62 protein-coding genes (1 of these 62 cut by a window edge) are annotated in these 56,380 nt (G+C 42.1%); 30 read left to right on the top strand and 32 right to left on the bottom strand.

Annotated elements, in window-relative coordinates:
* From FTU83_RS07845 to msrA, 4 genes are all read left to right on the top strand, one after another.
* Positions 1-446 carry the 3' portion of a dihydrofolate reductase gene (locus tag FTU83_RS07845; RefSeq protein WP_168377882.1) on the top strand. Its footprint begins 67 nt before the window's first position, so 446 of the gene's 513 nt are visible here — the last part of the coding sequence; its start codon lies off the left edge, out of view; its stop codon occupies positions 444-446.
* Between the two features lie 27 nt (positions 447-473).
* Positions 474-1,544: a DUF4105 domain-containing protein gene (locus tag FTU83_RS07840; RefSeq protein ID WP_180106010.1), complete on the top strand. Its 1,071-nt coding sequence runs from the start codon at positions 474-476 to the stop codon at positions 1,542-1,544.
* Between the two features lie 84 nt (positions 1,545-1,628).
* On the top strand, positions 1,629-2,087 hold the full coding sequence (locus FTU83_RS07835; RefSeq protein ID WP_180106011.1) for an META domain-containing protein: 459 nt from the start codon (positions 1,629-1,631) through the stop codon (positions 2,085-2,087).
* Positions 2,088-2,246: 159 nt separating this feature from the next.
* Positions 2,247-2,771 carry a peptide-methionine (S)-S-oxide reductase MsrA gene (gene msrA, locus FTU83_RS07830; RefSeq protein WP_180010195.1) on the top strand — a complete coding sequence of 175 codons (525 nt, stop codon included), beginning with the start codon at positions 2,247-2,249 and terminating at the stop codon, positions 2,769-2,771.
* 86 nt (positions 2,772-2,857) lie between these two features.
* Here msrA and FTU83_RS07825 read toward each other — a convergent pair whose 3' ends face one another.
* From FTU83_RS07825 to FTU83_RS07805, 5 genes are all read right to left on the bottom strand, one after another.
* On the bottom strand, positions 2,858-3,262 hold the full coding sequence (locus tag FTU83_RS07825; protein WP_078192724.1) for a biopolymer transporter ExbD: 405 nt from the start codon (positions 3,260-3,262) through the stop codon (positions 2,858-2,860).
* The gene (locus FTU83_RS07820) at positions 3,262-3,885 is read right to left on the bottom strand and encodes a MotA/TolQ/ExbB proton channel family protein (RefSeq protein ID WP_078192725.1); all 624 of its coding nucleotides are present in this window, start codon (positions 3,883-3,885) and stop codon (positions 3,262-3,264) included. Before FTU83_RS07820 ends, FTU83_RS07825 begins: the two co-directional genes overlap by 1 nt.
* 30 nt (positions 3,886-3,915) lie before the next feature.
* On the bottom strand, positions 3,916-4,680 hold the full coding sequence (locus tag FTU83_RS07815) for a TonB family protein (protein WP_180040564.1): 765 nt from the start codon (positions 4,678-4,680) through the stop codon (positions 3,916-3,918).
* Positions 4,681-4,890: 210 nt separating this feature from the next.
* Positions 4,891-5,757, bottom strand: coding sequence for a formyltetrahydrofolate deformylase (gene purU, locus FTU83_RS07810; RefSeq protein ID WP_078192727.1), 867 nt, complete (start codon positions 5,755-5,757; stop codon positions 4,891-4,893).
* A gap of 79 nt (positions 5,758-5,836) precedes the next feature.
* On the bottom strand, positions 5,837-6,538 hold the full coding sequence (locus FTU83_RS07805) for a TetR/AcrR family transcriptional regulator (protein WP_168377888.1): 702 nt from the start codon (positions 6,536-6,538) through the stop codon (positions 5,837-5,839).
* 116 nt (positions 6,539-6,654) lie between these two features.
* Here FTU83_RS07805 and FTU83_RS07800 point away from each other — a divergent pair, with 116 nt between their 5' ends.
* The 5 genes from FTU83_RS07800 to FTU83_RS07780 all read left to right on the top strand — a co-directional run bounded on the left by FTU83_RS07800 (position 6,655) and on the right by FTU83_RS07780 (position 10,958).
* Positions 6,655-8,103, top strand: coding sequence for a coniferyl aldehyde dehydrogenase (locus tag FTU83_RS07800; RefSeq protein WP_180007171.1), 1,449 nt, complete (start codon positions 6,655-6,657; stop codon positions 8,101-8,103).
* Between the two features lie 162 nt (positions 8,104-8,265).
* Positions 8,266-8,502 carry a 50S ribosomal protein L28 gene (rpmB, locus tag FTU83_RS07795; RefSeq protein ID WP_000048256.1) on the top strand — a complete coding sequence of 79 codons (237 nt, stop codon included), beginning with the start codon at positions 8,266-8,268 and terminating at the stop codon, positions 8,500-8,502.
* Between the two features lie 12 nt (positions 8,503-8,514).
* The gene (gene rpmG, locus FTU83_RS07790; protein WP_001205031.1) at positions 8,515-8,670 is read left to right on the top strand and encodes a 50S ribosomal protein L33; all 156 of its coding nucleotides are present in this window, start codon (positions 8,515-8,517) and stop codon (positions 8,668-8,670) included.
* A gap of 142 nt (positions 8,671-8,812) precedes the next feature.
* Positions 8,813-10,531, top strand: coding sequence for a cation:proton antiporter (locus FTU83_RS07785; RefSeq protein WP_180106012.1), 1,719 nt, complete (start codon positions 8,813-8,815; stop codon positions 10,529-10,531).
* Between the two features lie 184 nt (positions 10,532-10,715).
* Positions 10,716-10,958 (top strand): hypothetical protein, encoded by a 243-nt coding sequence (locus FTU83_RS07780; RefSeq protein WP_180106013.1) that lies wholly within the window; start codon positions 10,716-10,718, stop codon positions 10,956-10,958.
* Between the two features lie 74 nt (positions 10,959-11,032).
* Here the strand turns inward: FTU83_RS07780 and FTU83_RS07775 are convergent, their stop codons facing one another.
* The 5 genes from FTU83_RS07775 to FTU83_RS07755 all read right to left on the bottom strand — a co-directional run bounded on the left by FTU83_RS07775 (position 11,033) and on the right by FTU83_RS07755 (position 14,726).
* Positions 11,033-11,311, bottom strand: coding sequence for a hypothetical protein (locus FTU83_RS07775; protein ID WP_078192732.1), 279 nt, complete (start codon positions 11,309-11,311; stop codon positions 11,033-11,035).
* A 105-nt stretch (positions 11,312-11,416) separates the two neighbouring features.
* Complete coding sequence (locus FTU83_RS07770) at positions 11,417-11,920, bottom strand: DUF6586 family protein (RefSeq protein WP_180106014.1); 504 nt, start codon at positions 11,918-11,920, stop codon at positions 11,417-11,419.
* A 75-nt stretch (positions 11,921-11,995) separates the two neighbouring features.
* Positions 11,996-12,358, bottom strand: coding sequence for an ASCH domain-containing protein (locus FTU83_RS07765; protein ID WP_180106015.1), 363 nt, complete (start codon positions 12,356-12,358; stop codon positions 11,996-11,998).
* Between the two features lie 41 nt (positions 12,359-12,399).
* Positions 12,400-12,651 (bottom strand): RNA-binding protein, encoded by a 252-nt coding sequence (locus FTU83_RS07760; RefSeq protein ID WP_078189697.1) that lies wholly within the window; start codon positions 12,649-12,651, stop codon positions 12,400-12,402.
* Positions 12,652-12,737: 86 nt separating this feature from the next.
* On the bottom strand, positions 12,738-14,726 hold the full coding sequence (locus FTU83_RS07755) for an ATP-dependent helicase (protein WP_180106016.1): 1,989 nt from the start codon (positions 14,724-14,726) through the stop codon (positions 12,738-12,740).
* Between the two features lie 251 nt (positions 14,727-14,977).
* Between FTU83_RS07755 and FTU83_RS07750 the strand changes: the two genes are divergently transcribed.
* Complete coding sequence (locus FTU83_RS07750; protein ID WP_180040572.1) at positions 14,978-16,090, top strand: S41 family peptidase; 1,113 nt, start codon at positions 14,978-14,980, stop codon at positions 16,088-16,090.
* A 12-nt stretch (positions 16,091-16,102) separates the two neighbouring features.
* Here the strand turns inward: FTU83_RS07750 and FTU83_RS07745 are convergent, their stop codons facing one another.
* The gene (locus FTU83_RS07745) at positions 16,103-17,272 is read right to left on the bottom strand and encodes a glycerate kinase (protein ID WP_180106017.1); all 1,170 of its coding nucleotides are present in this window, start codon (positions 17,270-17,272) and stop codon (positions 16,103-16,105) included.
* Positions 17,273-17,355: 83 nt separating this feature from the next.
* On the opposite strand from FTU83_RS07745, the gene FTU83_RS07740 reads away from it, so the two are divergent.
* The gene (locus FTU83_RS07740) at positions 17,356-17,805 is read left to right on the top strand and encodes a carboxymuconolactone decarboxylase family protein (RefSeq protein WP_168377894.1); all 450 of its coding nucleotides are present in this window, start codon (positions 17,356-17,358) and stop codon (positions 17,803-17,805) included.
* A gap of 78 nt (positions 17,806-17,883) precedes the next feature.
* On the opposite strand, the gene FTU83_RS07735 is transcribed toward FTU83_RS07740, so the two are convergent.
* From FTU83_RS07735 to FTU83_RS07710, 6 genes are all read right to left on the bottom strand, one after another.
* Entirely contained in the window at positions 17,884-18,456 is a 573-nt protein-coding gene (locus FTU83_RS07735) for an HdeD family acid-resistance protein (RefSeq protein WP_180021110.1), read from the bottom strand.
* A 126-nt stretch (positions 18,457-18,582) separates the two neighbouring features.
* The gene (locus FTU83_RS07730; protein ID WP_180106018.1) at positions 18,583-19,341 is read right to left on the bottom strand and encodes a hypothetical protein; all 759 of its coding nucleotides are present in this window, start codon (positions 19,339-19,341) and stop codon (positions 18,583-18,585) included.
* A 169-nt stretch (positions 19,342-19,510) separates the two neighbouring features.
* Positions 19,511-22,153, bottom strand: coding sequence for a type I DNA topoisomerase (gene topA, locus FTU83_RS07725; RefSeq protein WP_180106019.1), 2,643 nt, complete (start codon positions 22,151-22,153; stop codon positions 19,511-19,513).
* A 38-nt stretch (positions 22,154-22,191) separates the two neighbouring features.
* Complete coding sequence (locus FTU83_RS07720) at positions 22,192-22,641, bottom strand: ammonium transporter (protein WP_180005286.1); 450 nt, start codon at positions 22,639-22,641, stop codon at positions 22,192-22,194.
* 70 nt (positions 22,642-22,711) lie between these two features.
* Positions 22,712-23,713: a hypothetical protein gene (locus FTU83_RS07715; protein ID WP_180048836.1), complete on the bottom strand. Its 1,002-nt coding sequence runs from the start codon at positions 23,711-23,713 to the stop codon at positions 22,712-22,714.
* Between the two features lie 132 nt (positions 23,714-23,845).
* Positions 23,846-24,091, bottom strand: coding sequence for a SlyX family protein (locus FTU83_RS07710; RefSeq protein ID WP_078189840.1), 246 nt, complete (start codon positions 24,089-24,091; stop codon positions 23,846-23,848).
* A 34-nt stretch (positions 24,092-24,125) separates the two neighbouring features.
* Here FTU83_RS07710 and FTU83_RS07705 point away from each other — a divergent pair, with 34 nt between their 5' ends.
* The 4 genes from FTU83_RS07705 (at position 24,126) to FTU83_RS07690 (ending at position 29,146) form a co-directional block, all read left to right on the top strand.
* Positions 24,126-26,030: an ATP-binding cassette domain-containing protein gene (locus tag FTU83_RS07705; RefSeq protein ID WP_180106020.1), complete on the top strand. Its 1,905-nt coding sequence runs from the start codon at positions 24,126-24,128 to the stop codon at positions 26,028-26,030.
* A 186-nt stretch (positions 26,031-26,216) separates the two neighbouring features.
* Positions 26,217-26,978, top strand: a complete 762-nt coding sequence (locus FTU83_RS07700; protein ID WP_168377903.1) for a 3-oxoacyl-ACP reductase — start codon at positions 26,217-26,219, stop codon at positions 26,976-26,978.
* 87 nt (positions 26,979-27,065) lie between these two features.
* On the top strand, positions 27,066-28,001 hold the full coding sequence (lpxL, locus tag FTU83_RS07695) for an LpxL/LpxP family Kdo(2)-lipid IV(A) lauroyl/palmitoleoyl acyltransferase (protein ID WP_180106021.1): 936 nt from the start codon (positions 27,066-27,068) through the stop codon (positions 27,999-28,001).
* Between the two features lie 32 nt (positions 28,002-28,033).
* Positions 28,034-29,146 carry a glycosyltransferase family 4 protein gene (locus tag FTU83_RS07690; RefSeq protein WP_180106022.1) on the top strand — a complete coding sequence of 371 codons (1,113 nt, stop codon included), beginning with the start codon at positions 28,034-28,036 and terminating at the stop codon, positions 29,144-29,146.
* Positions 29,147-29,323: 177 nt separating this feature from the next.
* Here the strand turns inward: FTU83_RS07690 and FTU83_RS07685 are convergent, their stop codons facing one another.
* On the bottom strand, positions 29,324-29,629 hold the full coding sequence (locus FTU83_RS07685) for a hypothetical protein (RefSeq protein WP_257222548.1): 306 nt from the start codon (positions 29,627-29,629) through the stop codon (positions 29,324-29,326).
* Positions 29,630-30,000: 371 nt separating this feature from the next.
* Positions 30,001-31,128, bottom strand: a complete 1,128-nt coding sequence (locus tag FTU83_RS07680) for an endonuclease/exonuclease/phosphatase family protein (RefSeq protein ID WP_180062918.1) — start codon at positions 31,126-31,128, stop codon at positions 30,001-30,003.
* A 185-nt stretch (positions 31,129-31,313) separates the two neighbouring features.
* On the opposite strand from FTU83_RS07680, the gene asd reads away from it, so the two are divergent.
* The 5 genes from asd (at position 31,314) to truA (ending at position 37,212) form a co-directional block, all read left to right on the top strand.
* The gene (asd, locus tag FTU83_RS07675; protein ID WP_111884081.1) at positions 31,314-32,432 is read left to right on the top strand and encodes an aspartate-semialdehyde dehydrogenase; all 1,119 of its coding nucleotides are present in this window, start codon (positions 31,314-31,316) and stop codon (positions 32,430-32,432) included.
* 143 nt (positions 32,433-32,575) lie between these two features.
* Entirely contained in the window at positions 32,576-34,000 is a 1,425-nt protein-coding gene (locus FTU83_RS07670) for a hypothetical protein (protein WP_180106024.1), read from the top strand.
* Between the two features lie 75 nt (positions 34,001-34,075).
* Positions 34,076-35,386 carry a fimbrial protein FimV gene (locus FTU83_RS07665; protein WP_180106025.1) on the top strand — a complete coding sequence of 437 codons (1,311 nt, stop codon included), beginning with the start codon at positions 34,076-34,078 and terminating at the stop codon, positions 35,384-35,386.
* 49 nt (positions 35,387-35,435) lie between these two features.
* Positions 35,436-36,398 carry an asparaginase domain-containing protein gene (locus tag FTU83_RS07660; protein ID WP_180106030.1) on the top strand — a complete coding sequence of 321 codons (963 nt, stop codon included), beginning with the start codon at positions 35,436-35,438 and terminating at the stop codon, positions 36,396-36,398.
* A gap of 16 nt (positions 36,399-36,414) precedes the next feature.
* Positions 36,415-37,212: a tRNA pseudouridine(38-40) synthase TruA gene (truA, locus tag FTU83_RS07655; protein WP_078189716.1), complete on the top strand. Its 798-nt coding sequence runs from the start codon at positions 36,415-36,417 to the stop codon at positions 37,210-37,212.
* 129 nt (positions 37,213-37,341) lie between these two features.
* Here truA and FTU83_RS07650 read toward each other — a convergent pair whose 3' ends face one another.
* Positions 37,342-38,349: an AraC family transcriptional regulator gene (locus FTU83_RS07650; RefSeq protein ID WP_078189717.1), complete on the bottom strand. Its 1,008-nt coding sequence runs from the start codon at positions 38,347-38,349 to the stop codon at positions 37,342-37,344.
* Between the two features lie 231 nt (positions 38,350-38,580).
* Here FTU83_RS07650 and infA point away from each other — a divergent pair, with 231 nt between their 5' ends.
* The 3 genes from infA (at position 38,581) to FTU83_RS07635 (ending at position 39,882) form a co-directional block, all read left to right on the top strand.
* Entirely contained in the window at positions 38,581-38,802 is a 222-nt protein-coding gene (gene infA, locus FTU83_RS07645) for a translation initiation factor IF-1 (protein WP_001284370.1), read from the top strand.
* A gap of 144 nt (positions 38,803-38,946) precedes the next feature.
* The gene (locus tag FTU83_RS07640) at positions 38,947-39,321 is read left to right on the top strand and encodes a hypothetical protein (protein WP_180106026.1); all 375 of its coding nucleotides are present in this window, start codon (positions 38,947-38,949) and stop codon (positions 39,319-39,321) included.
* A gap of 114 nt (positions 39,322-39,435) precedes the next feature.
* Positions 39,436-39,882, top strand: a complete 447-nt coding sequence (locus FTU83_RS07635) for a hypothetical protein (RefSeq protein WP_257222549.1) — start codon at positions 39,436-39,438, stop codon at positions 39,880-39,882.
* Positions 39,883-39,956: 74 nt separating this feature from the next.
* Here the strand turns inward: FTU83_RS07635 and leuB are convergent, their stop codons facing one another.
* From leuB to leuC, 4 genes are all read right to left on the bottom strand, one after another.
* A complete protein-coding gene (gene leuB / locus FTU83_RS07630) occupies positions 39,957-41,036 on the bottom strand; it encodes a 3-isopropylmalate dehydrogenase (RefSeq protein WP_078192754.1) in 1,080 nt (359 codons plus the stop codon).
* Between the two features lie 41 nt (positions 41,037-41,077).
* A complete protein-coding gene (locus FTU83_RS07625; protein ID WP_168377913.1) occupies positions 41,078-41,641 on the bottom strand; it encodes a hypothetical protein in 564 nt (187 codons plus the stop codon).
* 109 nt (positions 41,642-41,750) lie between these two features.
* Complete coding sequence (gene leuD / locus FTU83_RS07620) at positions 41,751-42,401, bottom strand: 3-isopropylmalate dehydratase small subunit (protein ID WP_180062913.1); 651 nt, start codon at positions 42,399-42,401, stop codon at positions 41,751-41,753.
* 24 nt (positions 42,402-42,425) lie between these two features.
* The gene (gene leuC / locus FTU83_RS07615; protein ID WP_180010169.1) at positions 42,426-43,874 is read right to left on the bottom strand and encodes a 3-isopropylmalate dehydratase large subunit; all 1,449 of its coding nucleotides are present in this window, start codon (positions 43,872-43,874) and stop codon (positions 42,426-42,428) included.
* 356 nt (positions 43,875-44,230) lie between these two features.
* On the opposite strand from leuC, the gene FTU83_RS07610 reads away from it, so the two are divergent.
* Complete coding sequence (locus FTU83_RS07610) at positions 44,231-44,467, top strand: DUF2061 domain-containing protein (protein WP_078189723.1); 237 nt, start codon at positions 44,231-44,233, stop codon at positions 44,465-44,467.
* A gap of 129 nt (positions 44,468-44,596) precedes the next feature.
* Here FTU83_RS07610 and FTU83_RS07605 read toward each other — a convergent pair whose 3' ends face one another.
* Positions 44,597-44,806 carry a hypothetical protein gene (locus tag FTU83_RS07605; protein WP_168377916.1) on the bottom strand — a complete coding sequence of 70 codons (210 nt, stop codon included), beginning with the start codon at positions 44,804-44,806 and terminating at the stop codon, positions 44,597-44,599.
* Between the two features lie 463 nt (positions 44,807-45,269).
* Between FTU83_RS07605 and FTU83_RS07600 the strand changes: the two genes are divergently transcribed.
* Positions 45,270-46,133: a LysR family transcriptional regulator gene (locus tag FTU83_RS07600; RefSeq protein ID WP_078189725.1), complete on the top strand. Its 864-nt coding sequence runs from the start codon at positions 45,270-45,272 to the stop codon at positions 46,131-46,133.
* Between the two features lie 619 nt (positions 46,134-46,752).
* Here the strand turns inward: FTU83_RS07600 and FTU83_RS07595 are convergent.
* The 3 genes from FTU83_RS07595 to FTU83_RS07585 all read right to left on the bottom strand — a co-directional run bounded on the left by FTU83_RS07595 (position 46,753) and on the right by FTU83_RS07585 (position 48,315).
* Positions 46,753-46,995 (bottom strand): DUF2789 family protein, encoded by a 243-nt coding sequence (locus FTU83_RS07595; protein WP_078189726.1) that lies wholly within the window; start codon positions 46,993-46,995, stop codon positions 46,753-46,755.
* 96 nt (positions 46,996-47,091) lie between these two features.
* Positions 47,092-47,565, bottom strand: a complete 474-nt coding sequence (locus tag FTU83_RS07590; RefSeq protein WP_180106027.1) for a DUF2628 domain-containing protein — start codon at positions 47,563-47,565, stop codon at positions 47,092-47,094.
* Positions 47,566-47,658: 93 nt separating this feature from the next.
* The gene (locus FTU83_RS07585) at positions 47,659-48,315 is read right to left on the bottom strand and encodes an HAD family phosphatase (protein WP_111884093.1); all 657 of its coding nucleotides are present in this window, start codon (positions 48,313-48,315) and stop codon (positions 47,659-47,661) included.
* Between the two features lie 181 nt (positions 48,316-48,496).
* Between FTU83_RS07585 and FTU83_RS07580 the strand changes: the two genes are divergently transcribed.
* From FTU83_RS07580 to FTU83_RS07565, 4 genes are all read left to right on the top strand, one after another.
* Complete coding sequence (locus FTU83_RS07580) at positions 48,497-48,976, top strand: RNA pyrophosphohydrolase (protein WP_078189729.1); 480 nt, start codon at positions 48,497-48,499, stop codon at positions 48,974-48,976.
* Positions 48,977-49,053: 77 nt separating this feature from the next.
* Positions 49,054-51,351, top strand: coding sequence for a phosphoenolpyruvate--protein phosphotransferase (ptsP, locus tag FTU83_RS07575; protein ID WP_168377918.1), 2,298 nt, complete (start codon positions 49,054-49,056; stop codon positions 51,349-51,351).
* 34 nt (positions 51,352-51,385) lie between these two features.
* A complete protein-coding gene (locus FTU83_RS07570) occupies positions 51,386-51,859 on the top strand; it encodes a hypothetical protein (protein WP_180006997.1) in 474 nt (157 codons plus the stop codon).
* Between the two features lie 67 nt (positions 51,860-51,926).
* Positions 51,927-52,088 (top strand): hypothetical protein, encoded by a 162-nt coding sequence (locus tag FTU83_RS07565; protein ID WP_180010167.1) that lies wholly within the window; start codon positions 51,927-51,929, stop codon positions 52,086-52,088.
* 22 nt (positions 52,089-52,110) lie between these two features.
* Here FTU83_RS07565 and FTU83_RS07560 read toward each other — a convergent pair whose 3' ends face one another.
* Both FTU83_RS07560 and FTU83_RS07555 read right to left on the bottom strand, forming a co-directional pair.
* Positions 52,111-52,311, bottom strand: coding sequence for a hypothetical protein (locus FTU83_RS07560; RefSeq protein WP_180106028.1), 201 nt, complete (start codon positions 52,309-52,311; stop codon positions 52,111-52,113).
* A gap of 193 nt (positions 52,312-52,504) precedes the next feature.
* Positions 52,505-54,166 carry an acyl-CoA dehydrogenase family protein gene (locus FTU83_RS07555; RefSeq protein WP_180106029.1) on the bottom strand — a complete coding sequence of 554 codons (1,662 nt, stop codon included), beginning with the start codon at positions 54,164-54,166 and terminating at the stop codon, positions 52,505-52,507.
* 91 nt (positions 54,167-54,257) lie between these two features.
* On the opposite strand from FTU83_RS07555, the gene FTU83_RS07550 reads away from it, so the two are divergent.
* Entirely contained in the window at positions 54,258-54,866 is a 609-nt protein-coding gene (locus tag FTU83_RS07550) for a TetR/AcrR family transcriptional regulator (RefSeq protein ID WP_180002945.1), read from the top strand.
* Between the two features lie 204 nt (positions 54,867-55,070).
* Here FTU83_RS07550 and FTU83_RS17405 read toward each other — a convergent pair whose 3' ends face one another.
* Positions 55,071-55,196: a hypothetical protein gene (locus FTU83_RS17405; protein WP_257223144.1), complete on the bottom strand. Its 126-nt coding sequence runs from the start codon at positions 55,194-55,196 to the stop codon at positions 55,071-55,073.
* Positions 55,197-56,284: 1,088 nt separating this feature from the next.
* Positions 56,285-56,380 (bottom strand): transposase domain-containing protein (locus FTU83_RS07545; protein ID WP_179992416.1); only part of this gene is annotated, 96 nt, incomplete at its 5' end.

Below are 56,380 nucleotides of genomic sequence, written 5' to 3'. Positions count from 1 at the left end.
GGAATGATTTGCCGTGGCATATTTCTGCAGATTTACAACACTTTAAAGCCATCACCCAAGGTGGTGTGGTGGTCATGGGACGCAAAACCTTAGAGTCTATGGGACGTACCCTACCGAAGCGTGTCAATTGGGTCATTACACGAGATAGCAATTGGTCATTTGAAGGCACCAAAGTCGCATATAGTATCGACGAGGCGTTAACGCAAGCTGTTGCTGATGTCGCGAGTTCAGAAAAACCAACGAGTTTGTTTATTATTGGTGGTGGTGAAATTTTTAAGCAAACCATCGGCATCGCAGACCGTTTAGAACTCACGCATGTTGAACTCGATGTTCAAGGTGATGCGCATTATCCTGAAATTCCTGCGGACTTTCAAAAAGTGGCGTCAGAACAACATATCGACGACAAAACTGGGATTGCTTTTGAGTTCGCAACTTACCGAAAATAAAGAAAAATCTTAAGCTAAAAGAAAAATATGCAACAGAGTAACCAACGAGCAATGTTCAAAAAAATAGGGCGAAGTATTCTTCATGCTCTATTTAGTGTGTTTGTCCTCTGTTCTTCGATTTGGCTCTGTGCCGCCCTGTGGATACAACAACCGGCAGGCTGGTTAGGCAGCCGCATTATCATTGGGATCTGGATTGCTTTCGCCCTGAGCATTTTAGGCATCTATATTACCCAACACTTTTTTAGCCGTCGTAAAGATGTCTTGATTTATATTGTGGGCTTTATCTGTGGTCTATTTTGGTATTTTGGCATGGAAGCACGCCAAGATCGTGAATGGAATCCTGAAGTAGCAGAAATTCTACATTATGAAAAGCAAGGCAATCTTGTCACCTTGCACAATGTGCGTAATTTCGACTGGCATGCCGATGGCAGCTATACCCCGCGTTGGGAAACCCGCCAATATGACCTGAGTCAAATCAATGGCGTCAACATCATTACCTCGTATTGGATGGGGCCGAAAATTGCCCATACTCTGGTCAGTTTTGATTTTGCTGACCGACCACCGCTAACGTTTTCGATTGAAATTCGCAAAGAGAAAAACGAAGAATTCTCTGCGATTGGTGGTTTTTTCCGTAAATATGAACTGAGCCTCATTGCATCAGATGAAAAAGATATCATCTATACCCGCAGCAATACACGCGGAGAACAGGTCTATTTCTTCCCCGTAAACATGCCAAAATCTGAAATGCAGGCGCTGTTTATTGAATATCTACATAAAGCCGATGAACTGCAGACTCAACCCAAATGGTACAACACACTCACTAGTAATTGTACAACACTGGTGTTTGACATGATTCAAGCGGTTTCCAAACATCAACTTCCAACCGATTACCGCTTATTTGCATCCGGTTATTTGCCGAATTATTTGCACGACCTCCATGCCATAGACCAAAATTGGGATATGAAAACATGGTATCAAAAAGCCCATGTTAACCCCCGCGTCTCTCAAATTAAGCAACTGAGCAGTGAACAATATTCGAAGTTAATCCGACAAGGTTTGCCGCATTCACAGTCTAATCCAAGCGCCAATCAATTGTAATTCTTAAATATTGATACAAATATGGCTAGCTTATCTGTGCGATATTTGCTTAGATAGTTGAAATGCCTCCACGGGGAAATTCCGATGCTAAAACAAATATTTGTTGCTGCAACTTTGGTTTCAACTTTAGTGGTGACAGGCTGTGAAACAATGCCTGCACAAGACAACACCATAACTGAAAATTTAAACCTATTACAAAACCGTACTTGGATTGCCACTCAAATTGGTAACACCCCAATTAAAACATCACCCAATGCGCATAATATTCCAAGCATTCAATTCGATGCGGCTTCAAAACGTGTCTCAGGTGCAGACGGCTGTAATCGTATAATGGGCGGCTATAATGCTGGCAAAGACACCATAACGTTTGGCCCGATTGCAGCGACACAGATGGCTTGTCTCAATAACAATGGGCTAGACCGACTGTACCATGCAGCACTCGAAAAGGTAACGCATTATCAAGTTTTTGGAAAAACTTTGAAATTACTAGACCGTCATGGCAATTTATTAATTCAATATGAAAGCGCCGTTCAACCGCGTTAAATCATTTTAAAAGTCTGCTTCGGCAGACTTTTTTATTCACTGTTCAGTCATGCCAGAGACATTTAATGCACATAAACTTGTGATTAATATACAGACGTACATTGCAGTTTTTAGCTATAACCCCATATTAAACATCAGGGAACAAGATAGGATTTCACTATGCAACAAGCGGTATTTGGTGGTGGATGCTTTTGGTGTGTAGAAGCAGTTTTTCTACAACTTCAGGGCGTGCAAACAGTTGTCAGTGGTTATGCAGGGGGAATTACTCAGCATCCAAGCTATGAGCAAATCTGTGAGGGAAATACCCAACATGCAGAAGTCATTCAGATCAATTTTGATGACAGCCAAATCAGTTTTAGCCAATTGCTGGATGTATTTTTCGCAACCCACGATCCCACTACGCTGAACCGTCAAGGCAATGATGTCGGTACACAGTATCGCTCAGTGATTTTCTATCAAGACGAATCACAAAAGCAAATCGCTGAACAACGTATTGAAGAATTAAAAGCTGAAGGCATCAATATCGTGACTGAACTCAGTCCAATGCCGACCTTCTACCCTGCCGAAGAATATCATCAGAACTTCTTTGCGCGTAACCCAAACCAAGGCTACTGTAATTTTTCAATACCACCTAAACTCATGAAATTACGTAGCAAATTTCAAGACCTACTCAAATCTGAGTGATCTATTTGTACGACATTTTTTCAAAATAGAGACATAAAAAAAAGCGACATTTCAGTCGCTTTTTTTTAGCTATCTTTACTCAGTGCTTAGTTATCACTGGCAAAGGCGATATCGCTGAGTCCGGCTCCACTCGCACGCGACATCACTTGCGCAACTGTGTCATAACGTGATTCTTTATCGGCTTTTAATACCAATGCAGGCTTACGTTCTTGCTGACCAGCTGTATTTAGACGACTTTCTAAATCTTCGAGCGTGACAATATCACCATTCCAAGCGATATCACCCGCTGAGTTAATGCTGATGGTTACGCTTTCAGTTGGCAGATCAATCACTTCTGCAGTCGTTTGTGGCAAGGTTAATGGAATTGATGGGTTGGCAACAGTCGCAGTCACCAAGAAGATGATCATCAATACCAACATAATATCGATGAGCGGAATGAGGTTCATCTCATTCATGCCAGCATCGTTGTCTTCACCCAATTGAAAAGCCATTAAGCTTGACCTCCAGCTAAACTTTGCTGTGCAGTTTTCACGTCTTCTTTCTTCGCTGCAGATTCTTGTTGCAACATAGTATCAATCAATAAACCATGCGCTTGATCTTGCAATTCATTCGACAGTGTACGGTTAAAACGAACACAAATGTTATAAGCCAATACCGCAGGAATCGCCACAGCCAAACCAAGACCGGTCATGATCAAAGCTTCACCGACTGGAGTTGCCACTTGCGCTAAACCCGCTTGACCGCTTTTACCCACTGCTACAAGGGCATGAAAAATACCCCATACTGTACCGAACAAACCTACGAACGGTGCAATTGAAGCAATCGTACCCAATACAGATACGCCTTTTTCAGCATTAGCTTTTTCTACCGAAATTTGACGTAGTAATGCTTGTTCAGCCACAGCCTTACGTTGTTCAAAAGCCAAAGGAGCAAATTTCGCTTTCAGTTTGCTTAGTGCATCTGCAAGGTGGTTATACGCCACTTGTTTGAGCTGACGTGTACCCATAATACGAAGAACGAAGATCGTCCAAGTCGCAATCGACATTGCAAGTAACACGAAATACAGTGTTTTGCTGACTGCATCTGCATGTTGCCAATAAACTGAAAAGTTCATATTCGAACTCCTAATGGGTTAGCCGGAATCTTAATTAAGTTTAAAATTGAATGGTTGATCAACTCGCGTCGGAGTTGCCACACCATTATCAATATATTTGGATAAACGTGCACGCTTCACTGCATCAGTCACTTTACGGTTTACAGCAGCGCCACAAGTCGAGTTTTTAATCGTTGCTGATTCGACTTTACCTTCAGCACTTGCAGCAATCGCAACTTCAACTGTACACGACGCTTTTAATTCACCATTTTCAAATTGAACATTCGGTTTCTTAATCCAACTGACACCATTACCAATGCTCACAGTTTTAGGTGTCGGTGGCGCAGGTGGTGCTGGAGGCGCAGGTGGTGGTGCAACAGGTGCCGGAGGTGTTGGTTCAACACGAACGACTTTCGTTTCAGAAACCACAGTTGAAACAACAGGTGTTGGTGGTACGTTTTTGACCGCTTCAACAGTTGGTTTCGGCGCATCTTTCTTTTTCACCTGTTCCAGTTTTTCCACTTTCTTCGGTGGAGGTGGTAAAGGCTTATCTACAATTTTAACTTCTTTTGGCTTTGGTGGCTCTTTCTTCGGTTCTGGTTTTGGCTTCGGAGGTTCTGGTTTTTTCTCTTCAACAATCTTCACAAAGCGAACTTTAATCGGATCTTTTTCGATCGGTTTAAGTTCTGGTGCTTTCATATTGCTGACCGCCCACAATACCCCCATATGCCCTACCACAACAGCGAGAAGCGCAGTAATGATTTTCTTTTTCATCGGGTTAGGTGATTGCATCATTGGAGCGGGAGATTGACTCATTAAACTCAGTTACCTTGAAGAAGCGATTGCATTTATTTTGTCAAAAATACAATCATGCTCATCGGTTAGCACAATTAAAGTACGGCAATAATAAATGAGAAGTGTTTTCATTTGCAACTATTAATTCGTCAGTTTTAATGACTTTTTTTAATCATAATATAAAAAAGGCATACCTAAAGTATGCCCTTTTATTCAAAAATTCATCTCGTTTTATTGAAATACAACAGTTTTATTACCATCGACAATAATACGATCTTCAAGATGCCATTTGACTGCACGTGCGAGCACATTACGTTCTACGTCCTGACCTAACTCACGCAATTGTTCAACAGTAAAGTCGTGGCTTACACGCTCTACGTCTTGCTCAATAATCGGCCCTTGGTCAAGATCAGCAGTCACATAATGCGCTGTCGCACCAATCAACTTCACACCTTTTTCATGCGCTTGCTTATATGGGTTCGCACCAACAAAGGCTGGGAGGAATGAATGGTGAATGTTGATCACTTTCATTTCCCATTTTTGAACAAATTCTTCGTCTAAAATTTGCATATAACGAGCAAGAACCAATAAATCATTGCCTTGCATCAATTGATCAATTTGCTCATAAGCTTCACGTTTGTTTTCTTTGTTCACGGGAACCACTTCAAACGGAATACCGAAATTTTCTACAGATTCACGTAAAGCATCGTGATTAGACACGACTTTGGTGATTTCACATGGCAAACCACCACGTGCATGACGCCATAACAGCTCAAGCAATGCATGGTCAACTTTAGACACCAAGATACCGACTTTCTTCACATCACTGACTAAAGCTAAACGCCAGTGCATGTTGTAACGCTCAGCAACATTGCTCGCAAATGTTTGAGTTAGACTTTCTTTACGGCTTTGTAAATTGTCCAATTCGAACTCAACACGCATGAAGTATCGCCCCCCTTGAGCTTCAGTCGCGTATTGATCAAGTGCGGTAATATTTGCTCCCTGATGATACAAAAAGCTCGATACAGCTTGCACAATCCCCGGTTTATCTTCACAGGTAATGAGTAAGCGTGCTGTGTTAGCGGTCGACATATTCATGTTGGTTTATATCACTAATCAGTTAAATTGAAAAAAGAGCCGAGTATTCTAACGCTTTTTAAAGCCAGACTAAATAGTCTTATTCAGTAACCTGATGCTTTGCGTTTGAAAGACTTGCAAATAAGTCCGACGGCCCTAAAGTTTCGAGCAATCGCTCATAGGTTTCACGGCTTTCACCACGTAGATATGCACCTTCTAAGAACACCATTTGTCGTAGTGCTTGCCACACCCACTTTTCTTCCAAAGTGTTTGAGTCAGTAATATGGCCAGACATATAAAGGAAGTTGGTCCAGTTGGTCAGCACGATCCACAAGTTAATGGTTAAGGCCTCAATTTCAGAATCGGTCATCTGCATTAAGCCTGCGTCAACAAAGGCACGATAAATTTTCTGCCCTTGTTGCATGACTTGACCGGCAAAACGTGGATACATTTTGCGGAAATCTTCATTATTTTCGACCAAGTGATAAACATCACGATGTAAAAAGCGATAAGCCCATAATTGGCTACTTAACACTTGGAAATAGCGAATTTTATCATTGGCATCAAGCTGACGATCATCAGGAAGCGCTAACATTTCTAGCGTTTCATGCTGATATTGCTCCATTAATTCCTTAATAATTTCACTTTTATTTCGGAAATGGTAATACAAGTTACCTGGGCTCATTCCCAGTTCAGCAGCAATATGATTGGTTGTCACTGAACGCTCGCTACGCTCATTAAACAACTGCAAACTCAGCTGCAAAATACGTTCTTTCGTTTTTAAGGTTTTGGTGTGAGACATCCTAAAACAACCATTTATTTCAAAGCATTAGAACACTAACACATAAAGTAACTTGACTATTTAGAGTATTTGCTCTAAAAATTAATTAATCGCTAATTTGGATATGGTCGTGCGACATGAATAGTCAGACAAAAACAACTTCAATGACACCACATTCTTTTGATCACCAGCATCTCAACAATATGTTGGAACAGCAGAAACAAGCGTATTTACGTTACCCATTGCCTACAGCGAAGGAACGTATTGACCGTTTGGCTCGGCTTAAGCGTATCTTAGTTAAGTATCAAGATCAATTTGCTGATGCAATTAATCAAGACTATGGTAACCGTTCTATCGGTGAAACCAAGATTGGTGAGTTACTCACATGTCTTGAGCACATCAAATATTATAGCAAGCATTTGACAGACTGGATGAAACCATCCAAACGCCATGTCGGAATTATTCACCAACCTGCAAAAGCATGGGTGCAATATCAACCGCTTGGTGTCGTCGGCATTATTACGCCATGGAACTACCCACTGCTTCTTTCTATAGGCCCACTGATTTGTGCTTTGGCTGCGGGCAACCATGCCATGATCAAAATTTCGAGTGCCTCTGCGGCATTCGGTGATGTGCTAGAAAAAGCTCTCGCAGAAGCATTTCCTCAAGAATTGGTCGCAGTCGTCAACGGTGGTGGCCCAATTTCAGATGCGTTTAGTCACCTTGCCTTCGACAAAATGATTTTTACTGGCTCGACCAATGTCGGTAAAACCGTCATGGCGGCAGCGTCTGAAAACTTAGTTCCGGTGATTTTAGAATTAGGCGGAAAGTCACCTGTATTGGTTCATCCGTCTATTGACCTTGCAGATGTCGCACAGCGTCTTGCGGTTGGTAAACTTTGGAATGCAGGTCAAACTTGTGTTGCACCTGACTATGTGTTCTTACCTCGTGGTAAAACAGCTGAATTTTTAGATCACTATAAAGTGTGCGTTGAAGCCATGTACCCAAGTATTGCCCAAAATCAGGACTACACCTCGATTATTAATGACAAGCAGTACAACCGCCTACAAGGTTATTTAGAAGATGCGCGTGATCAAGGCGCACAAATCATCAGTTTTAACCCACAAAATGAAGATGTGGACGCTGTACGTAAAATTGCACCGACTGTTTTAACGGGTGTCACTCCAGACATGCAAATTATGCAGCATGAAATCTTCGGTCCGATCCTTCCGATCATGGAATATGATCAAATTGACGAGGTTATTGCTTTTATTAATAGCCGTCCTCGTCCACTTGCTTTATACTATTTCGACTTTGATCAGGCACGTGCCGACTATGTCGCAACACGTACCCATTCAGGACATTTCGGACAAAACACGGTATTAACCCATGTTGCTCAAGATGACCTGCCGTTTGGCGGTGTGGGGGCTTCGGGTATGGGGAAATATCATGGTCCAGAAGGTTTCTTCAGTTTGTCGCATGAACGCTCGGTGATGTCGAATCCAAAACTCTATAGTTTGAAATTCATTCTTCCACCGTTCAATAAGCCGATCCACAAACTGATTTCGAAGACACTTCTTCGATAAACGATCAAGGCATGAACGATCACACTAGGTGATCGTTCGTTTTATGCAAAATCGCTTGTCTTTTAAGCGCATTTTTGATATAAAACGCCCCTTGAATGAATTCAATGTTTTTTTTGACTGGCCATACAGATTTGCTGTTGGCTAAATCAATGGAGTTACACCATGTCTAAGGTTTGCCAAGTTACCGGCAAGCGTCCAGTCGTTGGTAACAACGTCTCACACGCCAACAACAAAACTAAACGCCGGTTCGAGCCGAACCTGCATCACCACCGTTTTTGGTTAGAAAGCGAAAAACGTTTCGTACGTCTTCGTCTAACTACTAAAGGTATGCGTATTATCGACAAATTGGGCATCGAAAAGGTTGTTGCTGACCTACGTGCTCAAGGTCAAAAGATCTAAGGAGCTACGAACATGCGTGATAAAATTCGCCTAGTTTCTTCTGCTGGTACAGGTTATTTCTACACTACCACTAAGAACAAACGTACTATGCCGGAAAAAATGGAAATCAAAAAATTTGATCCAAAAATCCGTCAACACGTAATCTTCAAAGAAGCTAAAATCAAATAATTTTAGTTTTTTGAAAAAAACGACCTACTTAGGTCGTTTTTTTTTGCATTTTTTTTATTCGAATTGCTAAACTTTCAAAATGCTTTTTGGCACTTTTTGTGCTTGTCTTTTTTACCCTTAACTTAGGCTTAAGGAGTTTTTAGTGCCTCATGATGTAGAACTCATAATATTACTTGCTGTTGGCTTTGGTTTTGCCTTAATTTTTGGCTATATTGCTGCACGCCTGCGACTTCCTCCCCTTATCGGCTATCTGATTGCCGGTATTATTATTAGCCCAAACACACCTGGGGTAGTTGGTGACATCCATCTCGCTAACCAATTGGCCGAACTCGGTGTCATGTTCCTGATGTTTGGCGTGGGTATGCACTTTTCACTCAATGATTTGATGCAAGTCCGTCGTATTGCCCTCCCGGGTGCCATTTTACAAATTGCAGTGGCGACCTTACTCGGTATGGGAATTTCCATGCTTTGGGGCTGGAGCATGGGCTCAGCCTTAGTGTTTGGCTTAAGTTTGTCGTGTGCAAGTACTGTCGTTCTACTCAAAGCCTTAGGTGATCGCGGCTTACTCAACTCCGTCAATGGTAAAATTGCCGTGGGTTGGCTCTTGGTTGAAGACTTGGGGATGGTTCTGGTCCTGGTCCTTCTACCTGCGACTGCCGTACTGCTTGGCGGTCAACCGCTCACATCAGGCAGTGCCGATGAAAATATTTGGCTGACCTTAGGTCTAACTTTACTCAAAGTTGCTGGCTTTATTGCCTTCATGCTGATCATTGGTAAACGCTTAGTGCCAATGATTATGCAAGTGGTTGCGCGCTTAGGCTCACGTGAATTATTCACGCTCACCGTGGTTGCAGCAGCCGTATCTATTGCCTTTGGTGCCTACAAGGTATTTGGTGTATCCATGGCACTGGGCGCATTTTTTGCCGGTATGGTGGTCAAAGAGTCTGACTTTAGTCACCGTGCAGAAGAAGAAACTCTTCCGCTTCGTGAAATTTTTTCGATTCTGTTTTTCGTCTCCGTCGGCATGCTGTTTGATCCACGGATCTTGATTGAACAACCACTTCATGTCTTAGCAGTAGTCGGCATTATCATGATTGGTAAGACCATCGCTGCAATGGCGTTGGTGTTGTTCTTCCGCTACCCCATCAATACCGCATTAACCGCTGGGGCAAGCTTGGCGCAAATTGGTGAGTTCTCATTTATTTTGGCGACCTTGGGTGTATCTCTAAACCTCCTTTCTATGGAAGGACAAAATCTGATACTGGCAGGTGCTTTAATCTCGATTACGCTGAATTCATTTGTATTTTCTGCCATCGAGCCTATGCAGCGACTCATCCGTGAGCGCTCGAATTTGGCTCGTTTACTGGAACGTAGTAGTGACCCATTGGCCATGTTGCCGGATGAGGTCTCACAGGATTATCTACGTGATCAGGTGGTGCTGATTGGTCATGGTGAAGTCGGTCGTCGTATTACCCGCGAATTAATGAATGAAAACATTAAAGTGGTTATTGCTGAAGAAAACCGTGAAATCGTGGAAAACTTACGGGAAAAAGGCATCGCTGCGGTATCTGGTGTGGCAACAGAACCCGGCGTTTTAATTCAAGCCCATATTCAACACGCACGCCTTTTGGTCATTTCACCTATGGATATTTTAGATATTCATAAAATTGTCGACATTGCAAAAATGCTGAATCCATCCATCCAAGTATTGGTGTGTGCGGAAAGCAAAGAAGAAGCTGAAGTCATTCGTCGCGACAATGTCGGTGAGGTTTATTATGCCAAAGAGGAAATGGCGAAAAATATGAGCAATCATATTTTAAATCAAATCCAAATTGCCCATCACCAAACACCGACACACTAAGATGTCAAATTAAGTGCTTAAAGGTGATACCAAAAAGGCGATGCATTTAAGCATCGCCTTTTTTTAAACTGATAAAATTCAGTAATTTTAAAATCACAAATAATTGAATTTAAAAAATATATTGATAAAATGAGCACCAAACAAAGCATCATGTTAAATACTTCAAACAAGATACGAGATAAACATGTTCATCCTCTATTTAGGCTTTGCCATTATTTTAATTGGCGGTCTGGGCTTTCTCATCGCTGCATTTAAAACCAGTATTTTATGGGGTCTAGGCTGTCTATTGTTTTATCCCATTTCCATCGTCTTTCTGATTTTGTATTGGCAAGATGCCAAAAATCCATTTTTCTTACAGCTCATCGGGGTCTTCATTGTATTTTTAGGTTCGATGCTGATCTCACCTGCTGAATTGGGCAAAGTCTAAGTGCCATTTTGAATGTAAAAAAACGCACCAAAAGGTGCGTTTTCATCATGATCTAAAAATCAGTGCCTATATGATTAGCTCATATATTTAGGCTTTTCATCGACCACTTCGGCATGCCATTCATCCACTTGTTTTTCTAACAAACCAAACAATGCAGCCTGAATCATTTGCTGAGCGATCACACTCATTTGATCGCCCAAAATATTGCGTAATTCTTCATTGAATTGGATAGTCACCAAAGGCTCTTTTTCTGAGCCTGCATTACGCAATGCCAACTCACCACCTTCCAATTGAACCAGCTCTAAAATTGCTTCCTGGTTCCCAAAGAGTTCTTTCAACTGTTCTATAGACATATATCCCTCCATGCGCAACATGGTGATAAAGGCATCTGCACTTTGTATTACTTAGATAATCTTATATCGGGTTAAATAAATTTATTTCAAGTAGCAATAGTCCGATTAGAATTCCACCATCTCGTTACGAAATCCATCAATCAATTGGGTTAGATCACGATGCCATTCACGCAAAATAGCGGTATCTGGCAACCATGCTTGCGGTGTTTGAGTGGCTTTAATAATTAAATTTGAAGACGTTTCATCTTCTGGCTCTGGTGCAGACGGTTCAGGTGCATACTGACACATACGATGTGCGCGTTTCAGCTCTGCAATAAAACCCTGCTTTGCCAATTGCTGCATAACAGTCACTTCAGGTGATACCTGACCTTTTTCAGCCATCAGCGTTTCAATCGACTTTAACGTGGGAGCAGGCTCATTTAAACGATAGTAACGCACCAACTCTTGTAAAAACGCAAGTACTGCACCATGCAAATGAAAAACCGCTGCTTCGCGATAAGCCTGAGCTTGTTGAACATGATCGGTCTGCTCGGCTTGCTGACATGCAAGACGGCTAAAATATAACTTTTGATTGGTACGATCAGCATGAAAGCGAGCAACACGAGACATGAACAATTCCCTAAATTTTGGCGTTTTTCTACATGAATAAGCTTAAACGGATTTTTAGGAAATTCACAATAAATATTATGGATGATCGATTTCAATTAAATAAATGTCACGCTTTGCAGGAACAGACATATCCCAATGGATCATCCTGATATTTTCCAGACGCCAAGCCCAGTACCCTGCTGCCCAATATGTCGCCTGCGCTTGCTCTACCTCTGTTTCAGTCCATGCATGAACGTCATATACATCGACCTTCGCCACTGCACGTCCAATATCTTCATCTCCGCTTTCATGTAAGTAGCGTTGATTTTCCACGATCACTAAATCTTTTAAAGGCAAATGTTCGGGCTGCCATGAGCGGACTTCAAGCGTTTTAAGCCCACACGCAATGTTCGAACCAGATGGCGCAACAATCGACAAGGCCGAGTAGCATTTTTTCATAGATCACCGATAAAAAAGGAGCGTTACGCTCCTTTTTGAATTTATGCTTTAGGCTTATCTTCAGCCGCTTTTACGCGAATACCCGCACCTTTGACTTTCAAAGTATTCAGGCCTTTAATCGCTTTTACAGCTTCACGACCATTTGGCATTTCGACAAAACCAAACCCTTTCGATTTACCTGTGCTTGCATCCATAACAACAACAGCAGACTCTACTGCGCCAAATGGTTTAAACAGTTCAACCAATTCTGCTTCAGTAACTGAACGCTCTAAGTTACGTACTAAAATTTTCATTCAATCTTCCAAATAGACAGCATCATCAAAAAGCATTTGTCTATTTTGCTTTTTAACTTGCGTGTAAATCACGTCAAAAATCTATTTTAATCGAGATCGATACCAAAATCTAAATTAATCGATTTTCTTTCGATTAACGCACTTTTTACGGTTTGCTGACGGGTTTTATAGTGTGTTTCCAAACTACATAAATTTCGAGTTAAATCATTCATAAAGTAACTTTCTACTTTACGCCCTTGCTCATCGACAGTTTCACGCGCCCAGTGGTTCAAGTTTTGCTTAGTCAGAATCAGTTCATTTTGCGCACGTGTCAGCGCTACATATAACACGCGACGCTCTTCTTCCACTTCATCGAAATTGCCTTGGGCACGTGCATGCGGGTATTGCCCTGGCGTGACATTCGCCACATAACAGACTTTTTGCTCCGTTCCTTTTGCCGAATGAATGGTAATTAAAGTCACGACATCACTGTCAGATTGGCGTTCAATTTCAGAAATGGACACTGGATCAAGGACATATTCTTCTAAGAATTCACTCAACTGCGTATGTTTGGATGCCAGTTGTTTCACCAAATCAAAATCACCCTGACGGCGGTTCCAATCTTTTTTATAGTTTTCTTCTAGCTGCTCAGAAATCGCTTGAACAGCCAAGCTTACACATTCTTTGACCTGATCTTTCAACACCGACATTTGCTTCATCATCAGAATCGCTTGGTCAGGTACTTTGCCAAACTTTTCCAACTTGGTTGCAATGGCTTGCATTTCTGGCTCAAGTAAAATCTGCTGCGATAACTTACTCGCACCGACATCACCCACACCATTCCACAAGGTTAAAAAGCGCATCCATGCAATATCATCTAAGGGATTGGCCACTACACGCAATACACTGAGTAAGTCTTTTACATGGGCTGTTTCAAGTAATTTCATGCCGCCAATAAAGCGATACGGCACGTTTGCGGCAATACAGGCCGCTTCAATATGACGAGCAGCAAAGCTTGAACGCACAAGCACCATATGATCCGACCATTTGCTGCCCTCGAGGTAATGACGCTCTTTAATATCAATGGCAATCCATTTGGCTTCATCAAACTCATTCGGGAAAATATGCATTTTCGGCTTAATCCCTTCCCCACGATAAGCATCTAAGCGTTTGTCATATTTAATTTCACTTTCATCCAACAACCAATTTGACAGATCTAAAATTTCTTGGGTTGAACGATAATTTTTTTCGAGTTTGAAAATCTGTGCGTCGGGTACACGCTCTTTGAAATGATGAATATTTTCAAAATCTGCACCACGGAAACCGTAAATGGACTGTGCATCATCGCCGACACAGAACAAGCTGACACGTTCTTTTAGTGGCTCAAGTAACGCCCATTGCAGCGGATTGGTATCCTGCATTTCATCAACCAACATGTGGCGACAAATTGAAGCGACATAATCGACCAGTCCATCTGATTCCGCCAAGGCTTTCGCCACAATCGCCAAGATATCGTCATAATCTAAAAAACTACGCGCACGTTTACGAGCTTCGTATTCTTTCATGATATCCGCGATTTGATCTTTTAACGCAAAGTACTCAGGCATTTGCTTTTCCATGGCAATGCTAAGTTTTTGACGCGTATTCCGCGCAAAAGAATATAGGTCACAGAGTTCTTTTGGCTTGGGTAAGTGATTGGGGTTTTTCTTATCATCACGGCCACGAATCAGGCGGAACATCATAAGTTGATCATCACGATCAATAATCGAAAACTGTTCTAGACCAAAAGCTTTTGGAATGCGGCGCAATAGGTACATACAAAAGGTATGAAAGGTTGATGCACGTAACCCTTTGGCTTGCTCACCTAGAGCCAACTCCACACGAGCAACAATTTCACTCGCTGCACGGCGAGTAAAAGTCAAAATTTGAATTTGATTGGCAGGCACGCCTTGATCAATTAAATAAGCTGCACGCGCTACGATGGTTTTGGTTTTACCACAACCTGCTCCTGCCAAAACCAAGCTATGCTGTGCTTCTGTTGTTGCGGCTTGTTTTTGTTGAGGATTTAATTCATCAATCAGGTTGGCTAAACTCATGGTGTCTCATCGTGCTATGTGAATTGGTAGTTTAACAGAGCTACCCTAAATTCACAGCGTAGACGACTACAAAGTGACTCAACTTGACGCGGAAACACACCGTTTTAACCATGACTATTCATTTAAAATTTTCATTGTTTATACAGTAAAAAATCAGTAGATTTACAATTCAATATCATTAGAAAAACAAAGACCTATTTAAATCCATAGGCTTATAACTTTAGAAAATAACCGTCTCTAGGAATCATGACATGTTCAATAAATGTTCACAGCTTTCATTGTTGGTACTGAGTGGTAGTTTTTTTCTAAGCCCAAGTATTCAAGCTGCAGATGGACTTAGTCCCATGACACCTAGTGAGTGCCAAAAAGATTTTAACTTTAGCTCTGAATTTATACTCAAAAATGATGCTGGTATTCGAGCAAAAAACTGGGACAACTATCCAGAAAATATTCAAAAGGTCATAAATGAGCAAAACACTAAAATTACACAAGTAAATTCGGTCGATGCCTGTAAAGAAATTACCAATCACTTTCTCAAATCTATTCGTAAAGGCCATCTGAGCTTAGGCCAAAAAACCATATCAGAAGCCATCACAGAGAGTTCAACAATACAATCAAGCAATCTCGTGACCACGCAAAAATTATCCGAGCAGACAACCTTAATTACCATCCCAACTTTTGATCTGTCTGTTCAAAATCAACTTGAAAAGATCATTCAAGACAATCAAAACCAAGTGTTAGACGCACGTTTTTTAATTCTTGATCTACGCAAAAACTCAGGCGGTTTTGATACATCAGCACAACCCCTTTATCCACTTTTGGGAGCAGCTGAGTATTGGTTTGAAATGCCCCAAATTTATGCATCTACAGATAATATTCAATCATGGAAAGAAACAGCCAAAACCTTACCTGATGGAGAAATCAAGGTAGAATTTAATCGTATGATTGCTAAACTTGAAAGCAACAAAAATAGCTGGGTTGGGATGACAAAGCAGAAAGAGGAAAAATATGTGATCGCCCATTCAGACGTAAAAGCTACGCCCCAAAAAGTTGTTATTCTGTCAGATGAAGAATGCGGTAGTTCGTGTGAAATGTTTATTTTAACCGCACGTCAAAATCCGAATGTTTTAGTCATGGGGCGTAACACTTATGGGGCTTTAGATGCTTCAAATATTCGAACCATCAAAACGCCATCTCAACAATTCACACTGTATTATGCAACCACATTTATCCACCGCCGTACCGGGCAGCAAATTGACGACATTGGTATTGCACCTAATATTCGTCTCCCTAAACCGCAAAATCTAACCGAGTACCAAGCAGAAGTTACATTTGCACAGCACTATTTAGAAAATCGCTTATAGAAATAACACTTTTCAGAACCGATCCATCTTAAGAGGAGTAGGTTCTGATCTTTTACATATAGAATTGATGAGATCTTTACAACTTTTTTCTAAGTATGTTTCTGCATTTTTTAATGTATCTTTCAACTTACAATCTGGTGGATTAATCCCAACAATCTGTGTGAAACCTAAATCATAGAGTTCTGCTATCCCCTCACCCACTAGACCAGTAAAGGCGATCACAGGTTTATTATACTTTTTTGCAACTTGCGCCACACCAAATGGCGTTTTACCGAACTTAGTTTGATGATCAATTTTCCCTTCACCTGTCAGCACATAATCTGCCTGTGCTATTTTTTCATTCAACTGACATTGTTCAATGACCAATTCCACACCTGATTGCATCGATGCACCTGCAAAAGCCATCAACCCAAAACCTAATCCACCTGCAGCGCCTGCACCTGCGACAGCACGTAAAGCACAATCCAATGTCGCTTCAACCACATCGGCATAATGACTGAGGTTCTGATCTAACTGACGCACCATCTCCTGCGTTGCACCTTTTTGCGGGCTAAAGATATGGGATGCACCATTTTCACCACATAGTGGATTAATGACGTCGCTGGCAATGATAATTTCTGTATGCGCTAAACGTGAGTCGAGCTGCGTCAAATCAAGACTTTTAATTTGATCAAGACAACCACCACAAACTGCTATTTGCAAGCCATTTTCATCTAAAAATTGTGCCCCCAAGGCCTGCGCCATACCTGCACCGCCATCATTGGTCACACTCCCGCCTAAGCCAATGATAATTTTACTTACTCCGAAGTCTAGAGCAGCCTGGATCATTTCGCCCGTACCATAAGTTGACGTCAGTAAAGGATTTCGCTGAGCCATATCAACAAGATGAATACCATTAGCTTTTGCCATTTCAATCACTGCGGTTTTTCCTCCGTCAATCAAACCGAAATACGTCGTCACACGTTGATTGGGCAAAGGACCTGTAAGCGCTATCGGCACTTTTTGACCGTGGCAAGCACTGAGTAACGCATCCACAGTTCCCTCACCGCCATCTGCCATTGGCACAGCGATGACATTTGCATCAGGTATGAGTTTTAAAATTGCACGCCGCATCGCGTCACAGGCTTGTTGAGCACTCATACTTTCTTTAAATGAATCGGGCGCAAGAACAAAAGTGGTCATCTAAATGCTCAAAATAAAACTTGTCCTCAACCATAACGGTTTTAAAATAGCAGGTATATCTAAAAACATCAGAAAGGCTCGAAATGTCACGAATCAATCTAGGTCAGTCTGCACCTGAGCTATATAAAAAAGTCGCAGAACTTGATGCACTGGCAATGAAAAAAATAAATGAAGCTGGCCTAAGTGAAGGATTAGCTCATTTACTCAAATTACGTGCATCCCAAATCAACGAATGTGCGTTCTGTATTCGCATGCATGCGCAAGATGCACTTAAAACAGGTGAAAGCATTGAACGTATTAGCCTACTCAATGCATGGCGTGAAACTGCGTACTACGATGAAAAAGAACGTGCGGCTTTAAGCTTGATCGAAGCGATCACGTTAATTGCTGAAGGCCAAGTTCCCGATGCAGTTTATGAAGATGCTTTGCCCTTTTTAACAGATGAGCAAATCAGTGCCGTGGAATGGCTGGCTATTGTGATCAACACATGGAACCGAATTGCAATTAGTAGCCGCTATAGCGTTAAACCTTAACGGGTTGTACACATTAAAAGTGAATAAAAAAAAGAGTGCCTCAGCACTCTTTTTTTATTTATCAGATCCGCAAGCAGCTTACTGCTCTGCCGAGCTTTTCGGCACTTCACGTCGAATATAAGAAGCCAAAGTAAGGTAGTTGACCCCTTGGAATAAAATATCAACCGCCAAGAATAATCCTAATACCCAAAATGGCGCATCAGGCGACATCAAAATGATCACACCCGTAATCAAGGTCAATAGACCTGAAAATAGTGTCCATCCCCAACCTTGAAATGCTCGAAAAAGCACAGCATTAAAGATACGAATGACCCCTGCAATGATCAAGATAATCGCCAATAAATTAGTCAGGACAATGGCTGTTTTGACAGGCGTTGTAAATGCATAATAGCCTGCGACCAAATACAGCACACCAAATAGTGCCCAGAACCAGCGGTAGCCGCCTTCAAAAATTTTAAATGCCGCGACGAAGTGGATTACACCACCTAACATCATCAGCACACCAAAAATATAAATCACCGTAAGTGTCGCAAATGGCAAAGCTGCCAAAAGGACCAATCCGAAGACCACCAATAAAGCACCTAAACCGAGATACCACTTACGGTTTTCATGGAGCTGACTGCGAATTAAATCGTTGCCTACTGTTCTCATGTTTTTTCTCAAGTTATTCGTTATTCAATGGATTATGCAACTTTATGATGAAGAAAAATGAAAGAAAAGTCCAAATCTTATCCACACTGCTGACTTAGACTGTGGATAAGATAGGTTTTATCCACATTATTTTTTCCATCCCACTTCAATCGCTGTGATGTCATTCACCACAGTATCAGCTAAATCTTCAGGCATTTTACTTTGCGTCTGTGAGGTAGGAATATGCCCCGCCATTAGTTCAGCTTTTCTTTGTGGAAACAAAGGCTGCCTTTGGGGTTCTGCATAACCGACAGGGAAGATTGGCTGACCTGTGGCCAAATCGTACTTATCAGTTGCACCAAAAGCGTGTAATAACTCATGGGCTAAAACGATTTTATTCTGCGCTGTCTGTTTATTCGATGCAAATAAATTCACCGATCCAATTCGACCATTTTCCAAAGCTGTGGAATGTTTAAGTTCTTTGGTTTGGGTCGGATCGTAATAATTTAGAAAGAGCGTGACACTCGAAACACCATCTACATTTTCATGCTGCTGCCAAGCATAGTAGCGGAATTTCAAACTCCATAAGATAACGTCCAACATACCGGCGTCATTGGGTACTTTGGGAGGTAAAACTTTCAGCTCGCGACCTAACTTAAAATACACATAAGTCGGTTGCCCTCGGTATTTCTGTGCTGTCGCTTGTAAATATTGTTGAACATCGTTTAAATCATTGACAGAAAGCTGCTGTATATAAGCTTGTGTGCTCTCTCGACCATCAGCATTAATTGGATGTAACAATACAAAGATCGGTTTACTCCAGTCTTGATTTTTGTCTTTATAGGCATTGACTGCGACAACCAATAAAATCAGCAATAAGCACAGTACCCGAATTTTTTTCCACATTCCCCAAGATCTCAATTAATTTTTAGCGTTTATTTTCAGAATTAAAACAGAACATTCGTAGAATGTCTTGGTCAATTTAAAAGCTCAATCGATTACTTACTTTAAAAAATCCTTGATCAAAAGACATAAAAAATGCCGACCGAAGTCAGCATTTTATTGGTTTTAAAGCTTAAGCCTCAACCCACTTACCGTCTTGGTACACCAAAGACCATTTGGTTTGTTTGCCTTCAGCATTTTCAGAACCAATATATTGTGCTTGGTTTTTACGGCTGAATTTCACCAATGTTGGGTTTCCTTCAGGATCGATATCTGGTGCTTGTAAGATGAACTGATATTTTGCATCCAACTGATCTGCGACAGAACGTAGTTCAGCCACTTTCGGTGCACGAGTTTCACGTACTTTCGGGAACTTACTTGCAGCTAAGAATAAACCTGCTGCGCCATCACGAAGGACAAAGAAGTCATCATGTTTGGTTGAGCGTAAGTGTTCCATTTTAATCGGATCTACACGTGGAGGTGCAGGCTGACCACTCTTCAACACTTTACGCGTATTGTCACAGCTATTACATGCAAAGTAAGGACCGAAACGGCCTGTCTTCAATTGCATTTCGCCATCACATTTGTCGCACGGAATGGTTGGGCCATCATAACCTTTGATTTTGAACTCACCTTCTTCAAGCTCAAAACCAGCACAGTCTGGGTTATTACCACAGATATGTAACTTACGGCCGCCATCAATCACATAGCTATCCATGGCTGTTTCACAGATTGGACAACGTTTTTTCGACATTAAATCTGCTGTTTCTGCCGAGTCATCGTCAGACAGTGCAGCCAATGATTCTACAGGTGTTAGGTTCAAAGTCCCCTTACAACGCTCTTTTGGAGGTAAGTTATAACCGGAACAACCCAAGAACACGCCTGTAGTCCCTGTACGAATCTGCATCGGACGATCACATTCTTTACAGTGCACAGCATCCACTTCTACAGGTAAATTACGGCGCATGCCATTTTCACCCTGAGCTGTGGTTAAACGTGTTTTAAAATCACCGTAGAAGCTATTGAGTAACTCTTTCCAGTTACGATCACCATCGGCGACTTTATCTAGCTGACCTTCAAGATCTGCCGTAAATGCATAGTTCATCAAGTTATTAAAGTTTTCATCGAGACGGTCTGTCACGATTTCACCCATTTTCTCGGCGAACAAACGACGGTTATCGAGCTTCACATAACCACGGTCTTGAATGGTTGAGATAATCGCAGCATACGTCGATGGACGACCAATCCCTTTTTTCTCAAGCTCTTTGACCAATGATGCTTCAGTGAAGCGCGCAGGTGGTTTAGTAAAGTGTTGAGATGGGTCTAATTTTTCAAGTTTCAGTAATTCACCGACTTTTACAGCAGGAAGCAGTACATCATCATCCGATTTGTTTTGGCCACGCACTTTAGTGAAACCATCAAAGACCAATGTACGACCTTTGGCTTTGAGTTCGACGCCATTGGCATTGACTAAAATCGTTGATGATAAATATTCTGCAGGGGTCATTTGACATGCAACGAACTGACGCCAGATCAAGTCATAAAGACGCTGTGCATCACGCTCTACACCCACCAAACTATCGCCTTTTAGCGCGACATTTGATGGACGAATCGCTTCATGGGCTTCTTGCGCACCAGCTTTATTGCCGTAGCGATTTGGTTTAGCCGGTAAATATTTTTGACCAAACTCAGTTTCAATATGACCACGAACCATATTTACAGCGTCATCACTCAAGAATGTTGAGTCTGTACGCATGTAGGTAATAAAGCCGGCTTCATATAACCGCTGTGCCAACATCATGGTTTTCTTCACAGAAAAACCTAAACGTGTACTTGCTGCTTGTTGCAATGTAGACGTGATGTAAGGCGCGCTTGGATTAACCTTGGTTGGTTTGTCTTCACGTGCTGAAACTGTGTAGTCGGCATCTTTAATCAGGTTCAGTAAAGCATCCGTTTCAGCTTTATTGTGCAGTTTTAAAGTCTTGCCATTTTGCTTCACCGCTTCTAAGCGGATATCGTCTTTCTTCGACTTGGTATCTGCAAAAACTTGCCAAAATTCTTCTGGAACGAAGGCACGAATTTCACGTTCACGCTCAACCACAAGTTTAACAGCCACAGATTGCACACGACCTGCCGATAAACCACGGGCGATTTTTTCCCATAAGAGTGGCGAGATCATAAAGCCCACAATACGGTCGAGGAAACGACGGGCTTGCTGAGCATTGACTTTATCTGTATCCAGGCGAGAAGGATGTTTAAACGCTTCTTGGATGGCATTTTTGGTAATTTCGTTGAACACCACACGTTGATAACGTGAGTCGTCACCGCCAATGACTTCTTTTAAATGCCAAGCAATTGCTTCTCCTTCCCTATCCATATCCGTTGCGAGATAGACCTCGTCAACTTGCGATGCAAGCTTTTTCAGTTCCGCAACAACATGTTCTTTACCCGGTAGGACTTCGTACTGTGCCTTCCAGTCATTTTCAGGGTCTACACCCATACGATTAACCAAAGCTTTTTGTGCTTTTTTGGCTTTTTCAGCTTCAGTTAATTTCGCACGAGTTACTGGCTTTTTCTCTGCTGTTTTACTCGAGCCGCCTGTAGGCAAATCACGGACATGACCCACCGATGATTTTACGATGTAATCAGAGCCCAAATATTTATTGATTGTTTTCGCTTTTGCAGGCGATTCCACAATCACTAACGCACGCTTTTTCCCAGCATCGGCAGATTTTGCTGTGGTACTTTTAGATGTGGACCGAGGAGCGTTCGCCATAGTTAACCATCATTCCTGTTTAATAGGTTTTTTAAAATTTAAAGTTCAGCCAATGAATGTAAAAATGCTTTCATATCTTCAAGCTGTGTGGCTCTTAAGTCAGATTCTTCGTTCCAATAGAGTCCTACACAGTTTGCCTGCATATCAATAGCATAAATGCCCTTTAATGTAATGGCTAAATCCTTGAACTTGTCATCACCATGTACCAGTTCAAGTTTGTCATCGACCACTAAAGCACGCATTAAAGGCAAACGCGCATCTGGAATCAGCACACTGTAATACGCCACCATACTGGCACGTTTTTCAGAAGCCATTGGAATCTTGGTCCAAGCAGGTGCAGCCACTAAACGTGGGTGCAGCCCCATCTTACGCGCCTTCTCGCGCATAATGCCTAAGGCTTTTTCTCTAGGATTTACTCGAAGTCCAAAAATCGACCCAAGTACAAAGACCACAATAAAAACAGTAACCCAGATTCCAGTATTTTCCATAGCACAACCTTTATATTCCTTTATTAGAGTTGCATAAGCGCAATATAAAACGCAAGTTCACTCGATAAAATTAATTCAGGAACATCTCGTGGCTATACAGCACTTCGTGACCATTCCAATAGATATATCCTTTTTCGATCAACTCTTTAAGTAATAGTCGAACATCAGATTGTGGGAACATTTGCTCCAATAAATCACGTAAGGCGTAGATATCTTTTGGTTTATCTGACTTTAATTCATGCAATTTTCGGATCACTTCCATTTGCACAGGATCAATCTTATTGAAATTTTTAAATAAGCCTTGCTGTGCAGCCTGAATCATCGATGCCGTATCATCAGTATTTGAGGTTTGTTCTTCGAGTGAAGCAGTAAATGCATTCAGGTCTGTTTTTATGGGCAATGCTGTTTCAGCAGTCGTATTTAAATCTAGCTGCACCCATTGTTTGAGTACTTTTTTTCGAATCGAAATCTGCTCATCAAAGCGTTTGACGATTTTTAGATTGATCAACATACCGACCAAATGCTGAGCTTTTTCGCTAGAGACTTGCAAAATATTCATCAATGAGTTTTTCAGTTTATCCAAACTGTTGGGTTTGCCACTGAGTTTTTCCAGACCATCACAATAGTGTTTAATCAGTAATAAATCAGGTTTATTCCGAATGGTTTCTAGGTCAGGAATTTTATACTTCACTTTATGTGAAACTTCTTGTTCTGACTGAATTTGAATGAGATGTGCGCTGAGTCCAGAGCCATCCAATTGTTCCATCAGTAATGCAATATCCGGCATCGCTGAAATGACTTCTATATGCGCATCTGGATCCATCAAGGCCATCAGTTGCCCCACAATCACCGCATATTCAAATTCTTTTTGCGGCGTTTCTGGAATATCCAAAACCACCAATTGACCACTCGCGATCCACCCTGCAATTTCAGTTAAATCTTCAAGTGCATATTCAAATTTTCCATTGCAGCTAAACACATACAAAGTACTGTAATGTTCAATGATATTGCGCAATAGATTTGCTGTGGGCGGGTTATTTTCCAAATCTAGCAGGACAACTTTTTGACTCATGAGATGAAATAATGGGTTTCGATCAGCAGATGCGGTGCATTAGACCTGTCACGCTGCAAAAGGTCAAATAAATTTACACCAATCCACAGCTTTGGCGCTGATTCGTCATCTGCCTGTCATTCAATATCGACATTAATAATGCGGTGGGCGGTTGGTCATTGGGTCAAATGCTGCGATGCCTTCAGATAAATCTGCCGATTCAATACGACGATACAACATCTGCATTTGTTTCTTTAAATCAGCGATTTCGGCATTTTGACGGGCAACTTGATCATTCAATTGATCAACTAAATCATCTAAAAATGCAATTCGGACTTGCAAATCTTCAATGGGTGCGGAAAATGACGCCTGTTCATCAAGATTTTGTTGTGTAGTCAATTTACACTCCTCATATAAGATTTCAGGAAACATTATGGCCTATATTACTTTAAGGGACGTCCAGCTTGCGTTTGGCGGACCTTCCCTACTCGACGGCGCGAACTTCAGTTTAGAGCGTGGCGAACGAGTGTGTTTAATCGGTCGTAATGGTGAAGGTAAGTCTACTTTACTTAAACTGATTGAGGGAACTTTATTGCCAGACGGCGGTGAAGTTTCATTGCAAAATGGCATTACGATTTCAATGCTTGCTCAAGATGTACCCATGGATTCGGGCAAAGTCGCTGATATTGTAGCCGATGGTGCAGGTGAAGCTGCAACTGTTCTACGTGCTTATCATGAAGCCAGCGAAGCCTGCGTACTTGGTGATATGGACGCCTGCGAGCGCATGGGCAACCTACAACATCAGATGGATCAAATGGATGGCTGGTCACTTGAAACCAAAGTGAATGCTATCCTCAGTAAAATGGGCCTAGACCCAGAAGCTGACCTTGCAGATTTGTCTGGTGGTCGTAAGCGTCGTGTTTTGTTGGCACGTGCTCTCTTAACGCAGCCCGATGTCTTACTACTCGACGAACCAACCAACCATTTGGACGTTGAAAGTATTGAATGGCTCGAAAAATTCTTACTCGATCAAAACAATTTAACCCTGTTGTTTATTTCGCATGACCGTTCATTTGTCGACAGCATCGCAACCCGTATTGTGGAACTTGACCGCGGCATTTTGCGTAGCTATGAAGGTAACTATTCACGTTACCTCGAACTCAAAGCTCAGCAAATGGAAGCGGAAGAAAAGCAAAATGCGCTATTCGATAAAAAACTCGCTGAAGAAGAAGTGTGGATTCGTCAGGGCATTAAAGCACGTCGTACCCGTAACGAAGGTCGTGTTCGTGCCCTAAAAGCCTTACGTGAAGAGTCTAAAGCACGTCGTTCACAACAAGGCAAAGTGAGCATGGCAACGCAAGATGCGCAGCGCTCAGGTAAAGTGGTCTTTGAAATTGAAAACTTAGCTGTGCAATTTGGCAACAGCGCTCCAATCATCAAAGATTTCTCGGCACTGGTATTACGTGGTGACCGTATAGGCTTAGTCGGTGACAACGGTGTGGGTAAAACTACCCTCATCAAAGCTATTTTGGGTGAGCAAGAACATACTGGTACTGTGAAAACAGGTACACAACTTGAAGTTGCTTACTTTGATCAGCTTCGAAATACACTTGATCTCGAAAAATCAGTGAAAGATAACGTCTCTGAAGGCTCAGATCATGTCGATGTAAACGGTAGCCGTCGTCACATCTACAGTTATTTACAAGACTTCTTATTCTCTCCAGAACGTGCACGTACACCGGTTAAAGCACTGTCTGGGGGTGAGCGTAACCGTATTCTGTTGGCTAAGCTTCTACTAAAACCATCGAACCTTATCGTGATGGACGAACCGACCAACGACTTGGATATGGTGACGCTTGAACTGTTGGAAGAAATGCTCAGCGCTTACAAAGGCACACTGTTACTGATTTCGCATGACCGTGCATTTATGGACAACGTGGTGACTTCGACTTGGGTCTTTGATGGTAAAGGTCAAATCGATGAATACATCGGCGGTTACCAAGACTATTTGGAACAGCGTCCTGACCAAACTGTCGTGGATCAAAAAAGCGATGTGAAAAAAGCCATGGCTAAAGCCGAAGCAGCGGCTGCCGCTGCGGTGCCTAAAAAAGTCAAGCTCAGCTATAAAGACCAACGTGCCCTAGAACAACTGCCGACTGAAATTGAAGCATTGGAACAAGAGCAAGCTGAATTGTCTGAAAAATTAGCCGACGGTTCTTGGTTCATGACTGACGCCGATGCTGCTACCAAAGCATCACAACGTCTAGCTGAAATTGATGACGAAATGCTGGAAAAAATGGAACGTCTAGATGAGCTAGAAACGCTTGCTAAAGGCTAAGTCCACAAATATTCCACACAGAAAAAGCCGTATTTCGATACGGCTTTTTTTATCTCGTATGACTCGACTGAATTATTAGATCGGATGACTCAGTTTCAAATTGGAGCATACAGCGTCTGTAAAGACGATTCCGCTAATGTGAAAAGCTTGCTATGGTGACGCTCAATATTAGATTGAGTCACGAGCATGCAAATTTCAGATCAAATTGTCTTGGTTACAGGGGGCGCACGTGGCCTCGGTTTGGCGATTAGCCAAACGTTAATTGCTGAAGGCGCACGCGTGGTCGTGAACTATCTATCCAGTCAAACTGCAGCAGAACAATTGACTACCGAATTTCCTCAGCAAGTGTTTGCCTATCAAGCAGATGTCACCGATAAAGCTCAAGTAGAACAGCTCTTTGCTGCAGCAGAATCACATTTTGGGACCGCGATCACCTCTGTCGTGAATAATGCCCTTATCCATTTTCAATTTAATGGCGATGCCCGTCCTAAAATTGAAGAACTGACTGCACAGCACTTACAGCAACAGTTTGATGGAGCAGTTGTCGCTGCACTCAACACCACTCAAGCGGCGCTTCCCAAGATGAAAGCACAGGGTTTTGGTCGCATTGTCAATATTGGTACCAACCTGATACAAAACCCTGTCGTGCCTTACCACGACTACACTGCAGCAAAAGCGGCACTTTTGGCATTCACTCGCACAGCGGCGCATGAACTGGGTGAGTTTGGGATTAACGTCAATATGCTTTCTGGTGGCTTATTACAAAGCACCGATGCCAGTAAAGCGACACCCGATGCCGTGTTTGATTTAATCGCGGCATCGACACCTTTACGTACTGTGACCACACCTGAAGAATTTGCTGCGGCCATCATGATGTTCTTGTCCCCTTACTCACGTGCGGTCACAGGGCAGAATTTGATTGTCGATGGCGGTTTAGTCAAAGGTTAAGTCTGATGCAGCATAAGGTTGAACTTTCTCTTTCAATTCAGCTTCATGCTAAACTGAACCCTATTTTTTAATCTTTGATTTAGCCCTATGAGTCAAAAGCCAACATATCAACCCGGAAAATTCCAATGGTCTTTCTTACTTCCTCAGTATTGGGGAATATGGATAGGGATTGTATTTCTTATGATTTTGGCGATTCTTCCGTGGGCAGTTCAATATCGCCTTGGGCAATTCCTCGGTTCTGTCGCATTTAACAATCTTAAGTCACGTCGTAAAACCACGATTCGCAACTTGGAAGTTTGCTTTCCTGAATGGGCGTCAGAACAAGTTGAAGCTAATGCACGACAGGTTTTTATCGACCAAATGATTGGCATTTTTGAAACTTTAAATGCATGGTACAGCCCGCAGTGGTTCAAAAATCGGGTGCAAATTGAAGGCTTAGAGCATATTCAAAATGCACAAGCTGAAGATAAAGGTATATTGCTCCTCGGCACACATTCTACCCTGCTCGATGCAGGTGGCTATTTATGCGCACAGTTCTTTGAACCGGATGTGGTTTATCGTCCACAAAATAATCCACTGTTGGATATGTTGATTGTGCGTTGCCGTGCCACCATCTATGCCAACCAAATCGACCATGATGATATGCGTGGCTTGATTCGTAATCTGAAAAATGGCCATGCCATTTGGTACAGTCCCGATCAGGACTTTGGTTTAAAACAAGGGGTCATGGCACCATTTTTTGGTACTCCAGCAGCCACTGTTACTGCGCATCGTCGCTTATTAAAAATTGCTAAAGCCGAGGCGATCCCGTTGTATTTTTATCGAGACGGCGACATCAGCAACCCTCAATATCATGTATTGATTGAACCTGCTTTGGACAATTTTCCGAGTGACGATGAAGTTTCGGATGCTATTCGAACCAATAAAATTATTGAAAATCAGCTGCGAATCGCACCGACACAATACATGTGGTTCCATCGCCGCTTTAAAACCCGCCCACAAGGCTATGACAAAATCTATTGAGTTCAACTCAGCACATAAAAAAGAGAAATGCTATGAAAGTGATGCAGCTTTTACCTGAATTGAACAGTGGTGGTGTCGAGCGAGGAACCTTAGAAATAGCTCGTGCTTTAGTGACCGCCGGTCATGAGTCATTAGTGGTTTCAAATGGTGGCCGTATGGTGACTCAATTAGAAGCCGAAGGCTCAACTCATCTCACACTCGCAATCCATAAAAAAGCCTTATCGAGCTTATGGCAAATTCGTCCACTACGTAAACTGATTGAGCAACATCAACCAGATATCGTGCATGTGCGCTCACGTGTCCCCGCGTGGCTCACGCATTTTGCCCTCAAAGGGATTCCAGCTAACAAGCGACCTCACCTGATTTCAACTGTACATGGTTTTTATTCGATTAATCGCTACAGTCAAATCATGACGCAAGCTGAAAAAGTCATTGCGGTCTCGGATAGTGTTGTCAAATACATTACGGATAACTACAAAAACTGTCCTACCGAGGACATTGTGCGTATTTATCGTGGCATCGACCCTGCTGCTTTTCCACATGGCTATCAACCCTCAGCACAGTGGCTCAATCAAACGCTAAAAGACTTCCCTGAACTGGAAAATAAACGTCTGATTTGCTTACCAGGCCGTATCACCCGTTTGAAAGGTCATGAAACCCTGATCCATTTAATGGAACAGCTACAAGCACAGTATCCCGACGTACATGCGGTGGTGGTCGGTGGTGCAGATCCGAAAAAAGCGGCTTATTTACAAGAAATGCAAGACAGTATTGCGGCTAAAGGGCTGAGTGATCGGATTACTTTTGTCGGTCATCGTTCAGATATCCGTGAATGGTTAGCTTTTAGCGATTTGGTTTTGTCTTTGTCGAGCCAAGCGGAAACCTTTGGACGGACAGTACTTGAAGCACTGTCTGTAGGTACACCTGTAATCGGTTGGAACCGTGGTGGCGTAGCTGAAATTTTATCGAATGTCTATCCGCAAGGTTTAGTCACTGTCGATGATGAAACACAATTACTCGACACTTTAAAGTTGCATTTAGACCAACCACAACACGTGCAGCCTATCAGTATGTTTAGTTTAAAAGAGATGTGTGACCAGACTTTGGAGTTGTATACGCAGGTGGTCTCTCAGCATTCAGCTTGATTGACTACACGCCATAGATCTTTGCTGTGCAGGATAACGCTCTGGAAATATTTTTAATTCAGCAACTAGATCTGCATCTAGAAAGGATATTGTGAAATGCACAATATCCTTTTTTATTATGAATGACTCAATGGTGATTCAACCCTACTATTTAGCCCTTCAATTTCGCGCTTCCACTTAGCCCTTCCACACACGGTATCGAGCCATTAACCAGAGGATTAGCGGCAGTAACAAGACATTCAAAATATGTTGCAAACTTTGCCCTATACGCCAAAAGCCTCTATCTAAAATATCATGGCGTGCATTAAACAATTCCAATCCCACTGCGACGACCACAACCGTCCAAATCGCATAAGGTGATTTCAATTGGCGGTGATGGCAAAAGGCCACAAAAAAGAACAGTATTAAGCCAAGGTAAATGGAAAGTGCATCGGTGGATAAGTGTGTAATCTGCAATATTTTTTGGTGCCATTCGGACAGCATAGAACGTCTCATACCTATATTTTTATTGGAAATTCATCGTTTTTTTCTTGGCACACTGTATAAAGAAATTGATCAAAAGAAAAGCAAAAAATTCTATATCACAAAAGCAAAACCCGAGTTCTGCATCCTGCAAAACTCGGGTCTATGAGGTTGTGCTTTCACAAGTATTCTTTTTATTTTTTATTGGCTTTCCTTTCCTGCATCCGTTCCGTGATGCTTCCATCGGCTTCGTCTTCCTTAGTGGGATGTTCCGTTCCCAGTTCCATGTGCCGATGAACAAAGAATAAGTCAATACACTTGACCTGACCATTCGTCAGAAGCCGAAAGCTGTGTAAGCTATTTCTTACACTTTTCTCTTAAATCAAACAAAATCAAGGTGCCTTCGTACCATCCTTATAATCATGGGCGATTTCATCAGTCACAATCTTCTCCTCTTTCTCAGCTTTTTCTATACCCTCCTGAATTGCCTCTTGCGCTTCTTGTTCATCTTCATCTGTTTGCTCTAATTCTTCTTGGATTTGCTCAAATACCCTGCCTGTTTGCAGCACCACATAAACTGGAAAATGGTCTGAACCGATATTGGGCAAGCGTTCCATATGTACCAATGCAAAATCTGTACTATGAAAAATATGGTCGAGCGACCAACGCAGCAGTGGATAATTGGCATGAAAGGTATTTACGAAATGACGTCCAACACGCGGGTCTAAAAGCCCACTGATTCGTTGAAAGAGTCGTGTAGTACGTGACCATGCCACATCATTCAGGTCCCCCATAACGATGCAACTTTCATCTAAATCTTTAATCTGATCGCCCACAATCAGCAATTCTGCATCGCGTAAAGTTGAATCTTTGGCTTCCGTTGGACTTGGCGGTTTGGGATGTAAACAATACAGTTGTACCTGATTTCCTGATGCTAAGGTGACTCGGGTATGGATCGAAGGAATTTCATCACTGAGAATAAATTTGACTTCAGTTTCACTAAGTTCTAACTTGCTATACAAATGCATCCCATACAAATTATCTAAAGGTACGGGTACGCGATAAGGATAATCAGCTTCAATCACTGCCAATTCATTTTGCCAAGTTTGATCGGTTTCTAGCGTGAGTACTAAGTCAGGTTGATGCTTTTGTATTTGTGCCAATAATAAGTGATATTGAGTATTCGGCGTAAGTACATTTGAGACAATGATTGAAATTTGTTTCTGTTTATCTAACTGGTCTGATCGAACTTTTTTGACTTGTTTTTTCCAAATAAAGGTATAAGGCAAAACCATTTTCAATTGATATGCCAGGGCAGCAATCAACCCAATTAAAATGATTTCACGCGCCAAGTCCCATTCAGCATTCCATAAAATTAAGCCTATGAAGGCAAATATGCCCAAAGCCAAGATTTGCAGACGCGGAAAATCTGCACCACGAAACCACCATTCATCTCGTGGTATGAGTGACCAAAATGTCAACCAAATGACGAAGCCAGCCAGTATTTCAATCCAAATCATTACGCCTCCCTTATATTCTTTATTTTTTATTGATTCATAAATTTATATCAGTTTTGCATGTAACATAAACAAGATATATTGCACAATATTATTGGTGTTTTCATTATGTAGCGCTTGCAGTTATGCGCCCTTTTGGTACACTCGAACCCCCTTTTTATTTTTTTAACGCACCGAGGCAAAGTGACATGAAAGTAGGTCTGGTCGGTTGGCGCGGGATGGTTGGTTCCGTCCTTATGCAACGTATGGTTGAAGAAAACGATTTCGCTCATTTCGAACCGTTTTACTTTTCTACCAGTAATGCAGGTGGTGAAGCCCCTGCGTTTGGTGGTAAGACTGCCCCAGCACTTATGGATGCAACGGACATTGATAGTCTGAAGCAAATGGATGTCATTATCACCTGCCAAGGTGGCGATTATACGACTGAAGTTTTCCCTAAGCTTAAAGCTGAAAACTGGAATGGTTACTGGATCGATGCTGCATCGACTTTACGTATGGACGATGAAGCAATCATCGTACTTGACCCAGTAAACATGAATGTAATCAAAGACGGCTTAGTAAAAGGCACAAAAACATTCGTGGGCGGTAACTGTACCGTTTCATTAATGTTAATGGGTTTAGGCGGTCTATTCCAAAATAATTTAGTGGAATGGGCAACCTCAATGACTTATCAAGCAGCATCTGGTGCAGGCGCGCAAAACATGCGTGAACTGATTTCAGGTATGGGCTACTTGTACAACAATACCAAAGACTTGCTGGATGACCCACGTTCACCAATTTTAGATATCGATTCTAAAATTGCACAGTTACAACGTGGCGAAGGTTTCCCATCTGCAAACTTCGGTGTGCCTTTAGCGGGTTCTCTCATTCCTTATATCGACAAACAGCTTGAAAGCGGTCAGTCGAAAGAAGAGTGGAAAGGTCAAGTTGAAACCAACAAGATCTTAGGCAACCAGCAAATCGTTCCAATCGATGGCCACTGTGTCCGTATCGGTGCGATGCGTTGTCACTCACAAGCATTGACTTTAAAACTTCGTAAAGATGTTCCACTGGATGAAATCGAAGATATCATCGCAAGTGCCAACGATTGGTCTAAAGTGGTTCCGAATACGCGTGAAGCTTCAATGACTGATCTGACTCCTGTTGCTGTAACCGGCACCTTGTCTGTTCCAGTTGGTCGTCTCCGTAAGCTCAACATGGGTAAAGAATACCTAGGCGCATTCACTGTGGGTGACCAATTGCTTTGGGGTGCTGCTGAACCTTTACGCCGTATGCTAAGAATTCTCATTGATTATAAAACTGCTTAAGCATTTTTAAGTCTATGAACAGGAAGCCGATCACAATTGATCGGCTTTTTTATGTAACTGTCGTGTAAATATTTTACAATTCTTTGACAACTCGCTAATCTATAATTTTCGCCATGCGACATATATTCGAGCTAAAGATTAAGATGACCGTATATAACAAATTAAAGATCGCCATTTTAGCCGTTATTGCATCTCAAAACCTTCAAGCGATCAGCATTGATCCTGTACAAGTCCAGTCAGCACCCGGGGAATTGCTGTACGCCGAGATTCATTTTCGCCACTCAAACACATCTGTGCCGCTCAATGCAAGTTTAGCCACTGCAGAGGATTTGTTGAGTATGGGTACAGGGCATCAACCACCGGGACATTTAAACTTCTTTACGCGTCGTGATGGTGCAGGCAACGGGGTAATTACCATTACCTCTTCGCGTCCAGTAACCGATGCTGAGCTTAATTTTATTGTCAATATTAAAGAAGGGAATGCTTCACGCCTGCAACAAATTCGCACACCATTAAAACGCAATCCAGCGCCGTCGAATGCGAATCAAACACGTGCCAATGAGCGTGCTTTAGCACCTGTCGTGATTGTAAATGAAAAAGATATTGCCTTAAATTTACCTGTCAGCACACTGTATACCGCAAAAGCACCCGTAGCTGCAGAACAACCCTTATTACTCAGTACCAAAGCACCTCCACAGTTAGCACAATTAGCAACGTCAACGCCTGTTGCGATTGAACCTGTCACGCATGTACAAAATTATAGTGTTACGCCTGCGGAGCAACATAGCGGAAGTACTTCATCAGGTGCTGAAACATCAATTTCGCAAGTTACAAAAACCAATTCGACCGGCTCTGTCAGTTCAGAAATGCAAGCTGCAACAGCATCAACTGCAAAGTCTCAAGACCCATTGGCACAAAAATTTGCTGCTGAGCAGGCAGCACAAAAACATGAAAACCCAACAACGACAGCTCCAACAGCATCTACACCAAAACCAACAAGTACTGCAGCTGCATCAACAGCAACACCAGCGGCAAAATATGTGGTTCGCTCGAATGAAAGTCTTTGGGGGATTGCCTCACGTATCGCGACAGAACAAAACCGCCCTGTCTCTGAAGTCATGCAACAGATTAAAAACAGCAACGAACATGCATTCATTCAGGGCGACGTAAACCGTCTGCGCCGTGGTGCGGCATTAAATCTGCATGGTATGCAGCAAGCAAAACAGCCTGTAAAAGTCTCTGCGGCAGAACTTGCCAAAGTGCCTTCGAAGCAGTCAGGCAAAACCAAATACCGTTTGAATCAAGCTGAAATGAGTCTGGTTGCAGAGAAAGCGCAAGATTCGGCACAATCTTCTGCCAACAGTGCAGCAGAAAAGAATAAAACTTCGAAAGAGTTGTCATTAAAAGTTATGACATCTCGTGAAAAAACCGTTAAATTACAGAGAAACGTAACTCAATTAGAATTGGCGCTAAATCAAAAGGATCACAGAATTCAATTATTAAATGCTCGTCTTGCTCAACTGCAACAACAGTTGAAAGCACAACAAGCAGATAAAACAAGCCAATAAGCTAAAACGTTACCAATCAAGATTTTATAGAGATGAGTGCAACTTTATATCGCTCTATCTCCAAGGGGTTAAAACATGCTGATTTATGTGATTCCATTAGTGATCTTAGTGATCGTATTGGTTATTTTAAACAAACGCCAAAAAAATCAAGAATCAGATAAAGCAAAACCAACATCCACTAAAACCAAGAAAACGGGTGTTTCAGCTAAAGCGACTCCGAAGAAAACTCAAGTGGTTGAAAGCAGTGTCATTGAAAAAAAATCAATGACACCATTAACGACAGAAGCTCGTGGCAAAATTGAAAAATTAATTGCAGAACGTAATTTCTTTTCTGCTGAAGCGCAAATCAATCAATCATTAAAACGTGACAACTCACAACATGAGTTATATCTATATCTATTAGATATTCACATTTTACAAAAAGACGAATTTGCCATCAGCCAATTGCTGAGCCATATTCGTTCACTTGAACTCGATGAAATTTTAGAACAAGCTGAAGCAAAAAAAGTAGAGTTTGAAAATTCTCAAAATGTGAAAGATGATGCCATTAACTTTGTATCACCGATCACTGAAGAGGTTCCATCAAAAGCTCAAAATACCTCTGATTTTGATGCTTTAATGCAAAGTTCAACTGCTGCACCTGTTGAGCCCAAAGCAGCCGAAATTAAACCACTAGATTTTAATTTCACCACTGAAACGCCTGCAAAAGCAGACATTTCTACCCCAGTTGAAAGTGCTCCTGCTGAAAAAATACAGCCGCTTGAATTTGACACGCTTTCAATTTCACCAGAACCTGCACTTGAAGCGACACCGAAAACCGAAAAGATTGCTCAGCCATCTCCTGCCGTTGAAGAAATCAAACCGATTGATTTTGCAATGGACTTTGCCCCAAGCACTGAAGCTGCGGCTGAAACCAAAACAGAAACTGTAGAAGATAAAATCGAGCCTTTAGATTTTTCATTTACAACAGAAACACCAGAGGTAGAAGAAAACAAAGTTGAAGCTCCAACCTTAAACTTTGACTTAGGTGCTTTTGAAATAGCAAAAACAGAAGAAGCGGTTGTTGCTCCTGCAACAGAGATTAACCTTGAGTCTACGCCTGAAATTAAACCTGCCGCACCTGCTTCAAGTGGTGTGAGTTTTGACATTAGCGGTTTAGGCACACCGTCAACCCCATCTGCTACAGACCAAAATGATCCATTGGTTCAATCATTCCCTGAACTGGTTGAAGTCAATGAAATTGAATTGAATCTTGAATTGGCAGCGCAATACATCAAACTGGGTGCTTATGACGCTGCACGTGAAATTTTAACTGAAAAAGAGGCTGAGTTTTCTTCATCTCAACGTCAACAAGCAGATCAGTTACTGAATCAAATCGCATCTTAAGCAAAAGCGATTTAAACTAAAGCAGTCTTTCAAGGCTGCTTTTTTTATGATGAAAAAAATTGCTCTTATTTATATGGGTGGTACCTTCGGTTGTATCGGTGAACCGTTAAGCCCCATGCCAGCGAATGCGTTTTTACCTAAATTACAGCATGTGCTGCCACTACACCTAAACATTGAATGTTTTGTCGCACCTGTCATTCGTGACAGTAGTGCTTGTACTGCACCCGACTGGCTGGCACTGATCCAACAAATTCAAAGTTTACAATTACAACAATTCCAACATTTTGTCGTCATTCATGGTACTGACACTTTAAGTTACGCAAGTGCTGTATTGGCCCATTTTATAGGTCAATCTGCACATGTCGTGCTTACAGGCAGCCAATATCCGCTGTTTAATGTGGCTGGTGACAACACCCGTGAATTTACCGATGCCATCGACAATTTAAATTTTGCATTGGAATCGGTACACCAATCGAGTGTTGGGGTTTATTTGGCCTTTCATCATCAACTGATGCATGCTCAATCCGCACTAAAAGTACATACAACCGATCTGAAAGCCTTTGATGGGCTGCCAGCCACACAGCCACTTTCAATGCTGACATCGCCTTATATTGTTCAAGTCAATGATTTAGACAAAGCGGCTCATTTCAATTGCCTGAATTGGATGTGGCAACCGATAACAACTGATCTACACAGTCAAAATTTAGCCGCCCTGCTTACACACACGCCAGATGTTTTAATTCTGCAAGGCTTTGGCACAGGCAACATTGCCGTTGATGCTGAGTTACTCAATGTCTTGAAGGCTATACAACAAAAAAATTGCAAAATTATTTTAAGTACACAGGTTGTTCATGGCGGTATAGATCAACGCTATGCTGTGAGTGACTGGGTCAAAGACAGTGGAATATTACTGAGCAATTGTTTGGGTCATGCAGATCTTTATGCCAAATGCTTGAAAATGTATTTACAATACGGCAGTGCCGCAGACTGGACTGCGCATTGGAACGATTAAGTCATTTGAGGTAACTATGCAACGTTTTGCGATTGGGATTGAGTTTTGTGGCATGCAATATAAGGGCTGGCAAACTCAGCAACCGGGCGTACCAAGCGTGCAAGAAACCATTGAAACCGTCCTCAGTAAAGTAGCCAATGAGCCGATCATGTTGCACGGCGCTGGCCGAACAGATGCCGGCGTCCATGCAACCAATATGGTGGCACATTTCGACACTCAGGCGATTCGTCCCATTCGTGGATGGTTAATGGGCAGTAATAGCCAATTACCCCGTGATATTTCCATCCAATGGATTAAGGAAATGGATCAGGACTTCCATGCCCGCTTTAAGGCGCAAGCGCGCCGTTATCGCTATGTGGTCTATAACAATCCACAACGTCCAGCTTTACTGCACAAGCAAGTGACTCATGTTTATGCCAAGCTAGATGTGCTAAAAATGCAACGTGCCGCGGCCAAATTTGAAGGCACTCATAATTTCGAAAGCTTCCGTGCCGCAGCCTGTCAGTCCAATCAGCCTGTTCGTCATGTCAGCCATTGCCGTCTGATCCAACACGGATGCTACTTGGTCCTAGATATTCAGGCCGATGGTTTTTTACATCACATGGTGCGTAACATAATGGGCTGTTTGTTGGAAATTGGGCAAGGTATGTATGACGTTGACCATATTGACGATATTTTTGCGGCTGAAGACCGAAAAGCAGCTGGTGTCACCGCACCGCCCGATGGGCTGTATTTTATCCATGCAGACTATCCAGCACAGTTTGAACTTCCTCAAGTTCCGCTGGGACCTCATTGGTTAAATATGCCTGAATAAAAAATTCCTCCCAACCTCCCTTTCACAGAGGGATGAGTGTCATTTTCGCCATTGCTAGGTTCTAAAAATGAAAGTACCCCTTTCAAAGGGGGGATTCTGTTTAGGGAAGGATTTTATCGAAGATCAACCTTAACGCTGCTTCCGCTTACGGTATTCCACAGGCGTTTCATTGGTCCAGCGTTTAAATGCGCGATAGAACGTACTTGGTTCAGAAAAACCCGTTAAGTACACAATGCGCTCCACACTTTCATTGGTATTGGCCAATAATTTTTTAGCCAAACGACAGCGATAGTCTGACAAAATTTGCTGAAAACTGGTATTGGCTTCTGACAACTGAGTCCGTAAACGACGCGGGGTAATGTTGAGCTGCGCAGCGACCGTTTCAAGCGTGGTTTCACCACTTTCTAGCGTTGAACCAATAGCACGGCGAACTTCACCGACCAAATCATAACGCGCCAACTCCTGAAGTTTTTCAATCGCTAACTGCTCATGCAATTGTAATAACTCAGGTTCTGCCTGCCACAATTGATACTCTAAAATAGCCGGATCAAAATACAATCGGGTTTCTTTCTGCCCTAAGCTCACAGGGCATTCATAAACACGGAAATACTCATCATCTGGCGCGCCCTGACTAAAGTTAAAGTCGATATAAATCGGCTGAAAACGCCCTTCAGTAATAAACTTAAAGAAACGCAAAACACCGGACATCGCGCATTCAGAAAAATGACGATTCACGATATTTTCTGCCCAAGGCTGATGACCATTGGTCAAATAGCAGCGGTCATCTTCAATGACCAATTGCGCATGAAAGGCATCGCTAATTAGGCGTTGATAGGCCAAAGCCCGCTTTAAACCTTCACCAAAATTCTCAGATGAAATGAATAAGTGTTCAATCACCTGCCCTCGATATAAAGGCAAATGCTCTCCTAGATGCAAACCAATATCAGGATCCTTACTGACTTCTTCTGCAGCCACCCAGAATGCAAATTGTGCATTCAATGGGGTACGGTCATTGGTTTCAACCTGATTTAATGCCACACCCGCTTTTGTTAAAATTTCTTCTGTTGGCAATCCGGCACGACGAATCGCTTGATACCCTAAACGCAACACAACAGATGCATCAGTTAGCTGACCCACTCCAGAACCTTCCTTGTATGTACTTCATTTATACCTAAAAAGATTGATTTTAGATTAACTGCGATTGACCAAACTGACAACAGTTACTGCACATTTTTTGTTGAAAATATTTAACTAAATTGTTCGCTTATTTTACTGACAGTCGATCAGTTCAAAGCCTTTTACGGCTTGTATTCTGAAAAAAAATTGACTATAATTTGCGCCTTGCTAATTTATTCATTCAGGTAGGCTATGGCCAATAAAGAGGAACTCATCGAGTTCGAAGGCGTTGTCACCGAGACGCTTCCTAATACTATGTTCCGTGTACGTTTAGAAAACGGTCATGAAGTGATTGCTCACATCTCTGGCAAAATGCGTAAACACTATATCCGTATTTTGACTGGCGACAGTGTTAAAGTAGAAATGACACCTTATGATTTGACTAAGGGTCGTATCACTTACCGTGCGCGCTAAGTTTTAGCGAAGCGAAAAAGCCACTTTATCAGTGGCTTTTTTTGTATTTCAATACAATGATAAAAATTGACTGCAAATTTGCTTTACAGTCTAAAAACATAAAAATTCGATTATAAAATTCAAAATATAAGGACATAAAATCATATGAAACATCTAGGATTAGTCGGTGCTATCTTTTGTGTTGCTTGCGCCACGACAGGCCAAAAGCAACTCAATCAATCCCTACAACACGATATTGAACAGCCAGCTGATCAAGTTCGTAAAGAGCTCAACTTGAGTCAATTGGGCTATAAAGTGATGGGAGCACCCGTACAAAGCAATGAAAAACTCAGCTATACCATTTTACGCTCGATGCCAATCCCGATTGGTACACCAAATATCGGCACCAGTATAGCCATGGGCGCACCGATCCCAACGCCTTCTAAAGGTGGAATCACTGTCGATATGGAATGTAAAATCGAGTTCAAATTACGCAACCAAATCGTTGAATCCATTGACTATGTCAGTAAAGCTTGTTGATCCTGTATTTGAATACTAGAGGCTAATCCTGCTCGGATGACCGTGTATCAAATGACTACAGTGTTATACAGACCAATCTGACTAAACTGAATTTATTTCGTGAGGAGCTGATCCATGAAATTTATTTTGGAACATCAGGTTTACGAAGATCACCATTTTATTCACTCCACATTGAGCATGGGTTGCGTTCTAAGCATTGTGTTATTGGCTGGCTGTACCACGACTTCAACTCTCTCATCCGTTGAACGTGAACGCTATTTAGCCTCATTTATTGGTCAATCGAGCCAAACGATTCAAGCAGAACTCGACCTCAGCAAACTGGGCTATCAAAGGACTTCTCCCGTGGAGGTCAGTTCGGACTACCTCCTTTATCGTGTCGCACGCCCGATTAGTATTCCTTTACCGATGGCGGAAAATCCTGCGATGGGCATGGGCAGCGGCGCTGCTGTGCCGATTCCCAGTGGAAATACACGCTATGAGGTTGAGTTAAACTGCCTTATTCAATTTCGCATAAAGCATAATATTGCAACTGATGTCCGATTAACTGGTCGCACCTGTTAGTGCATCAATTCTAGGATTGATAATTTGTAGGCACAAAAAAACGCAGCATAAACGCTGCGTTTTTTGATTCGCCATTAGTTCAATGCAGAAACTACAGCTTGACCCATTTCAACAGTACCGACTTGAGTACTGCCTTCTGACATGATGTCACCTGTACGTAAGCCTTGATCTAAGACATTACCTACAGCATCTTCAATTGCTTTTGCCGCCGCTTCTTCACGGAAGGTATAACGTAGCATCATAGCAACAGACAGAATTGTTGCTAATGGGTTCGCAATGTTTTGACCTGCGATGTCTGGTGCTGAACCGTGGCAAGGTTCATACATACCTTTACCATTTTCATCTAAAGAAGCCGATGGCAGCATGCCGATAGAACCGGTTAACATCGCCGCTTCATCAGACAAGATATCGCCGAACAAGTTACCTGTCACGATTACATCAAACTGTTTTGGCGCACGGACCAATTGCATGGCAGCATTGTCAACGTACATATGAGACAAGTTAATTTCAGGATACTGCTCTTCTTTTAACGCAGTTACGGTTTGTTTCCAAAGCTCAGTCACTTCTAGCACGTTGGCTTTATCCACTGAACACACTTTACCACCACGTAAGTTCGCCATTTCAAAAGCAACTTTGGCAATACGCTTGATTTCAGATTCTGCATATACGTCAGTATTGAAACCTTGTTTTTCACCGTTTTCGAGTTCACGAATACCACGTGGTTGACCGAAATAGATCCCGCCAGTTAACTCACGTACGATCAAGATATCCAAACCTGCTACGATTTCAGGTTTTAAGCTCGACGCATCTGCAAGCTGCGGATAAAGAATTGCTGGACGTAAATTGGCAAATAAATTTAATTCTGAACGAATTTTTAATAGGCCACGTTCTGGACGAATTGAACGCTCAATGGTATCCCACTTAGGACCACCCACTGCACCCAATAAAATCGCATCAGCAGTCTTCGCTTGTGCTGCTGTTACTTCTGGATAAGGTGAACCGTGCGCGTCGATCGCTGCACCACCTAAAAGACCTTGTTCCCAAGTCAAACCTAAGTTGAATTTTTCGTTTACACGTGTCAGCACTTGTTCAGCCGCTTTCACGATTTCAGGACCAATACCATCACCTGGTAAAATCAAAATATGTTTTGACATGAGTCTTTCCATTTATACGCTGGCTTGATTACCAGTCGGATTTAAAGTTTCTTTTCTACAAACTCACCAAGTCCTGTGAGGACATTGTAGGGTCGGCAGAAACGTCGAATCGTTTTTGCACCTTGCTTTAAGTCTACACAGAGCGGATCAGGCGCAGATTTATCCAGTAAACTGCCTGTGTTTTTTGAACGCTCTCGGTACATTTTAAAGGTGTACTCGTGTTTGGACCTAAAGTTGTGAATGACATGCAAGCGCTCTGCTTTTTCCTGAGAAATTGGATAATAGCGAATCACGACTTCATGCTGACCTGAAGGTACAGACAAATACAAAGGATTAGGCTCAGACAATGAACGACCATTCAACCGTACAATGCCTGCTTTAATCGCAGCACGTTGTACATGTTGATTATTTGGATCAACCACTTGTATTTGATCAAAACGCTCAAATTCACAATGCGCTGTACCTGCACAGTAAATCAGAGCATTATTTTTTGTACTTTCAGTTTCTTTCACATTTTTAATGCGTGCCGTGTCAAAGCTTTGACAGGCAGAGAGCGTTGCGAACAGCGCTCCCGTTACAACCAGCTGACCGAAGAACTTTTTCATTTTTCGAACCCAACCTGATAAATTCTGGCTAACGTATAAATTTTGTTTCGCCTGATATTAGCAAGACTTAAGCCGACTGACTACTAAGAAGTTCTACAATGACACTGACTTAAGCTTTAATGTCTGCAAATACCCAAGGGCGAGATGCTTTGGTTTTTTCTTCATAAGCGCGAATATCATCGGCTGCTTGTAAGGTTAAACCGATATCATCCAAGCCATTCAATAGGCAGTGTTTACGGAATGGATCGACTTCAAATGTAAATGCTTCACCACTCGGTGTACGTACTTCTTGCGCAGCCAAATCAATGGTTAATTGATAGCCTTCAGATGCAGCACATTCTTTAAATAACTGATCTACGATCTCTTCAGACAAGATCACTGGCAACATGCCATTTTTAAAGCTGTTATTAAAGAAAATATCCGCATAGCTTGGTGCAATGACAGTACGGAAACCATATTCTTCTAATGCCCAAGGCGCATGCTCACGGCTCGAACCACAACCAAAGTTTGCACGAGAGATCAAAATCGACGCACCTTGATAACGCGGTTTGTTCAATTCGAAATCGGGGTTAATCGGACGTTTTGAAATGTCCTGACCTAAATAGCCTTCATCCAAATAGCGCAACTCATCAAATAAGTTGGCTCCGAAGCCTGTACGCTTAATAGATTTCAAAAACTGTTTTGGAATAATTAAATCTGTATCAACATTGGCACGGTCTAATGGTGCAACGATACCTTGTTCAACGGTATATTTTTTCATGCGATTTGCTCCTATTAGCCCTGATTAGAAGGTACGAACGTCAACGAAGTGACCTGCAATTGCCGCAGCTGCTGCCATTGCTGGACTCACCAAATGCGTACGACCACCATTACCTTGACGACCTTCGAAGTTACGGTTAGACGTTGATGCACAGTGCTCACCCGGTTGCAACTTGTCAGCATTCATTGCCAAACACATTGAGCAACCCGGCTCACGCCATTCAAAGCCTGCTTCAATTAAGATTTTATCTAAGCCTTCTGCTTCTGCTTGTGCTTTAACTAAACCTGAACCCGGAACCACCATGGCTTGTTTAATCGATGCCGCCACTTTTTTGCCTTTGGCCACTTCAGCCGCTGCACGAATATCTTCGATGCGTGAGTTGGTACATGAACCAATGAATACACGGTCTAATTGGATATCTGCCAAAGCTTGACCCGCTTCTAAGCCCATATAGTTGTATGCACGTGTCCAGTCATTACGCTGTACGTCATCTTTGGCTTGTTCTAAAGTTGGCACTGCTTGAGATACAGGAATCACCATCTCAGGAGAAGTCCCCCAAGACACTTGTGGCTCAATATCTTCACCTTGCAATACCACAACAGTATCAAAATGCGCACCTTCATCAGACACTAAAGTATTCCAATACTCTACTGCAGCGTCCCACTGTTCGCCCTTCGGTGCATACGGACGGTCTTTCACATAGGCAATGGTTTTGTCATCGACAGCCACCATACCCACGCGCGCGCCACCTTCGATCGCCATGTTACATACCGTCATACGACCTTCGATCGACATATCACGGAACACTTGACCACCAAATTCAATCGCGTGACCTGTACCACCCGCCGTACCGATTTTTCCGATAATCGCTAAAACCACGTCTTTAGGAGTTACGCCTTGACCCAATTGACCATCAACACGCACCAACATATTCTTCATTTTCTTTTGAACTAAGCATTGAGTCGCCAATACGTGTTCAACTTCCGATGTGCCGATACCATGAGCCAAGCAACCAAATGCACCATGCGTTGCAGTATGTGAGTCACCACATACCACGGTCATACCGGGCAAGGTTAAACCTTGTTCAGGCCCCACCACGTGCGCAATACCTTGACGTACATCGTTGATGTCAAACTGGGCAACATCAAAAGTTTTACAGTTGTCATCTAAAGTTTGCACTTGGATACGTGAGGTATCATCTTCAATACCTGCAATACCTTCAGCACGCTCCTTAGTAGACGTAGGTACGTTATGGTCTGGCGTTGCAACATTAGCGCTTAAACGCCACGGTTTACGACCTGCAAGTTGTAGCCCTTCAAAGGCTTGTGGAGAAGTCACTTCATGCAATAAATGACGGTCGATATACAATAATGAAGAGCCATCATCTCGCTGTTTTACTAGATGGTCATCCCACAATTTGTCATACAAGGTTTTTTTTATTTGGGTTTCCGCTTTTTGGGTTTCGCCTGCCATGTCGATTTGCTCCACTGGACTGGGTAAATTCTTTCGTTAAATCGATTATAACCACGTATTCACATAAATCTAATTTATCATTTTTATTAGTTTAAAAACTTATAGGAATGATATTTAACTGCTGATTTCCGTTGCATTTTAATCACCATTGATGCGTTCAAAACACACTCACTTCAATACTTTCAGCAGATGAAACTTTAGATTTTTCTCCGAGTTTTTGATCACTTTCTGCCATTTTTAAATGGTGATTTAGAAATTCAATGATCATAAATTGAATTTTCTCTTTTACATTGCAAATAAGAATCATTATTATTAACTTATTGCCAAGATTTATCAATTTAACAAGGAGCATTCTCATGGCACACATTAACAAGTTCGTCGAAAATAATCAGCGCATGTTCAAAAAAACCTTGAGCTATTACATCATGCATATCACGGTTGCGATGTTGGTTGGTTATTACGTGACTGGCAGTATTGCAATGGCCATTACCTTAAGTTTACTTGAACCAACTGTTCAAGCGGTTGCCTTTTTCTTCCACGAAAAAGCATGGGAAAAGAAAGATAAAGCAGCAGAGGAAAATATCCCCGCTTAATCCAACCCTGCTCCTTGTAAAAAAACCACCATCACGGTGGTTTTTTTAATGACCTTAAAACGTTCTTTTACTCTATCAACTTTAACTTTCTATTTTTTTCATCCTATAGATTCAATTGCAGACGGATCATCAAAGCTTGTTTTTTTGCTGTAAGGCCAACTGATCATGCGCCTCAACCAATTGTTCTATCGCAAGAATCAGTTTGTTTTTTGCCGCATTACACTCGGCAGCTGCGCGGTTTTCGTCGTCTTCGTCATCTGCGATTTCATATATCGCACAGCGCTTTTCGACTGTCCCTTCAAAAATATCCAATAAATTTTTAATGTGTTTAATATCCATCGCCTTCTCCCTGTGAGGTACAACATTGCTAATCGATGCCGCCCTGACTGTACCTGTTGCTTTAATTATTCAATGAAAAGTTGTTCCCCAAGCCATCAAAACTTAAGTTCATTTTTTTTAGTTCAATGCTGAGTTAACAAGAAACGCCATCGCTCCTTTTCAAGTCAAACGGTTGAAGTACTTTCCAGCCCTGTATTTTTATATTATGCATAACTCTGGTTTCGGTTTAAAAAACAACTTTGTAACAACGCATTTGAGCTGAAAACGTCACAGTCCAACCTTAAATCATGCAGCGACCAAGTACTCGAATAACGCTATGGAACTAAGAAAATTCCCTCAGATTTAAAGCGTCATCTGGCTTGAACGCCTAGTTTTAAATCAAAAGATACAACTTTTCCTTTGATTTATTCTTAAAATATTATAACAATGAGACTACGCATAAAAATTCTTTATAGGAATGAAGATGAATCTCGCAGCCTTTGAAGCCTTTGTAAAAGTCATGGAAACTGGTTCGATCTCTTTGGCAGCAGATCAGCTCTTCATTACGCAACCTGCTGTGACCAAGCGTATTCACAGTTTAGAAGAATACTTCGGTGTCAAACTTTTTGAATCGGCGGGTCGTGGTGTTCAAGCGACGCATGCAGCAAACTCTCTCTTGCCAAAAGTAAAAAGCTGGCTGAATGAGTTGGGCGATATTCACCATACGCTCAGCCATGAGCAAGGTCAGGTTCAAGGTAAACTGAAAATTGGCACTAGCCATCATATCGGCTTACACCATTTACCGGCGCATTTGCGTCAATATGTACAACAGTTTCCAGAAGTGACCTTAGATGTACACTTTGTTGATTCTGAACAAGCCCATGAGCAAGTTTTGGCAGGTGACTTAGAGTTGGCATTTTTGACTTTACCACCACAAGGTGACAGCCGTTTAAAATACATCACGACATGGAATGATCCACTGGTATTCGTGGTTGCGCCTTTCCATCCTTTGGCGCAAGTCGAACATTTGACCTTAGAGGATTTGATCCAATACCCAAGTCTTTTACCTGCAGCGCAAACCTATACCAGTCAAATTACCTTGGCTGAGTTTGAAAAGTATGGACTCAAGCCAAAAGTTACCATGAGCAATAACTCACTTGAGTCGATTCGTATGTTGGTTTCCATTGGTCTCGGTTGGTCTGTCCTTCCTAAAACCTTATTGAACCAAGATTTAAAACAACTGAATTTACCTTCAAACATGAATCGTCAATTGGGCATGGTATGGCACCCAGGCCGTACTCAGTCACTTGCTGCACAAAAACTGGTTGAATTGATGAAACACATCTAATTCATTTTTTTGCCTACAAAATTCAATTATTAATCAAGCCACCGCTATGGTGGCTTTTTATATTCATCTGTTTAAGCATCTAGAAAAAGCGAATGACTTGATTAGCCAAGTGTTGAACAGTCCTTGTTGAATAGTCATCATAGACAATGCAGTGACCTTCAAATCTGCCATCAATATTTGTAGCTTTGCTCAAGGTCAGCAATAGATGCTCTTACTTATTATGAAAGTTCAACCTCTTTTCACTGATGTTATACAGTAACATCAGAAGTGCAATTTGATTCAAATATAAGAACGATACGCGGCAAGGTCATCCGCAAGTGTTTGAGATAGGACTACTTCTCATCAAAAATGTTTTTGCGATACTTTGAATAATTAGACGGTAGTGAACGAGTTTTGCGGATGACAATGGTTTTGGGTACTTTTGCCGAAACAAAAGTACCTCCAGCCGAAGGCCAATCAATTTATTCAATTCCTAGATGTAAGACTTCGTTGAATAGATTTAAAAATCATTTTAAAAACACGAAATAACTTTTACGTACGTAACATCAGTTTTTCAGTAAAAATGGGATCACCTATTTCAGCCGATCCCATTAAAAAAACCAAGGAAGACCTGTCAGTTTTACTTCGTCAACGAATCTTCATGTAATGATTCATTCAATTGATCGACAATAATCGCCCATTCACCATCTGACTTAATTTTTTCGGCCAAGAACTGGCGCTGAGCATCTGTCCAATAATCTGCTTCGGTAATTTTAGTTTGGGCACTGAGTTGATGCGTCACGATAAATAAAGCAATCGCGTCTTCACTTGAATCTAAACCCAGTTGTTCAAATAGATGAGTCATGCGTGGACGTACACTCATTGTCGTTCTCCGTGTTAAAACGTATTGTTTATGGATACAAAATTATTCTGTTTTAAGGATATAACACGGAACGAACACGTACTCAATTACAGAATTCTACAGTGGTGAAAATTGAATAAAAGGCAAACTAAGCATAATCATCACGACAGATTGAATAAATACCAACAATAAAGGCAGCCCCCAGTTCACTCCACCTTCTTCAGCAAACACCTGCTCACTATATTTCGGCTGCTGCATATAGGCTTTGGTCTTTTGCACCGCAAAATCGCTATAAAGCCGCTTTCCGATGCCAGCGAGTATGAGGTTAGGAATCAATGCTAGCCCCATCAAGACTTGTTCAGGCACACCGATGATGAGTGCCAACATACTAATCAAAAAACCAACCGCAAAGAATAAGAAGAAATAGCGATACATCTTCCGATAGAGTAACCAATAGGGCCCAAAAATTAACCCCGCCCAACTCAGGCCACTGTTCTGCCCACCTTGTTGTTCTATGAACTTTAAATAAGATTGAGCACGTGACCCTATAAAGATTTGAATTAAATGTTTAAAAGAAGCTTCTGTCTGCATATAGAGCGATAGTTCAAATTAGTGAGCTGAAGTTTAATCAAAAGGACGTCAAATAAAAAAGCATCTAATGATGCTTTTTTATCATATCTATTTTTAGGCTTGAATTGACCAGTCTTGAATGTCCCAACCTTGTTCTTTTGCAAGGACTTCTAAACGGTCATCTGGGTTAATTGCAAAGGCATGATCGGCATATTCCAATAGGAAGCGGTCATTAATCGAATCTGAATAGGCCCAAGATTCTGTCACATCACGACCTTCTAACCATTGATTCAAACGGACTAATTTGCCCTTTTGGTAGCACGGAGTATTAATCACTTTACCCGTATATTTACCATCCACAACTTCGGCATTGGTCGCAATGATTTCAGTAATACCAAATTCACGAAAAATCGGTGCGGTAATAAAATCAGACGTTGCGGTGATCCCGACCAATTGATGTCCTGCATCTTGATGGCGCTGAATAGCAGCAAAGCCCTCAGGACGCATTTGCGCACGAATAACTTTTTTCATAAACAACTGATGTAACTCAGTTAAGTAGGCATTATCATGTTGGGTTAAAAACTCAAATACAAATTCGTTATAAGCAATCGGGTCAAGCTGGCCTTTTTTATAATCATCATAAAATTTGTCATTCATGGCACGATGACGAATTGGATCAACCAAGCCTTCATTGACCAAAAACTCCCCCCAAGAATGGTCTGAGTCGGTATTTAATAAGGTGTGATCAAGGTCAAACAGTGCCAATTTCATGAAAATACTCGTAAAAGCTGAAATTTAAGAAAAAAATTGTAAATCTATCTCCGCTAGTCGATAGAAATTCGTTAAGATCATAACAATTTTAACATTTTTACACTTTGCTTTTTCGAGATGGACACAGAAATAAACGTCCCCGTGAGCAAAGTCATAAATTACACAATATTTAGGTAGCCAAATGATCGATTCAGAAGGTTTCCGACCCAACGTCGGGATCATTTTGGCAAACGACATTGGACAAGTTTTATGGGCAAAGCGCATTGGTCACAATGCCTGGCAATTTCCACAAGGAGGTATCCAACATGGAGAAACCCCCGAACAGGCACTTTACCGTGAGCTGAGAGAAGAAGTTGGCTTACTGCCCGAACACGTCCAGGTGATAGCACAAACCCAAGGGTGGTTGCGCTATCGTTTGCCACATCGGTATATACGTACGGATTCAGACCCCGTTTGTATTGGTCAAAAGCAAAAGTGGTTTTTATTGAAACTGACAGCTTCAGCACAGCATATTCAGCTGGATTTGTCAGATCCACCTGAGTTTGATCAATGGCAATGGGTCAGCTATTGGTACCCTTTGGGTCAAGTGGTGAATTTTAAACGCGATGTATATCGTAAAGCCATGGTGGAGCTGTGCAATCAGCTTCCGCAAAAACCGTAAAAATTTGCAGAATGGATGCAGATTTTTAGGATGAGTGTTGTTATAAATAAAGCAGAATAAATTTTGGAGCAGACACGATGTCGAACATGCAACTGGATACCTTAAGACGCATAGTCCAAGAGATTAATGCGTCGGCCAGTTTGCATGAATCTTTAGACATTATGGTCAATCAAGTGGCCGAAGCCATGCATGTGGATGTCTGCTCAATCTACTTGCTTGATGAACGAAATCATCGTTATTTACTGATGGCTTCTAAGGGCCTAAACCCTGAAGCCGTTGGGCATGTCTCTTTGCATACCAGTGAGGGTTTGGTCGGCTTAGTTGGACAACGTGAAGAAATCGTCAACTTAGACAATGCACCCAAACACGAACGCTTTATGTATCTGCCAGAAACAGGGGAAGAAATTTACAATTCCTTCCTCGGTGTTCCGGTGATGTATCGCCGTAAAGTGATGGGCGTCTTGGTGGTTCAAAACAAAGAGCCTCAAGACTTTAGCGAAGCTGCCGAATCCTTCCTCGTGACCCTATGCGCTCAACTTTCAGGGGTAATTGCCCATGCACATGCCGTCGGGAATATCGAAGTCTTTCGTAAACCCAACAACCTCCCTGCCTATAAAACTTTCCAAGGTATTTCTGGTTCAGGCGGTATTGCGCTAGGCCGGGCAGTCATCCTGTATCCACCTGCTGACTTGGCTTCAGTCCCCGATCGTGAAGCCGATGACATCAGTGAAGAACTCGAATTACTCGACAATGCCATAGACGCAGTTCGTCAAGAAATTCTGTCCCTCGATGAAAAAATGCAAGATGCCCTCATGGCCGAAGAACGTGCATTATTTAGCGTGTTCTTGCGAATGCTCGATGCCAATGCCCTCCCCGCGGAAATCAAAAGTGAAATTCGTGACGGTAACTGGGCACAAGGTTCGGTACGCATTGTTATTGATAAACACATTGCGCTGTTTGCACAGATGGAAGATGACTATCTCCGTGAACGTGTTTCAGACTTAAAAGATCTGGGGCGTCGTATCTTGGCTTATTTACAAGAAGCAGATGCCAGTCACCGTGAAATCACCGATGAAAGCATTTTAATTGGTGAGGAAATTTCTACGGCTGCCTTGGTTGAACTCCCTGTCGATAAAATCGCGGCGATTGTGACCACCGAAGGTGCCATGAACTCACACATGGTGATTGTGGCACGTGCCCTCGGCATTCCAACTGTAGTCGGTGTGACTGAACTGCCGATTAATACCCTCGATGATGTCGAAATGATTGTCGATGCACATCAAGGTCGTGTATTCATCAATCCACCTCGTCGTTTACGCACACGCTATAAAGAGATTCAAAAAGAAGAAGAGCAAATTGCCAAAGATCTGAAGCAATACGAAACCAAAGATGCCATCACCCCTGATGGTGTTGCAGTTCGATTGTTTGTAAATACTGGCTTGATGATCGATGTGGTTCGCGGTGTACAACGTGGCGCCAAAGGTGTCGGTCTATACCGTTCTGAAATTCCGTTTATGCTGCGTGATCGCTTCCCTGGTGAAGAAGAACAGCGCGCTATTTATCGTCAACAGCTGAGTCATTTTGCCAATAAACCAGTGGTGATGCGTACCCTCGATATTGGTGCAGATAAAGACCTGCCTTATTTCTCGATTGAAGAAGAAAACTCAGCACTGGGTTGGCGTGGAATTCGCTTTACTCTCGATCATCCTGAGATTTTTTCAGCCCAAATTCGTGCCATGCTCAAAGCCAGTATTGGCCTGAACAACTTGCATATTTTGCTGCCGATGGTGACCAGTGTCAGCGAAGTCGAAGAAGCGTTGTATTTGCTTGATCGTGACTGGCAAGCGGTGCAAGAAGAAGAACAGGTGAAGATTACCAAGCCAAAAATCGGCATCATGGTCGAAGTGCCGAGTGTGCTGTTACAGATCGATGAGTTTGCTGAATTGGTTGACTTCTTCTCGGTCGGATCTAACGATTTAACTCAATATTTACTTGCGGTTGACCGTAATAACCCACGGGTTGCCAATGTCTATTCACACTCACACCCAGCCGTACTTCGTGCGCTGACTCGCTTGGTGCAAGAATGTCATAAATACGACAAGCCGATTAGTATTTGTGGAGAAATGGCCGGTGATCCACTCACAGCTATTTTACTGATGGCGATGGGCTTTAACACCCTATCGATGAGTTCGAGTAACATTCTCAAAGTCCGTAAAGCCATCTGCCATGTGCCGATGCCAGATGCAAAAGAGCTCTTGGATCGTGCTTTGAGCATGAATAATCCACTGATGGTGAAAAGCATGATGGAGTACTACTTCAAGACTCATGGTCTTGGTGATATGGTGAAATCGGCAACCCGAATCGTGAGTGCTTAAGAACACTCATGTAAAATAATAAAATGAGGTGATGATGGATTTTTTATTTTTTCTGGCTTTTGTCGCAATTGCCTTTTATATGACAAAGATCCATCCGCAACTCAAACAAAAAATGTTAGAGCTGCAACACGATACACCGATTGAAAAAGTATCCTCAACTCGACCTAGACCGTCCCAAGCACAACAAGTCAATATACGCCCAACCAAGCCAACAAAATCCAAAGCTCCGGTCAGCCGCTCTCGTATTCCCCCCTTACTCGGTATAGAAATTACTGCGTCACAGCAGCGCCGCTTAGGTAAAAATGATCCATCGGTGCTGGCTGCACAGCGCGCCAAACAGCTAAATCAGACGCAGCACAGCGACGCAACATGGTTTGAGCAATTGACCAGTCAGGTGGAACACGTACTTCAGCAACCTAATAACGCCGTAAAACATCAAAGCACAGCGTCTAGACCACAACAAAAATCCACATTCAACAAAATGTTTGAAGACTTATTTTCAAAATAAGCGGTGTTTTAATGTTCAATATTTCAACTCAAAACCAATGCTTTAAATCCTGCATGGAACCACCTAAATGAACGTTGGTATCTTATTATTCAACGAAGTTGAAGTCTTAGATGCTGCGGGGATTTCTTCGGGGATCCATGCATCGCTTTATATTGTGGCCAAATTGCATGGCTTAGAGATTGCGAAGCAAACAGCAAAACGTATGGAATATGATGTGGAATTTGTTTAAGCAGATGTTGAAGCCGAATCATTTAGTAGACTAAAAACTGAGAAAATACACTGAAATAAAAAGGGAGATAGTCATTTGAGTATCTCCCTTTTTTGTGCTTGTCATAGCCACGTTTCGCATTTTTCTTTCGATCTACAAAAGTTTGGCTTTTGTTAAAATCATTCATGTGTTTTGCCACGAAGTTGCGAACTTCAACTTCTGGCAGGACTTTTTTCTTTGCCATTTGCATTCACCTTTTGCCTATACAGCACCTTCGTGCTGTAGTGCATATATTGGTCTATTTTTAGATTTTTTCAAGCACTTTCCTATGGCTTTTTGATACAGCGTAGTTAGTCCCATGTCCATAAAAAATTGTTTTCCCACATTATTCCCATCTCCAAAACCCTCTCCCATTAAAAGAGGGAAATACATTGTATTTAACTTGCGAAAGCCCGTTCCAACAAACGCTCTACATCGACCATTTTGGCATCCAACATCCCCACCACTTGCCCGTGTTTAGCGCTATAACGGCTTTGAATAAAACCATTTGCTACATAATCAGGCGCATAGCGTTTCAATAACACCGCTTGTGCAAGTACCGTTAAACGACTGACCAAACTGCGCCCCATAAATTGTAAATCTTCAGGCGATTGATGGAACAACCTGAACAAGTCCTGCAATTCTGTTTGCAAGCTTTCATCTATACTTGCTGTACTGGCCAAATCTTTAAACAGCACCTCAATAGATTCAGGATCACGCCCAATCGCGCGCAGCACATCTAGGCACATAACATTGCCTGAACCTTCCCAAATGGTATTCACAGGTGCTTCTTTAAAAATGCGCGCCATGATGCCGTTATCGACATAGCCATTGCCGCCAAAAACTTCCATCATCTCACCAGTTAGTTCGACTGCACGTTTACAAATCCAAAACTTAGCTGCTGGGGTCATAATGCGTTTCCATGCCACAGACAAGGCATCATCTGATTCATAGCACTGCGCCAAATGGAAACTGAGCTGCGTCGCTGCTTCACTCTCTAAAGCCAAATCTGCCAAAACTGCACGCATTAAGGGTTGTTCAATCAAATGTTTACCAAAAGCCTGACGCTGACGGGTATAGGCAATGCATTGCACCAAAGCTTGACGCAGCATGGCGCTCGAACCGACCGAACAGGTCAGACGGGTATAATTCGCCATTTCAATAATGGTTGGAATGCCACGCCCTGCCTCACCAATCATAATGCCCCACGCATTTTTGAATTCGACTTCCGAGCTTGAATTACTGCGGTTACCGACTTTTTCTTTTAGGCGCTGTACCTGAATATTATTCTTCGTGCCATCTTCCAACCAACGTGGCACAAAGAAACAAGCCAATCCATCTTGTTCGGTTTTTGCCACCACCAAATGCGCATCACACATCAGTGCAGAGAAAAACCATTTATGCCCCGTGAGTAAATAAGCTTTGCCTCGTCCTGTTTCTGCCACAGGCACAGCGATAGTTTCATTGGCACGTACATCCGAACCGCCCTGCTTTTCAGTCATGCCCATACCGAGCCAAATCGACTTTTTCTGCGCAATCGGTACATCGCGTTCATCATATTCAGTCGATAGTAGTTTCTCTCCAATTTTGGCCCACAGTTCAGGTTCACGCTGAATGAGTGGAATACTGCCGAGTGTCATTGAATTTGGACATAAATTGCCGCACTCGACCTGACCTGCTAAATAAAAACGTGATGCCCATTCCACCCATTTTGCCTTGGAATTTGGCTGATTAAATGGATGTGCATGGGTATCAAACTGACGGTTGAGTCCCATCCATTTATGCCATGAAGGATGAAATTCGATAAAGTCAGTACGGCGACCACGAGCATCGAAGGCATGTAAAATTGGGGTATGTTTGTTGGCTAAAGCCCCATGCTGAAAGTATTCACTCGAACCTGCGACTTTGCCCATTTCGCATAAGATCGGCTGATCGTGGCTGCCATAGCGCTTTAAGATTTCATGTAAAACCGTATCGCTTGAAAATAGATTGTAGTTTTCCAGTTCATCAAATTGGTTGCTGATTTGATGCGTCATCCATGTCTGTTCTAATGTATTCATCGTCTATATTTTCCGCTTGTTCTTGTTGGCTTTTCATTTCAGTATAGAGAAAATTTAAAGCATAGACGTTCGGTTTTCCGCGCTTAAAAATATGAAGCATTCAGCCATTCAAATACGGCGTAAGCCACGTCAATCACGTGCCAAACTGACGCAAGAAGCCTTACAGGACAGTTTTGTTCGGCTTTTGCATGAGCGTCCTGCCAGCCAAATTACCATTCGGGAAATTACCGACCTTGCAGGCGTGGGCTTGGGAACGTTCTATGAATATTTTTCTAAAAAGGAAGATTTGATTGCGCTAACCATTCATTTACATGTGAAACACAATGCGGAAAGCTTAAAAAGTTATGCACATAGCTTGATCAAGTTATCCACAGATTTGAAGTTTCAGACTTATTTAGAGCGAATTATTCATTTTCAAATTGAGCAAATTCAAGCACAGCAGTTTTTATGGTCACAGGTGTTTTTGTTAGAACGGCAGATTTCAGATATTGAAAGTTACCGTAAGAGTTATGCCATGATGGTGCAAATGTGGCGCAGTATGCTTGAGCCATTTATACAGGATGATGAACAGCTCAAACAGATGGCTTTAAATATGCAGCGGGTGTGTTATGGCTTTGTGTCGCAAACTTTATTGATTGAGCCTGATTTTGGGGAGTGGGATGAATTAAAGCGAGATATAATTCATATGTTGCGCGATTAGACTTCGCGGACAAGTCTAATGATGTTTCAAATGCATCGGTGAATAAAATAAAGTCATGTTATTTACAAAAAATCGGCTCTTAAACCAGTTATTTTAGATATTTAGGAAATTCATTTTTACGGTAGAAGAAAATCATTCATCACTTGTTTCATCCGTCAATAAAAGTGCTTTAGAAGTTAAGCTTTTATTGCCAGCTTACTTGTCTCATTTATACGCCTTTGCAATGCTGGCCAGTTGTAAGCTCTTTAAAAATTCAGCCGTATATTTTGGACTATGGCCTAATGCACCACGATGATAGCCATTTGGGATCGCCTGATAGACTACTGGCAATTTTTTATTTGCACACTTTTTGGTAATAACTTTGAGTACCAAGGTGATCGACAAATGGTCTGCGGCGCCTTAAACAAACATCAGTGTTACGGTTAGGGTCATATATTCAATCGACTGCCGTTTTAAATAGCTTGGGGATGGCCTTAAGTCTGAATTTTTTAAAAGATTGGCTGAGGTGCTTATTTTAACTAATTTTTTTATTTCTGATAAACAACGTTTACGGGCCTGATTTAGTAAAGACTGCATATCTGGACTAACCTGTTGATCTACATTGATCGATCTGCTTCGGCTGCTCCCAACAACACGCTGGGGAAAAATGCCGCTACGTTGGTATCTGGATTTGGATTGGTTTCTACGTATTCAGCAATACATTCATATTGATAACCACCCGGTGCCAAGGGTATTGCAGCTTTAAGATTCAATTCAAGCGCATCTTTTTGTCCCTGAGCTGCAACCGCAATAGCAGCTGCACCACCTTGACTATGCCCCCATCACCATCCAGTCTTTATTAAATTGCTTCGGCTTCCAAGAATGCAGTGCATGTACAGAATCCACCAAATTATAAACTTAACTGACTACATTCATATAAGGGTGCTGTTTTGGCTTACCTAGTCCTTGATAATCTGTTGTAACCACTACATAGCCATGCCTCAAACAACTGTCGATTGCACCATCTATGACTAGTTGCAAACTATACACAGGCCCATTGTATAATCACTTGAAGGAGCACTTGTATCAGCCACACAGTCGTGCCATGTGCTCATGCCAATACGGTCCAGTCTTGTTTAAGTACTTATCCTTTTGGGAGTAAAATATACCCCGAGGTCAAAATGGGTTCGCCATTAACCCCCTCGACTACGATATGCGATCACGTAAGGTTGCCTAGTATGTTGATATGATGTAGGAATCGATTCACGCTGGAGTGACAACATCTGACCTGACAACAATAAAGATAGGTGTGCCAACTAGCATCACCCCATCACCCCATCACCCCATCACCCCATAAAATATTAAAACAAAATATATAAATAATATAAATTCAATAACTTAATCAATCGTAAGCGTCCGCTGAACCCCATGCCTATTTTTTAATTCGATTTAGGTTTCCAGCGGTGTGGTAGCAATTCTTCAATCTGAGTCACTTTATGTGTCGGCAACCTTTTCAGCACATCACTTAAATAGGC

This window comes from Acinetobacter sp. YH12152, from assembly GCF_013418285.1.
Classification (GTDB): Bacteria; Pseudomonadota; Gammaproteobacteria; order Pseudomonadales; family Moraxellaceae; genus Acinetobacter; species Acinetobacter amyesii.
Note: the sequence above shows the minus strand (reverse complement) of the source record. Positions and strands in the feature narration are given on the sequence as shown.

What these genes read in the sequence shown, in the direction of transcription:
- FTU83_RS07640 (WP_180106026.1), top strand. Translation starts at nt 38,947, where the DNA reads ATGAAACATCTAGGATTAGTCGGTGCTATCTTTTGTGTTGCTTGCGCC.
- FTU83_RS07585 (WP_111884093.1), bottom strand. Translation starts at nt 48,315, where the DNA reads ATGAAATTGGCACTGTTTGACCTTGATCACACCTTATTAAATACCGAC.
- msrA (WP_180010195.1), top strand. Translation starts at nt 2,247, where the DNA reads ATGCAACAAGCGGTATTTGGTGGTGGATGCTTTTGGTGTGTAGAAGCA.
- FTU83_RS07715 (WP_180048836.1), bottom strand. Translation starts at nt 23,713, where the DNA reads ATGAGTCAAAAAGTTGTCCTGCTAGATTTGGAAAATAACCCGCCCACA.
- asd (WP_111884081.1), top strand. Translation starts at nt 31,314, where the DNA reads ATGAAAGTAGGTCTGGTCGGTTGGCGCGGGATGGTTGGTTCCGTCCTT.
- FTU83_RS07825 (WP_078192724.1), bottom strand. Translation starts at nt 3,262, where the DNA reads ATGGCTTTTCAATTGGGTGAAGACAACGATGCTGGCATGAATGAGATG.
- FTU83_RS07635 (WP_257222549.1), top strand. Translation starts at nt 39,436, where the DNA reads ATGAAATTTATTTTGGAACATCAGGTTTACGAAGATCACCATTTTATT.
- rpmB (WP_000048256.1), top strand. Translation starts at nt 8,266, where the DNA reads ATGTCTAAGGTTTGCCAAGTTACCGGCAAGCGTCCAGTCGTTGGTAAC.
- FTU83_RS07740 (WP_168377894.1), top strand. Translation starts at nt 17,356, where the DNA reads ATGTCACGAATCAATCTAGGTCAGTCTGCACCTGAGCTATATAAAAAA.
- FTU83_RS07560 (WP_180106028.1), bottom strand. Translation starts at nt 52,311, where the DNA reads ATGGCAAAGAAAAAAGTCCTGCCAGAAGTTGAAGTTCGCAACTTCGTG.
- lpxL (WP_180106021.1), top strand. Translation starts at nt 27,066, where the DNA reads ATGAGTCAAAAGCCAACATATCAACCCGGAAAATTCCAATGGTCTTTC.
- FTU83_RS07840 (WP_180106010.1), top strand. Translation starts at nt 474, where the DNA reads ATGCAACAGAGTAACCAACGAGCAATGTTCAAAAAAATAGGGCGAAGT.
- ptsP (WP_168377918.1), top strand. Translation starts at nt 49,054, where the DNA reads ATGTCGAACATGCAACTGGATACCTTAAGACGCATAGTCCAAGAGATT.
- FTU83_RS07800 (WP_180007171.1), top strand. Translation starts at nt 6,655, where the DNA reads ATGAATAGTCAGACAAAAACAACTTCAATGACACCACATTCTTTTGAT.
- FTU83_RS07705 (WP_180106020.1), top strand. Translation starts at nt 24,126, where the DNA reads ATGGCCTATATTACTTTAAGGGACGTCCAGCTTGCGTTTGGCGGACCT.
- FTU83_RS07745 (WP_180106017.1), bottom strand. Translation starts at nt 17,272, where the DNA reads ATGACCACTTTTGTTCTTGCGCCCGATTCATTTAAAGAAAGTATGAGT.
- FTU83_RS07590 (WP_180106027.1), bottom strand. Translation starts at nt 47,565, where the DNA reads ATGCAGACAGAAGCTTCTTTTAAACATTTAATTCAAATCTTTATAGGG.
- FTU83_RS07600 (WP_078189725.1), top strand. Translation starts at nt 45,270, where the DNA reads ATGAATCTCGCAGCCTTTGAAGCCTTTGTAAAAGTCATGGAAACTGGT.
- FTU83_RS07820 (WP_078192725.1), bottom strand. Translation starts at nt 3,885, where the DNA reads ATGAACTTTTCAGTTTATTGGCAACATGCAGATGCAGTCAGCAAAACA.
- FTU83_RS07835 (WP_180106011.1), top strand. Translation starts at nt 1,629, where the DNA reads ATGCTAAAACAAATATTTGTTGCTGCAACTTTGGTTTCAACTTTAGTG.
- FTU83_RS07735 (WP_180021110.1), bottom strand. Translation starts at nt 18,456, where the DNA reads ATGAGAACAGTAGGCAACGATTTAATTCGCAGTCAGCTCCATGAAAAC.
- FTU83_RS07555 (WP_180106029.1), bottom strand. Translation starts at nt 54,166, where the DNA reads ATGAATACATTAGAACAGACATGGATGACGCATCAAATCAGCAACCAA.
- FTU83_RS07765 (WP_180106015.1), bottom strand. Translation starts at nt 12,358, where the DNA reads ATGAAAAAATGCTACTCGGCCTTGTCGATTGTTGCGCCATCTGGTTCG.
- FTU83_RS07570 (WP_180006997.1), top strand. Translation starts at nt 51,386, where the DNA reads ATGGATTTTTTATTTTTTCTGGCTTTTGTCGCAATTGCCTTTTATATG.
- FTU83_RS07690 (WP_180106022.1), top strand. Translation starts at nt 28,034, where the DNA reads ATGAAAGTGATGCAGCTTTTACCTGAATTGAACAGTGGTGGTGTCGAG.
- leuB (WP_078192754.1), bottom strand. Translation starts at nt 41,036, where the DNA reads ATGTCAAAACATATTTTGATTTTACCAGGTGATGGTATTGGTCCTGAA.
- FTU83_RS07700 (WP_168377903.1), top strand. Translation starts at nt 26,217, where the DNA reads ATGCAAATTTCAGATCAAATTGTCTTGGTTACAGGGGGCGCACGTGGC.
- FTU83_RS07770 (WP_180106014.1), bottom strand. Translation starts at nt 11,920, where the DNA reads ATGTCTCGTGTTGCTCGCTTTCATGCTGATCGTACCAATCAAAAGTTA.
- FTU83_RS07760 (WP_078189697.1), bottom strand. Translation starts at nt 12,651, where the DNA reads ATGAAAATTTTAGTACGTAACTTAGAGCGTTCAGTTACTGAAGCAGAA.
- FTU83_RS07685 (WP_257222548.1), bottom strand. Translation starts at nt 29,629, where the DNA reads ATGCTGTCCGAATGGCACCAAAAAATATTGCAGATTACACACTTATCC.
- FTU83_RS07580 (WP_078189729.1), top strand. Translation starts at nt 48,497, where the DNA reads ATGATCGATTCAGAAGGTTTCCGACCCAACGTCGGGATCATTTTGGCA.
- FTU83_RS07780 (WP_180106013.1), top strand. Translation starts at nt 10,716, where the DNA reads ATGTTCATCCTCTATTTAGGCTTTGCCATTATTTTAATTGGCGGTCTG.
- FTU83_RS07815 (WP_180040564.1), bottom strand. Translation starts at nt 4,680, where the DNA reads ATGAGTCAATCTCCCGCTCCAATGATGCAATCACCTAACCCGATGAAA.
- rpmG (WP_001205031.1), top strand. Translation starts at nt 8,515, where the DNA reads ATGCGTGATAAAATTCGCCTAGTTTCTTCTGCTGGTACAGGTTATTTC.
- FTU83_RS07755 (WP_180106016.1), bottom strand. Translation starts at nt 14,726, where the DNA reads ATGAGTTTAGCCAACCTGATTGATGAATTAAATCCTCAACAAAAACAA.
- topA (WP_180106019.1), bottom strand. Translation starts at nt 22,153, where the DNA reads ATGGCGAACGCTCCTCGGTCCACATCTAAAAGTACCACAGCAAAATCT.
- FTU83_RS07805 (WP_168377888.1), bottom strand. Translation starts at nt 6,538, where the DNA reads ATGTCTCACACCAAAACCTTAAAAACGAAAGAACGTATTTTGCAGCTG.
- FTU83_RS07730 (WP_180106018.1), bottom strand. Translation starts at nt 19,341, where the DNA reads ATGTGGAAAAAAATTCGGGTACTGTGCTTATTGCTGATTTTATTGGTT.
- leuD (WP_180062913.1), bottom strand. Translation starts at nt 42,401, where the DNA reads ATGAAAAAATATACCGTTGAACAAGGTATCGTTGCACCATTAGACCGT.
- purU (WP_078192727.1), bottom strand. Translation starts at nt 5,757, where the DNA reads ATGAATATGTCGACCGCTAACACAGCACGCTTACTCATTACCTGTGAA.
- FTU83_RS07605 (WP_168377916.1), bottom strand. Translation starts at nt 44,806, where the DNA reads ATGGATATTAAACACATTAAAAATTTATTGGATATTTTTGAAGGGACA.
- FTU83_RS07775 (WP_078192732.1), bottom strand. Translation starts at nt 11,311, where the DNA reads ATGTCTATAGAACAGTTGAAAGAACTCTTTGGGAACCAGGAAGCAATT.
- FTU83_RS07720 (WP_180005286.1), bottom strand. Translation starts at nt 22,641, where the DNA reads ATGGAAAATACTGGAATCTGGGTTACTGTTTTTATTGTGGTCTTTGTA.
- FTU83_RS07670 (WP_180106024.1), top strand. Translation starts at nt 32,576, where the DNA reads ATGACCGTATATAACAAATTAAAGATCGCCATTTTAGCCGTTATTGCA.
- truA (WP_078189716.1), top strand. Translation starts at nt 36,415, where the DNA reads ATGCAACGTTTTGCGATTGGGATTGAGTTTTGTGGCATGCAATATAAG.
- FTU83_RS07680 (WP_180062918.1), bottom strand. Translation starts at nt 31,128, where the DNA reads ATGATTTGGATTGAAATACTGGCTGGCTTCGTCATTTGGTTGACATTT.
- leuC (WP_180010169.1), bottom strand. Translation starts at nt 43,874, where the DNA reads ATGGCAGGCGAAACCCAAAAAGCGGAAACCCAAATAAAAAAAACCTTG.
- FTU83_RS07665 (WP_180106025.1), top strand. Translation starts at nt 34,076, where the DNA reads ATGCTGATTTATGTGATTCCATTAGTGATCTTAGTGATCGTATTGGTT.
- infA (WP_001284370.1), top strand. Translation starts at nt 38,581, where the DNA reads ATGGCCAATAAAGAGGAACTCATCGAGTTCGAAGGCGTTGTCACCGAG.
- FTU83_RS07660 (WP_180106030.1), top strand. Translation starts at nt 35,436, where the DNA reads ATGAAAAAAATTGCTCTTATTTATATGGGTGGTACCTTCGGTTGTATC.
- FTU83_RS07550 (WP_180002945.1), top strand. Translation starts at nt 54,258, where the DNA reads ATGAAGCATTCAGCCATTCAAATACGGCGTAAGCCACGTCAATCACGT.
- FTU83_RS07625 (WP_168377913.1), bottom strand. Translation starts at nt 41,641, where the DNA reads ATGAAAAAGTTCTTCGGTCAGCTGGTTGTAACGGGAGCGCTGTTCGCA.
- FTU83_RS07565 (WP_180010167.1), top strand. Translation starts at nt 51,927, where the DNA reads ATGAACGTTGGTATCTTATTATTCAACGAAGTTGAAGTCTTAGATGCT.
- FTU83_RS07595 (WP_078189726.1), bottom strand. Translation starts at nt 46,995, where the DNA reads ATGAGTGTACGTCCACGCATGACTCATCTATTTGAACAACTGGGTTTA.
- FTU83_RS07610 (WP_078189723.1), top strand. Translation starts at nt 44,231, where the DNA reads ATGGCACACATTAACAAGTTCGTCGAAAATAATCAGCGCATGTTCAAA.
- FTU83_RS07750 (WP_180040572.1), top strand. Translation starts at nt 14,978, where the DNA reads ATGTTCAATAAATGTTCACAGCTTTCATTGTTGGTACTGAGTGGTAGT.